Source organism: Achromobacter sp. 2789STDY5608615 (assembly GCF_001298995.1).
Lineage (GTDB): Bacteria > Pseudomonadota > Gammaproteobacteria > Burkholderiales > Burkholderiaceae_B > Achromobacter > Achromobacter insuavis.
Genome location: NZ_CYTY01000012.1, coordinates 54930 through 112600, shown reverse-complemented (window position 1 = coordinate 112600; position 57671 = coordinate 54930). Strand labels below are relative to the sequence as shown.

The following is a 57671-nucleotide window of genomic DNA, read 5'->3' as shown; positions in this document are numbered from 1 at the left end:
AGTACCGCATCCGTATGCTCGCCCAGCGTCGGCGCGCGCTCGCGCACCGCGCCGGGGTTGGCCGACAAGCACGGAAACACCGCCGGCATGTCCACCGCGATGCCGCTGGCGGCCTCCAGGCGGGTGATGGCGCCGCGCGCCTGATAGTGCGGGTCATGGGCGATGTCGGCCACCGAATAGATGCGGCCCGACGGCACGTCGGCCTCCCGCATGGCCTGCAGCACCTCGTCGATGCCGCGCTCGCCGGTCCAGGCGCCGATGGCCTGGTCGATCTCGGCGACGCGGCGGGCGCGGCCGTCGTTATGCGCCAGGTCGGGATCGCGGCCCAGGTCGTCGCGGCCGATGCGGGCCATCAGGCGGGCGTAGATGGCATCGCCGTTGCCCGCGATCAGCACGTAGCCGTCGCGGCACGGATAGGCGTTGGACGGCGCGATGCCCGGCAGCGACGCACCCGCCGGCTCGCGCACGGCGCCGAACACCGAATACTCCGGCAGCAGGCTTTCGCTGAGGTTGAACAGGCTTTCGTACAGGGCCGCGTCGATCACCTGCCCCTGGCCGCCCCGGGCATCGCGCTGGTACAGGGCCAGCAGCACGCCCAGCGCGCCGTGCAGGCCGGCGATGGTGTCGCCCAGCGACAGGCCGGCGCGCACCGGCGCGCGGCCGGGCTCGCCATTCAGGTAGCGCAGGCCGGCCATGGCTTCGCCAATGGCGGCAAAGCCCGGCTCGCGCGCCTTCGGCCCGGTTTGGCCGTAGCCGGAAATGCGCAGCATGATCAGGCGCGGGTTCAGCGCGTGCAGGGTCTCCCACGACAGGCCCCACTTCTCCAGCGTGCCGGGGCGGAAATTCTCGATCAGCACGTCGGCCTCGGCCGCCAGCTGGCGCACGATGTCCTGCCCCTCGGGCTGGCGCAGGTCCACGCACACGGATTTCTTGTTGCGCGACTGGGCCTCCCACCACACCGAGGAGCCCTCGTGCAGCAACCGCCATTTGCGCAGCGGGTCGCCCTGCCCCGGCGGTTCGATCTTGACGACCTGCGCGCCGAAGTCCGCCAGCGTCTTGGCGGCGAACGGCCCCGCGATGAGTTGTCCGAGTTCCAGCACGCGTATGCCGGCGAGTATCTGCCCTGCCATGTCGCCTCCCGGGCGCATCCAACCAATCATGGCGGGCAGTGTGCGCCATCGCCCATGGCGGTGGAATGGACGATTCGGGAAAGGGGCATTCCCGGATCGAGAAAGCCCCTTGATGCGCCACGCCGCGGCTGAAACCGCGGCGGGCCGTCGCGCCGCCTCAGGCCGCGGACGGCTCCTGGCCGCCGCGCAGATGCGCCAGCAGCAGCCGCGCCGCCACCGGCAGCGCGTCGGCGTCGCGCACGCCCAGCAACAGCCAGTGGCGCGCCCAGTCGTCCGACAGCGCGATCAACCGGATCGGCATGGAGCGCGCATGCGGTTCGGCCGCCAGGCGCGGCAGGATGCCGACCCCCCGCGTGGCCGCCACCATGCGGCAGATGGCGTCGAAGCTGCGCACCTGGATGCGCAACCGCATGTCGCGCCCCAGCCGGCCGCTCTCGTCGGCCAGGCGGGTGGCCAGGGACGTGGCCGGCGGCAGGCCAACGTAGTCGTAGGCCAGCGTATCGGCGAACGCCACCCGCGCCTGGCGCGCCAGCGGATGGCGCTGCGGCACGATCAGCACCAGCTCGTCGAGCCGGTACGGCACGGTGGCCAGCCCCGCCGCCAGGGTGCGGTCGGCGAACACGCCGATGTCGGCGCGGTTTTCCAGCACGGCGGTGACGATGTCGCTGCTGTTTTGCTCTTCCAGGTCGATGCGCACGGCCGGATGCGCTTCCATGAAAGACGCCAGGTCCTCCGGCAGGAACTGGGTCAGCGACGAGGTATTGGCGGCAATGCGCACCTGCCCGCGCACGCCCCGCGCATAGTCGGACAGCGTGCCCGCCATCTGCTCGACTTCCTGCAGCACCCGCAGGGCATGGACCAGGCAGGCCTGGCCCGCCTCGGTCAGCTCGACGCCGGCCGCGTTGCGGTACAGCAGCTGGGTGTCCAGCGCGGCCTCCAGGTCCGAGATCCGCTTGCTGGCCGCCCCCACCGCCAAGTGGGACGCGCGCGCGCCGGCCGAGATGCTGCCCTGGCGGGCCACCGAGACGAAAAGCGAGAGCGTGACGAGGTCGATGCGGGCGATATTCATGGCGGGCAGGCGGCGCCAGGCGGACGCCGCGGCTGCACTATAGCGCGTGGGCCCCCGGGCCACGGCCGGGCAGCGCGCCAGCGATAAGTCCCCATTTAATCCCCAATACGGACTGCAGCCCGGCGGGGCTGCCACTACAATCCCGCCTATGACAACGAACAGCTCTGCGAATCCGCCCGTGAACACCCCCGCAACACCCGGCAACCCCGACGCGCCCGCGCCGGTTTCCCCCCAGACCGAGGCCGCGCTGGCCAGCGCCGCGCACGCCCCCAACAGTCCGGGCGCCACGCACATCCGCAGCTTCGTGCATCGCCGCGGCCACATCACCCAGGGCCAGCTGGCCGCGCTGGAACAGCTGCTGGGCAAGTGGTCGATTCCCCATGCCGCCCGCCGCCTGGATCCGGCCGCCGCCTTCGGCCGCGAAGCGCCGACGGTGCTGGAAATCGGCTTCGGCATGGGCGAGACCACCGAGAAGATCGCGCTGGCGCGTCCGGGCGACAACTTCCTGGGCGTGGAAGTGTTCAACGCCGGCGTCGGCTCGCTGCTGCGCCGCATCGAAGACTCCAGCATCCCCAACCTGCGCATCATTCAGCATGACGCGGTCGAGGTCGTGCGCGACATGATCGCGCCGGATTCGCTGGCCGGCGTGCACATCTACTTCCCCGACCCGTGGCCCAAGAAGCGCCACCACAAGCGCCGCCTGGTGCAGCCGCCGTTCATCGCACTGCTGGCCAGCCGCATCGCGCCGGGCGGCTACATCCATTGCGCCACCGACTGGGAAGACTACGCGGTGCAGATGCTCGACGTGCTGGGCAACGAGCCGCAACTGAAGAACACGTCGGACGGCTACGCGCCGCGCCCCGACTACCGCCCCCTGACCAAATTCGAGACGCGCGGCCTGCGGCTGGGCCACGGCGTCTGGGACCTGATCTTCAAGCGAGTCGCCTGATGCTCTACCCCGCGATCGAACCCTACCGCCACGGCATGCTGGAGACCGGCGACGGTCACCAGGTCTATTGGGAAATGTGCGGCAATCCGCAGGGCAAGCCGGCGGTGTTCCTGCACGGCGGCCCCGGCAGCGGCTGCTCGCCGGTGCATCGCCAGCTGTTCGATCCGCAGCGCTACAACGTGCTGCTGTTCGACCAGCGCGGCTGCGGCCGCTCGACGCCGCACGCCAGCCTGGACAACAACACCACCTGGCACCTGGTGGCCGACATCGAACGCCTGCGCACCGAAATCATGGGCGCCGACCAATGGCTGGTGTTCGGCGGCTCGTGGGGTTCGACGCTGGCGCTGGCCTACGCCGAAACGCATCCGCAGCACGTCAGCGAACTGGTGGTGCGCGGCATCTTCACGCTGCGTCACGCCGAAGTGCAATGGTTCTACCAGGAAGGCGCGTCGTGGCTGTTCCCCGATCGCTGGGAAGAGTACCTGGCCCCCATCCCCGAAGCCGAGCGCGGCGACCTGGTGGCGGCGTACCACAAGCGCCTGACGGGCAATGATCCCGCCGAGCAGCTGCGCGCCGCCAAGGCCTGGAGCAAGTGGGAAGACAGCACCATCACGCTGCTGCCCAGCCCGCGCCACCAGCAGAGCCACGCCGCCGACCGCGCGGCGCTGGCCTTCGCCCGCATCGAGAACCACTACTTCGTCAACGCCGGCTTCATGGAAGAAGGCCAGTTGATCCGCGACGCCCACAAGCTGCGCGGCATCCCCGGCACCATCGTGCAGGGCCGCTACGACGCCTGCACGCCCGCGCGCACCGCCTGGGACCTGCATCGCGCCTGGCCCGAGGCCGAATTCCACATCGTGCCCGACGCGGGCCACGCCTTCGACGAACCCGGCACGCTGGCGCGCCTGATCGCCGCCACCGACGCCTACGCCAAACGCTGAGGAGACCACGACATGCACATCACCCTGAACGGCGACGCCCGTGAGTTCCCGCTGGACACCACGGTGAACGAACTGCTCGAAACGCTGGGCTATGCCGGCAAGCGCGTGGCGGTCGAGCGCAACGGCGAGATCGTGCCCAAGAGCCAGCACGCGCAGACCGCGCTGACCGACGGCGACCAGGTCGAGATCGTGGTGGCGGTGGGCGGCGGCTGAGCCGCGCCGCCAGCCGGACACCCCGGGAAAGGGCTGCAGCGATGCAGCCCTTTGTGTTTTCCGGCCCGTGAAACGCCTTCCGTCGGCGCCGGGGTTAATGATCCGCCGCAAACGCCGTCAACCTGTCAGCGGATAACGCTTTCCGGCAATGCCGGGTGTCGTCGATAATCCGCAGCACACAAGCGCCTGGGCCGAACCGGCCCGGCGGAGAAGTCCACTTCCCGGAAGCATCCGGCCTGGTGTCGCGGCCAGGCGGGACGCCTCACAACAAGACCGACCAGGGAGCTTCGACGCGTGAGCCGCAAACCTTCCCCCCGCCCCGACGCCCCGGACCGGGCCGGCGCCCCGCCGCAATTCCACGCGCGGTTCGACAGCCGCGTCACGCCCGACGCGCCGGACATCTGGCGCACGCTGGTCCGCCCCTACGTCGACCTGGAGATCGAGTCGGGGCCGCAGCCGTTCACCGGCGAAATGAGCGGCACCCACCTGGGCGACAGCCTCATCAGCCACAGCACCTGCTCGACCGCCATGCGCCATCGCCGCAGCGCGCTGGACGTGCGCCGCAGCCAGGTCGACCACCTGCTGATCCAGCTGTTCGTGGACGGCGGCACCCAGGGCGACTATGGCAAGCGCCAGGTCAAGGTCGGCGCGGGGTCGATCGGGCTGCTCGACCTGGGGCAGACCATGGACAGCCGCACCGCCTCCTTCTCCACCATCACCCTGACCGTGCCGCGCGACCGCCTGCCCACGGCGCTGCGCGACCGCAAGCTGCATGGCGCCCTGCTCGACCCCTCGCAGGGCGCGACGCGCCTGCTCGCGTCGCACCTGACGCAACTGATGCAACACGCCTCAGGCCTGACGCGCGAAGCCATGTCCGCCTCGGTCAACGCCGGCCTGATGCTGCTCAGCGGCAGCCTGTCGGCGCTGCGCGCTGCCGACAACGATGGCGAGGCGCGCCAGATGGTCAGCGACGGCATGCACCGGCTGGTCCGGCGCCACATCGAGCGCCACCTGGATTCCGACCAGTTGTCGCCGGAGACGATCGCGGCGGCCATCGGCATCTCGCGTTCCAGCCTGTACCGGCTGTTCCTGCGCGATGGCGGCGTCAATGCCTATGTGCAGGGACGCCGCCTGGACCGCTGCTTCGACGAACTGCTGCTGGCCACGGGCAACCGCATCGGCATCGCCGAGCTGGCCTACCGCTACGGATTTTCCAGCGAAAGTGCCTTCAGCCGGGCCTTCCGGCTGCGTTTCGGCGCCAGTCCCAGCGAGGTCCGGGCCAACGCCCAGCGCACCTGGGACGATGAGCTGGCCGGCGTCCGGTCGCACGCGGACGCCATCATGATCCAGGCCTGGCTCGCCGATATCCGCCAGCCCGCCGGAGCCGCCGCCGGCTAGCCGGCGCCTCCCGCCGCGACGCGCCGGACGCGCGGACCCGCGCAGGCGGAACGACGAGACGCCTGGCCGCTGGGACGCTGGGACGCTGGGACGCTGGGACGCCAGGTATGGTTTTCCGGGACGTGGCGCCAAGGAAAAAAGTCCTGGATCCCGGAAGATTGTCCGCTTTCAAATTGCGGGCAATCCCATGCATCCCACCTGCCGCTCTCCCCTGCGCCTGTCGGCCCTGTCCCTGGCGATCGCCCTCGGTTTCGCGACCGCATCCGGCGCGCACGCGCAGCAGATCCTGTACGGCGGCGGCGACGGCGGCGGCCTGAACTTCAACAGCGGGCGGGGCAGCATCGGCGGCGGCGGCGGCGGGGCCGGCAGCACCCCGGCCAGCCGGGGCGGCAACGCGGTGCAGACGCTCGAACCCTGGCTGCAACCGGAGAACGGCCAAGGACCGGGAGGCGGCCAGGCCGCCTTCAACGGCGTGGCGGGCGGCGCCGGCGGGGGTAGCGACTCCAGTGGCTGGCCCGGCGGGGCAGGCGGAATCGGAACGGTCACCAACCAGGCGTACTTCAGCGTGTTGACCGGGCTGAATGGATCGAACGGCGGCAACGCCGATTCCAGCTCCCCCAACGCCGCGGGCGGCGGCGGGGGTGGCGCAGGACTGGTGTCCCTGGGGCAGAACGCCACCATCGAGCTCAACAACGCTTTCTTGCGGGGAGGCTCGGGCGGCGCCACCACGGACATCTACGCCATCACCAATGGCGGCGGCGGCGCCGGGCTGGTCCTGGCGCGGGGGGGCACCATACGCCTTTCGGGCAACAGCCAGGTCACCGGCGGCGATGGCGGCGCATCCGCCGACCTCATACGCTCCGCCGCTGGCAGCGGTGGCGCGGGAATATTCCTCTACGATGGCGGAACCCTCATCGTGGCGGGCGGCCTGGTACGCGGCGGCGCGGGCGGCAGCAGCCCGTTCCTCGCGGGAAACGCGGCCGCGGGCGTGCTGAGCAACCTCGGACAGATCAGGAGCGCGGGCACCATCTCCGGCGGCGCGGCCGCGTCGACCCGCGAGTTCTACGGCCGCCCCGGCGGCGTCGGCATACAGGCCTGGGGCGGCACGATCACCAATGACGCCACCGGCCTGATCAACGGTGGCGAGGGCGGTTCCACCGGCTATGACAGCGCCGCCAGTGTCTCGGGCACCGGCGGCGCGGCGGTCAGCTTCCTGGCCGGCCAGGCGGCCAGCCTCGTCAACGCGGGCAGGATCCACGGCGGCGCGGGCGGCGACGTGTATGCGAACTCAAAGGTCGCCGGCGCGGGCGGCGTCGGCATCTCTGGCGCGGCGACCGGCAATATCTCGATCATCAACAACGGCGCCATTGCCGGCGGCATGTCCAACGACGGCAAGCGCGCCAACGCCATCGAGCTGGCCGGCAGCGGCAACCGCCTGGAATTGCAGCCGGGGGCGATCATCCTCGGCAACGTCGTCGTCGCCGAGGGCGGCGCCGACAACGTCCTGGCGCTCGGCGGCGATGGCGCAACCGGCACGTTCGACGTCACGCAGATCGGCGCCGACCAGCGCTACAGCGGCTTCGACCGCTACGAAAAAACCGGCAGCGGCGCCTGGGTGCTGACGGGCACCGGCAACCAGGACTGGACGGTCAGGCAAGGGGACCTGTCCGGCAACAGCGCGAGCATCGCCGGCAACGTCACCTTCACGACGGGCGCGAACGGCACCCTGACCTTCAACCAGGCCATCGACGGCGCCTACGACGGCGCCATCTCGGGCGATGGCAAGCTGGTCAAGGCCGGCGTCGGCACCCTCACGCTGACGGGCAGCAACGCCTACACCGGCGGCACCGTCGTCGCGGGCGGCACGCTGGCCTTGAACACCCCCAATCCCGCCGGCTCGATCAGCGGCGCCATCGATGTCGGCGCGCGGCTCGAGTTCTACAGCCCCAGCACCGGCATCAGCCTCATCACGATTGCCAGCGGCGCCAGTTCGACGCATTTCTATTCCGACGCCAACGCGGGCGACACGCGGCTGATCAACAACGGCCTGCTGGGCTTCCATGACCACGGTTCGGCCAGCCGCGCCAACGTGACCAACAACGGCAATCTGTTCTTCTTCGACAACAGCACCGCCGGCACCGCCACGATCACCAACACGTCCCGCGTCAACTTCCTAGGCCACGCCGACGGCGGCAACGCGAAGCTCATCAACGGGGCGGGCGCCATCGTCGATTTCAGCCAGAGCATCGGCGTGGCGGGCGACGGCAAGCTGTCGATCGGCCAGCTCACCGGCGAGGGCAGGATTTTCCTCGGCAGCAACACGCTGACGATCGGCGGCGGCGCCGACGCCACCGAACTCTGGAGCGTCATCGCCGACGGCGGCAACGCCGGCGGCGCCGGCGCCTCGCTGATCAAGGCCGGCAGCGACACGCTGATACTGCGTGGCAGGAACGGCTACACGGGGTCGACCACGGTGCGTGGCGGCACGCTGCAGGCAGGCGTCGCCGACGCCCTGTCCGCCAGCAGCGCCCTCAACGTGGAAAGCGCGGGCACCTTCAGCATCGGCGGCTACGACGTCGCCGTGAGCGCCCTGTCGGGCGCGGGCCTGGTCACCAACACGGACGGCGCGCTGCGCACCTTGACGGTCGACGGCGCGCAAAACTCGACCTTCAGCGGCCGCCTGGCCGACTCCCAGAGCGCCGGCCTGTCGCTGACCAAGCGCGGCAGCGGCAGGCTGATCCTGAGCGGCTCCAACACCTATGCCGGCTACGCGCGCGGCGAGCGCGGCCAGACCGCCATCTACGGCGGCACCCTGCAATTCGGCGATGGCGCCAGCGCCAGCGTCAACCAGCTGGGCGGCGACCTCTTCGTGCACGAGAACGGCGCCCTGGCGATCAGCGGCAAGACCACGGTCGCCGTCGCCAACGACGTCAACCTGATCGGCAACAACGGCGCCGGCGCCGTGCTGTCGATCACCGCCAACGCGAACGGCCCCTCGCTGACCGCCGACCGCGTCATCATTGGCGCCGACGCCACGTTCAATCTCAGCGGCATCGACGGCCCGCTGGCCCAGGACCGGCTGCTGATCGACACGCGCGGCGGCATCCAGGGAGAGTTCGCCACGCTCAACATCGGCGGCTTCGCCGGCGCGGTGGACTACCTCGCGGCCTCGACCCGCAAGTCGACCGATGGCAAACAGTATCTCGCCACCTACGGCCTGAGCTGGACCGCCAACAACAGCCTGGCGGGCGGGACTTTCACCCTCGCCGACGCCGGCAACCGCTTCACCGTGGGCGCGGCCCTCGCCGACCAGGCCGCCAACGCCGCCACCGGCTGGAACGGCAAGTCGCTGACCAAGGCCGGCAACGGCACGCTCATCCTGACCGGCGCCAACACCTACAGCGGCGGCACCACCATCACCGGCGGCACGCTGCAGCTGGGCGATGGCGGCAATACCGGCTCGATCAGCGGCAACGTCGTCAATCAGGGCATGCTGGCCTTCAACCGCGGCGATACCTTCACCTTCGCCGGCGACATCTCCGGCAACGGCGCCCTGCGCCAGTCCGGCAGCGGCACCACGGTCCTGACCGGCGCCAACACCCACACCGGCGGCACCCTGGTCGACGGCGGCACGCTGCGCGCCGGCAGCTCGGGCGCATTCGCCGCCCGCACCGCCTACGTCGTCAACGGCGGCACGCTCGACCTGAACAATCACGACCTGACGATGTCCGCGCTGTCCGGCGCGGGCGGCACGGTGGCGCTGGGCACGGCCACCCTGACGGTGGACCAGTCCATCGACACGGCCTACGCCGGCGCGATCACCGGATCGGGCGATCTCATCAAGCTGGGCACCGGCACCCTGACGCTGACCGGCGTCTCGGCCATGAACCTGCGGCTCGCCAGCGGCGCCATGGTGACCCATGCCAACGCCTTGCGCGGCAACGCCGCGCTGGCCGCCGGCACGTCCCTGGCCTTCGACCAACCGGCCGATGCCGCCTATGGCGGCCAACTGTCGGGCCAGGGCGACCTGCGCAAGCTCGGCGCCGGCAAGCTCGACCTGACCGGCGACTCCTCCGCCTTCGCCGGCGCGACGACCATCCAGGCCGGCACGCTGGCGGTGAACGGCAAGCTCGGCGGCACGCTCGATGTCGGCGCGGCCGGCCGCCTGCAGGGCAATGGCAGCGTGGGCGACACCGCCGTCAGCGGCACCGTGGCGCCCGGCAACTCGATCGGCACGCTCAACGTCGCCGGCAACCTGGTGTTCAACCCCGGCTCGACCTACGAAGCCGAAGTCGACGCGGCGGGGCGATCGGACCGGATCATCGCCTCGGGCGCCGCCACGATCAACGGCGGCGCCGTGCAGGTGGTGGCCGGCGCCGGCAATTACGCCAGCCTCACCCGCTACACCCTCCTGACCGCCAACGGCGGCCGCACGGGCGAGTTCAGCGGCGTCACCTCGAACCAGGCCTTCCTGTCGCCCACGCTCGGTTACGACGCCAACAATGTCTACCTGACCCTGACCCGCAACCAGATCGGCTTCCAGGACGTCGGCGCCACGCCCAACCAGGCAGCCGCGGGCGGCGGCGCCGAACGTCTCGGCCAGGGCAACGCGCTGCATGACGCGCTGCTGGGCCTGTCGGCGCAGCAGGCGCGGGCCGCCTTCGACCAACTGTCGGGCGAGGTCCATGCCTCGATCCGCACCGCCTTGATCGAAGACAGCCGCTACCTGCGCGATGCCGTCAACGACCGCGTCCGCGCCGCCTTCGATGGCGGCGGCTACGGCGCCGCCCCCGGCGTGGCTTACGAAAACGGCCAGCCGCGCGCGCTGGCGGCCGGCGCCGAGCGCGCGGCGCTGTGGAGCCAGGCCTTCGGCGCCTGGGCCCAGACCCGCGGCAACACCAACGCCGCGCGGCTGAACCGCTCGACCGGCGGCTTTCTCGCCGGCGCCGACGCCCCGGTATCGCAGCACTGGCGACTGGGCGCGGTGGCCGGCTACAGCCGCACCGGCTTCAATGTCAAAGACCGGCAATCATCGGGATCGAGCGACAACTACCACCTGGGCCTCTACGGCGGCGCCCAGTGGCGCGGCCTGGCCCTGCGCGCTGGCGCCAGCCACACCTGGCACGACCTGTCCACGCGCCGCGATGTCGACTTCCCCGGCTTCTCCGACCGCCTCAAAGGCGGCTATCGCGCCGGCACCACGCAGGTCTTCGGCGAACTCGCCTACCAGATCCGCGCCGGCGGCGCCGGTCTCGAACCCTACGCCAACGTCGCCCACGTCAAACTGCGCACCCACGGCTTCACCGAGCGCGGCGGCGCGGCGGCGCTCTCGGCCGCGGCCGCCAGCACCGACACCACGTTCACCACGCTCGGCCTGCGCGCCGCGACCGCCCTGGACCTGAAGGGCGCGCCGCTGACCCTGCGCGGCATGGCCGGCTGGCGTCACGCGTTCGGCGACGCGACCCCGCTCGCCACGATGCGGTTCGCCGGCGGCGGCGCCTTTGCCGTCAGCGGCGTGCCGCTGGCGCGCGACACCGCGGTGCTCGAGGCCGGGCTCGACTACGCGGTCACCGCCCGGACCACCCTGGGCCTGGCCTACAACGGCCAACTGGGCGCCGGCCTGAGCGACCACGGCGTCAAGGCCAGCTTCACGCTCCGGTTCTAACCCTTTTTTCGCCCCGACCGCCGCTGGCCGGGGCGATGCCCGTGTTTTTGCCGTCAACTGGCGCGTATTCTTGCGGACTCTGGCAACCGGCTAGCAACCTGTTACACGTTACCCCCTCGTCTCGCGACGATGGGGCGGGTCATAATCGTCGAGGCTGGCGTTGTCGCCAGCGCGGACGGGGGCACCTGGCCGCGCACCCTGAACGCGCTTTCTCTTTTTCTCAACGCAGCATAGATAAAGGAAACACTATGGGTCTGCTCAATTTCATCAAGGACGTTGGAGAAAAACTCTTCGGTGCCAGCGAAGCCAAGGCGGCGACGGCGGATGAGCTGAAGAAGGAACTGGACAAGCACGGCCTGAACGCCGATGGCTTGCAGATCACGGTGGACGGCGACAAGGTCACGGTCGCGGGCGAAGCCGCCAGCACCGAAGCCGCCGAGAAGATTTCCCTGGCGCTGGGCAACACCGTCGGCGTGGCCGCGGTGGACAATCAGTTGAAGGTCAAGCAGGCCGCGCCCGAGGCCAAGATGTACACGGTGCAGAAGGGCGACAACCTCTGGAAGATCGCCGAGGCGCAATACGGCAAGGGCCAGGGCGCCAAGAACACGCTGATCTTCGAGGCCAACAAGCCCATGCTGACCAGCCCCGACAAGATCTACCCCGGCCAGGTGCTGCGCATCCCGCCGCTGTCGTAGGCAACCCAACGGAATGGGCCCTCGCGGGCCCGTATCGCGGCGCAGAACCCCCTGCCTGCCGCGATGATTTGGCCAGGCGCAATGCCTGGCCATTTTTTTGGTGACGATCACGGGCAGGGGCCGGCGGTCATCGGCGAGCCCGAGGGTCGGGCCCTGCCGCCGGACACCCGTGCCGATCAGCCCTTCATGAAGCGGCCCATGCCCTTCATGCCGCCCATGGCGCGCATCATCTTGGCCATGCCGCCCTTCTTCATCTGCTTCATCATGCCCTGCATCTGCTCGAACTGGGCCAGCAGGCGGTTGACCTCCTGCACCGGCACGCCCGAACCCGCCGCGATGCGGCGCTTGCGCGAGGCCTTGATGAGTTCCGGCTTGGCGCGCTCGGCGGCCGTCATGGAATTCAGGATGCCCTCGGTGCGGCGCAGCTGCTTTTCAGCCTGGCCGCCCTGCAGCTGGCCGGCGGCCTGCTGGAACTGGGCCGGCAGCTTTTCCAGCAGCGAGCCCATGTCGCCCAGCTTCTTGACCTGGCCGAGCTGGTCGCGGAAGTCGTTCAGGTCGAACTTGTTGCCCGACTTGATCTTGGCCGCCAGCTTCTGGGCCTCGGCGATGTCGATGTTCTTCTGGGCCTGCTCGACCAGCGAGACGATGTCGCCCATGCCCAGCACGCGCTGCGCCATGCGCTCGGGGTAGAACGGCTCCAGGCCGTCCAGCTTTTCCGAGACGCCGACGAACTTCAGCGGCTTGCCGGTGACGTGGCGCACCGACAGCGCCGCGCCGCCGCGGGCGTCGCCGTCCAGCTTGGTCAGCACCACGCCGGTCAGCGGCAGCGCCTCGGCGAAGGCGCGGGCGGTGTTGACCGCGTCCTGGCCCTGCATGGCGTCGACCACGAACAGCGTTTCGACTGGCTTGACCAGGTCATGCAGCGCGCGGATCTCGCGCATCATGGCCTCGTCGATGCCCAGGCGGCCGGCCGTGTCCAGGATCAGCACATCGTAGTGGTGACGACGGGCATGGTCGACCGCGTTGCGGGCGATGTCCTCGGGCTTCTGGCTGGGATCGGACGGCAGGAAATCGACGCCGACCTGCGCCGCCACGCTCTTCAACTGGTCGATGGCGGCCGGGCGGTAGACGTCGGCGGACACCACCAACACCTTTTTCTTGCCGGTCTTGCGGCCGTGCTGGGTGTGCTGGCCTTCGCTCAGCCAGCGGGCCAGCTTGCCGGTGGTGGTGGTCTTGCCCGCGCCCTGCAGGCCGGCCATCAGGATGACGGCGGGCGGCTGCACCGCCAGCGACAGTTCGCCGGAATCGGCGCCCAGGTCGCCGCCCATGAGGGCGGTCAGTTCCTTGTGGACCACGCCCACCAGGGCCTGGCCGGGGCTGAGGCTGCTGGCGACTTCTTCGCCCAGCGCCTTTTCCTTGACCCGGGCGACGAAATCGCGCACCACGGGCAGCGCCACGTCGGCTTCCAGCAGGGCCATGCGCACTTCGCGCAGCATTTCCTGGGTGTTGGCCTCGGTCAGGCGGGCTTCGCCGCGCAGCGTCTTGACGACGCGCGACAGGCGTTGAGTTAGGTTATCGAGCATGAGAGGCGTTTCCGCTTAAACTAGTTGATTGAACGGTGGCCGCAGGCGCGGATTCCGCACTGTCGGGCGGCATGCGCCCCCAGGCCCCATCCAGACAACGGTTTCTATGTCACTAGGCATTGTATTTCACACAGCGGCCGCCTTGGCGTACGCCGTGCTCGGAGGGTCCCTCTGGATCCGCCTGGCCGGCGCCGGGGAAGTCGAGCAAACGGGCAAGATCGCCCGTCTGTGCCTGCTGGGAGCCCTGGTTCTTCATGGAATCGGGCTGCAGCAATCCATGCTGGGGGCCCCGCACCCGTTCATCGGGTGGGCGCTGGCCCTGTCGGCCGCCATCTGGCTGGGCATGCTCGTCTTCTGGCTCGAAAGCCTGCTGGTGCGCATCGACGGCCTGCAGCTGCTGCTGCTGCCCGCCGCCACCCTGGCCAGCGGCCTGGCCGCCCTGTTCCCCCAGGGCCAGTTCGTGCCCCACGCCGACAACGCCTGGCTGCGCGTCCACCTGCTGATCGCCCTGGCCGCCTATGGCCTGATCACCATCGCCGCCCTGCACGCCATGATGATGGCGCTGCTCGACCGCCACCTGCACCGCCCGCTGGACGCCCCCGCCGAACGCAGCATCATCGGCCGCGTGCTGGACTCGCAGCCGCCGCTGCTGGTGCAGGAACAGCTGCTGTTCCGCATCATCTGGATCGGCTTCGTGGTGCTGACCCTGGCCGTCGGCTCGGGCTCCATCGCCTCCATGAAGCTCACCGGCCAGATCCTGCCGTTCGACCACAAGACCGTCTTCACCCTGCTGTCCTGGCTGACGTTCGGCGTCCTGCTGGCCGGGCGCCACATCTGGGGCTGGCGCGGCCGCGTCGCCCTGCGCTGGACCCTGACCGGGTTCGGCTTCCTGATCCTGGCCTACACCGGCAGCCGGTTCGTGCTGGAAGTCATTCTGCATCGAGGCTGACGTGGGCAAGCTGCTGTTCTGGATCGTCATCATCATCGGCGTGCTGTTCGTGGCGCGCATCGCCGGCCGCATGGCCGCCGCCCGCCAGGACGGCCCCGCGGGCGCCAGCCCCCAGGGCAAGACCGGCCAGCCCGCCGCCCGCGCCCCGGAAGCCATGGTCCGCTGCGCCCACTGCGGCATCCACCTGCCGCGCTCGGAAGCCCTGCTGCAGGGCGGCCAGACCTGGTGCAGCCAGGAACACGCCCGGCTCGGCCCGGCGACCAAATAACCCGCGCCGCGGCGAGCCGCCCTCGCGGGAATAAGCGCCGGGGCATCACTATGTCCCTTTTTCCAGGCACGGCATAATGCATGTTGGATACAACCTGCTTCCTTCCCATGCCCTTGCTCCTGGATCGACATGGCTGGCTGGCGCCGGCCCCTGGTGTTTCCCGTCTGCCCTCCCCCAACTGCGACGCCCGTCCCCGTGACGCGCAGGTCTCGCTGCTGGTGCTGCACAACATCAGCCTGCCGCCGGGCCAGTTCGGCGGCCCCGAGGTCGCCGGCCTGTTCCTGAACACGCTGGACTACGCCTCGCACCCCTGGCTCGAACGCCTGCGCGGCCTGCGCGTATCGGCCCACTTCTTCATCCGCCGCGACGGCCGCATCGTGCAGTTCGTCTCCACCGAGGCGCGCGCCTGGCATGCCGGCGTCTCGCGCTTCGCCGGCCGCGAGCGCTGCAACGACTTCTCCCTCGGCATCGAGCTGGAAGGCACCGATACCCTGCCCTACACTGACGAGCAATACACCGCGCTGCGCCGGCTGACCCCGGCGCTGCGCGCGCGCTACCCCCTGGCGGCCGCCTGGGGCCACGAACACATCGCCCCCGGCCGCAAGACCGACCCGGGGCCCGCATTCAACTGGACGCGCTTCGGGCGCGACAGCGGCTTTGCGCGGCGGCAGTTGCCGCCCGCCTGACCCTTAAAGGACCGGTTATGTTGAAGATCTGGGGACGGCTGACGTCCGTCAATGTGCAGAAAGTGATGCTGGCCGTGCGCGAACTGGCGCTGCCGCATGCCTTCATCGAGGCCGGCGGTCCGTTCGGCGTGGTCGACACGCCCGAGTACGCCAGGATCAACCCCAACCGCACCGTGCCCGCCATCGACGACGGCGGCTTCGTGCTGTGGGAATCGAACGCCATCGTGCGCTACCTGGCCGCCCGCTACGGCGCCGGCACCCTGTGGCCCGAGGACGTCTGCCTGCGCGCCGACGCCGACCGCTGGATGGACTGGCAGACCACCGAATGGCAGGGCGCCATGGTCCCGGCCTTCCTGGGCCTGATCCGCACCCCCGAAGCCAAGCGCGACCACGCCGCCATCGAGCTGTCGGTCAAGCGCAGCAACGCCCGCGCCCAGATCCTGGACCAGGCCCTGCAAGGCCGCGAATTCATCGCCGGCCGCCACCTGACCATCGGCGACATCGCCCTGGTGTGCTCGGCGCACCGCTGGCTGGCGCTGCCGATCGAGCGGCCGGACACCCCGGCGCTGTCGGCATGGTACCGGCGCGTGATGATGCGGCCGGCGACGCAGGGGGTGTTGACGTTGCCGTTGGAGTAAGGGGAAAGCGCCGCGACATCTCCGGACGAACAGAATCGCGGCGCGGAACCGGCCTGTCTCACTTCCTCCGGTCTTTGAGCCAGGCCCTGACACGGCGCACCGACATCGTGACCTTGACGGACAACATGGCGGCGCTGAACAACCATCCCAAAGCCCCGCCAGCCAATGCTGCCCACGACAATATCGGCTTGGTATCGGGATCATCCAGGCTGCTCCAACCTATCCACGCAAGCGCTGGGCAAACGAAGATCAGGCACAAGACCGGCACGAAATAGGACATGTCCACGCTTATCAAAACAAATCGCCGTCTGAACCCCGGCGTGCAGTGGAGCGTGGAGACCGGCAGGTCCTTGACGAGCTTTTTGTGTTGAACGTGAGTCACGGCGACCAGAAGGATCCCCAGCGCCAGCGACAGCCATAAGAAGCCGGCGCGAAACAGAGCCGGAATGGTCAGAATCGCCGTACCGGTCGACGCCGCAGTCAGCCTCTGGATCGCCCTCATGGTTGCTTCGTCGACGATGTAGCCGGGCTTGTTCCAGCCCATTCTGCCGTAGTAGATGATGGTGCCGTCTTCCAGGGTTTCGAACAGCCCTCTCGGTCCCAAGTTCATGTCCCATCTCGATGGACAATTCGTCCGCACGGTCGTGGCACGACTATCTCCCGCGCCCGCCGACCCGCGCCTTGATCTTGGCAAACAGGAAGGCGAAATTTACTGCCCACGCCGCAAACGCGACGATGACGACCGACCATATCAAGGCCGGGCTCAATCGGGATGCGCCATCAAGCTTGGAAAATGCCAGGGCGGCGACAGCGGGCAGCAGAAAGATGTTAGGCACGATCAAGGCATAAGACATGCTTCTGCCGATCAACATCACCCTCTTACTGAACCGGGGCCGTGGATATAGCGAAACCGGCAGTGTCTTGATGAGCCTGTTGTGCCGAACATAAAAGGAAGCGGCCGCCACTGCTGCAAGCAGCATCGCCGTCCAGCGATACCCCGCGGTGAACGCAGGAGAGATGCCAAAGGCCGAAGCCGCAAATAACTCCACGTACAAACGCCGGATGGAACGCATGGCGGCCTCGTCCACGTGGTATCCGAGCGCATGACCATCCCGTCTACCGTAATAGTAGATAGTCGTGCCGTCTTCCTTGGTCTCGAACAAGCCGGTGTATGTAAAACCCGAACGCATCACTATCTCCGAAAACCGTGCATCCCAAGTGTCTTCGCTTAACCGAAGAACAGGTTGCCACTGTCGAGATAGGGGTAATTGGTTCCAACCACCCCAGGTATCATCCATCCGTATGGAGTGGAAGGATCGGCGTAATTCGTATACTCAATGAAGAGATCCGCGGCTCCGTCGCCGGTCCTGTCTCCCTCCAATCGTACGGTGGATGCCCACCACCAACCGCTATCATCATGGTGAGTAACGGGCCACTCATGTCCGTGATGATCCTCGGTCACATATCGAAGCTCTCCAGCATGCCCGGTGAACTTGCTTGTTCCGATGAACCGCAGGGCCTGATGTCCCTCGGTATTCAGGTCGCCATCCAGATTTGAAAAGTCCAGCACGTCCGGTTCGATCCGCAGCCCCCCCGACTCCCCCCAGATAAGCAGGGTGGTAGTACTTGAGGCTGAAGTCCCGCGCTTCGCGAACCGTGGTCAGTCCATGGATGAACTTCGTCGTGATTTCCCCCGTGCCGGGATCCGCGAAATCGCCATCGTTGAAGACGATGCGATTGCCGCCACCGTGCACGACGAAGGTGTCGTTGCCGCCACGGCCAGTGAACGTCATTCCCCCGAGCACGTCGCCGATAAAAGTGTCGTCATAGTCGCTGCCGATGACATAGTCGATATTGCGGAATTCTCCACCGCACCAAGGACCGATAGAGCCAGATTTCAATCCCACCAGGGCGTACCCACGAAGTTTCACCAGGGCGTTATCGTGGGTGAGGAAATAGTGATTGATTTCGTAGTCCTTGAGTCCAAAGGCGCTGGCCCGATCCGCAATCCACTTGTCCATGCGATCGTTGCCATACACGGCGATGTCGACGCCCCATTTGTTCAAGGAGAAGTCGAGGACGTTGTAGCCATCCGGATTGCCGACAACTTTGTTGGACCAGTCATAGTCGTCTCCAGGCATGAACCAGTTGACTGCATTGCCCCCCACCATTTCACTCGGCGTCTCGTCGCCGATGAACAGGTAGGACTTCCCATCCTCCCCCACGAATGACTTCACGCCATTCTCCGGCTCGATGTCGGCATAGTGCACAATCTCTGGCGGCGTCCGCAGTACTGGACCATTACCGTTGGCCTCAATACCTGGGTCATTGCCACTCACGATCCTGTCTGCGACGTCCGCAAGAATTGCGGGCAGGATCACCGCAGCATCTGGATAGTCATCCGGATGCGCGCCTATTTCCTTCATAGCCAAATAAAGCTGGTAATCGGAAAAAATCGTAACGCCATCATTGAAGGGCTGTACCTCGCCTTGCGCCGGCGAGCCAGCCTCAACGTTTGCTGGAGGAGCCTGATGATCGCCTTCATCAGGTGATGGCATTGTCGCCGTGGGGGTCTCCCCTGCGGCCGATATATGCTTTTCGGCACCAGCAAGGGCATCGTTGATGAGCTTGGCGGCCTCCCCTTTCAGTCCAAGCGTATCCAACAGCGTCGAAACGCCGATGTTGATGGCAATGGTCGCAACGGCGGCGGGCCCCTCGATAGCAATGAGCGCACCGGCCAATCCGGCCAGCGCACCGGCGATCATCGCGCTGACCGCTACGGATGCCACCTCCGAGCCCACTGCAACTTTGGGATCCGTGCCAGAGGCGATATCTTTTTGGATTGCGCTCCAACTGAAGACGCTCTGCATAAAGTAAGCATGGGTACGCGCCATCGCCTTGAGAATCTTGAAGGAGGACTCGTCCAGACTGCTTTTCAGCAAGTCTTGCATGTACCCCAACACTTTTCCCGTCTCCGGAATCAGCGCATTGACCAACGGCTCGACCATCCCGCGCGTCGTCTTCGGATCGTGGTAATACCTGGATTCCTCGCTGTAGTGCGAAAAGTAATACGCTTCCTTTTGGTTGAGAATCTGCGCGATGTACCAAGCGGGAACGATCCGTGGCGTCGAGAAGTAGGACCATCCGATACCGTCCCAAAGGCCTGATCCCAGCCCGCCGCCCCCCCCAAACCTGACGGCTCCGGAGGCCAACTTCCATAAACGGTGATGCTGCCAAGCGTGGGCGTAGCCATGATGCGGCTCCTGATCGCAGATCAATCAATAGCCACCCACCACCACGCAGGCGACCGTCTATAGACATAAACGGTTGAGCCGCGATTTACAGTAAAAAAACGCCGCAATTCAGACCAGTTCTCCGGCACCGGCCCGCGTCCCGCGATTCGAAGCATGTCGCCGCCCTCGCGGCGACAGCGTCAAGCGCCCTACTCCACCCAGGGCGTGCTCGCCCAGATCTGCCGCAGCCGCCCATCATCCTGCTTCAGGCGTTCCTGCCACTGCGGCCCATCGAGATAATCCATCTCGGTGAACTGCTGCTTCATCTGCGCCTGGAATTCCGGATTGGCGGCGACCTTGCCCAAGGCCTGGCGCAGTTTCTCGGCGACATCCGCCGGCAAACCCTTCGGCGCGACAATGCCGCGCTCGGAGGCGAACACCAGGTTTACGCCCAGCTCCTTGAAGGTCGGCACATCCGGTCCCAGCGGCGAACGCGTCTCGCTGGCCTGCGCCAGCACGCGCATGTTCTTGCCGTGATAGGGCATGACTTCGCCCAGGTTCAGGCCGCCGATCACGGTATGCCCGCCCAGCACCGAACTGCGCAGCGGCCCCGCGCCGTTGTAGGGCACGTGGTTGAGCTTGGTACCGGTCAGGTTCTGGAACAGCACCAGCGCCAGATGGTCGTCGGTGCCCACGCCGGTCGAGCCGTAGCTGATCGCGCCCGGTTTCTCGCGCGCCGCCTTGATCAGGGCATCCAGCGTCTGGTACGGACTGTCGGCCGCGACGCTGAAAGCGCTGGGGTCGCGCACCAGATTGGCCAGGTACGTGAAGTCGGCGGTGGTGAAGCCGGCCTTGCGCTCGATCGGCAGCGACACCAGCCCGGGCATGTTGGTCATCGCCAGCGTATAGCCATCGGGCTTGGCGCGCGCCACGTACGACAGCGCGATGGCGCTGGACGCGCCCGGCTTGTTCTGCACCACGATGGTGGCGCCCAGCTCCTTTTCCAGGAACACGGCCAGCGAGCGCGCCGTCAGGTCGGTGCCGCCGCCGGGCGCGAAGCCCACCACCAGTTCGATGGGATGGTCGGGCCAGGCCCAGGCCGGCCACGCGGCGCACAGCGCGGCCACGGACAGCGCGGCGCGAGCGGCCGCCTTGCGTGTAAAGAACATGGTTGTCTCCTGTTTGGGTACTGCTGTTGTTATGCGTTGTGGTGGGCCGGACACGCCGGCCAGCCACGCGGGACGGCTGCGACGGCCGCCCCGGGTCAAACCGTTCCCTAGCCGCCCTGGCCTACTTCCTGCGCCTCGCGCCACGCCAGCAGGCGCGTCACGCCTTCGGCCATGCCCACTTGCGGCTGCCAGCCGATCTGTTGTCCCGCCAGATCGTGCGGGATGTGGAAAGCCCCGCCCGAGGTCAGGCGCACCGTGCCGGGCGGGTCCGGCCGGATCTCCGGTTCCAGGTCGCTCTTGCAGTAGTCCAGCACCAGCCGCACCAGTTCACCGGTGGTGATGGGCGCGGGGCCGGATACGTTCACGGCCACATCGGTGGCGTCGCTCTGGAACGCGGCGACATTGGCGCGCGCCACGTCCGACACATGCACGAAGTGCTTGGTATCGCTGCCGTCGCCGGGCAGCACGGGACGCTCGCCCTGGCGCACGCGGTCGTAGGTCTCCATGATGTACAGCGAATTGGCGGCGCGGTAGTGCTGGCGTTCGCCGTACACGGTGGAATAGCGCAGCACCACGTAGTCCAGCCCGGCCTTCTGGTGGTACTGGCGGCACAGCTGTTCGCCCATGATCTTGGAAGCGCCGTACAGGATCGCGGCGGGCGGCGCGCCGACGGAATGGAACGGGCCGTTCTCGGCCAGCGCGCCGGCAATGCCGCTGCCATAGCCATAGACGGCGTTGGACGAGGCGAACACGAACTTCTTCACCTTGTTGGCGCGGCAGGCTTCCAGCATGTTCTGCGCGCCGCGGATGTTCACGTCCACCGCCTGCCAGGGCGTCTGCGCGAAACCCAGCGTCATGTAGGCGGCCAGGTGCAGCACGCCGTCCACGCCTTCGGTCGCGGCCAGCAGGTCTGGCAGGCGCATCAGGTCCCCGCGCACCACTTTCACGCGCGGATTGCCCTGCAGGTGGGCGATGGCCTCTGGCGTGCCAAACGCGAAGTTGTCCAGCAGGATCACTTCGCGCACGCCGGCGGCCAGCAGCGCGTCGGCGGTGTGCGAGCCCACCAGGCTGGCGGCGCCGGCGATCAGGATGCGGGCATCGGCCAGCGGCAGCGCCGCGCTTTTCTTGTCGGTCGTCATGTGATTCACAGTCCCATCGGTTGATTGTGCATGCCCCAGTACAGGCTCTTGACCTGGCTGTAGAGGCGCAGGCCATGCAGGCCCTTCTCGCGGCCGATGCCGCTGGCCTTGAAGCCGCCGAACGGCGTGGCGATGTGCGATTGCTTGTAGGTGTTGATCCAGACGGAGCCCGCCTCGATCTCGCGCGCCACGCGCCAGGCGCGGGCGTAGTCGCCGGTCCACATGCCCGCGGCCAGGCCGAAGGGCGTGTCGTTGGCCTGCTGGATCACGTCGTCCTCGTCGTCGAACGGCAGCGCCACCAGCACCGGCCCGAAGATCTCTTCCTGGCAGACGCGCGCGCCGTTGCCCAGGCCGTCAATCACGGTGGGCAGGTAGAACCAGCCGTTGGCCAGCTCGGCGCGGTCCGGCGCGGCGCCGCCGACCAGCACGCGGCCGCCCTCGGCCCGGCCGATGTCGACATAGCCGGCGACCTTGTCGCGATGCGCGCGCGACACCAGCGGCCCCATCTGCGTGGCCGGGTCATCGGGCAGCCCCACGCGCACCTGGCGCGTGCGCGCCACCAGCGCCTCCATGAAACGCCCATAGATCGATTTCTGCACGAACAGGCGCGAACCCGCCACGCAGCTCTGCCCGGCCGAGCCAAAGATGCCCGACACCACGCCGGCCACGGCGCGGTCCAGGTCGGCGTCGTCGAACACGATGTGCGGCGACTTGCCGCCCAGCTCCAGGCCGACGGGAATCAAGCGCTGGCCGGCAATGCCGCCGATGGCGCGGCCAGTCTCGGTGCCGCCGGTGAATGACACCATGCGCACGCCGGGATGCCTGACCAGCGCGGCGCCGACGTCTTCGCCGTGACCCGGCAACACCGTCAGCAGCCCTTCGGGCAAGCCGGCCTCGGCGCATATGCGGGCCAGTTCCAGCGCCAGCTGCGGCGTCTCCTCGGACGGCTTGAGCAGCACCGCGTTGCCGGCCGCCAGCGCCGGCGCGGCCTTCTGCGCCTCGTTCATGATGGGCGAGTTCCACGGCGTAATGGCCGCGATCACGCCGAACGGCTCGGCCAGCGCCATCGAGAAATACTCGCCGCGTGGCGAGGTCATCTCGTTCTGCCAGGTCTCGCACACCGCGGCGTAATAGCGGAAATGCCCGGCCGCGCTGTCGACCATGTTCAGGCATTCCTTCCACGGCTTGCCGCTGTCGATCATCTGCAGCCGCGCCAGCGGCTCGCGCTCGGCGGCCAGGCGCCGGCCGATCTCGTACAGCGTGGCGGCGTGCTGGTCCGGACGCAGCTTGCGCCACGGCTGGCGCTGGAACGCGTCCCAGGCGATGGCGACGGCGGCATCCACGTCGCGCGGCAAGGCGCGCGTGACGATGCCGGCAACGCTGCCGTCGGCGGGGTTGATGGAGGTGATGACGGTGTCGCCGTCTTGGCTGTGGCGCCAGTCGGCGCCCAGCCGGAAGGGCTTGTGGCTCGATGCATTCATAACGTCGTGGAATCCGGGGACTGCGGTAGACGCATCATCGGCCGGCCGACTATTAGGAACAATTCGATATTTTTCTTATATTCTTAGCCCATGGCTATGAATATCAAGTACCGGCCGCTCAAGGCCTTCCTGCTGGCGGTCGACACCGGTTCGTTCACGCACGCCGCCAACCAGCTGGGCGTGACGCAGCCCTCGTTCACCGCGCTGATCCAGGACCTGGAGGACGTGCTGGGCCTGCGCCTGTTCGAACGCACCACCCGCAGCATCAGCCTGACCTCGGCCGGACAGGATTTCCATGCCCGCGTGCAGCGGCCCATCGCCGACCTGGAGGAAGCCTATCGCGGCCTGGCCGACCTGGCGGCGGTGCGGCGCGGCAACGTGACGCTGGGCGCCCTGCCCTCGACCGCGCTGGCGCTGCTGCCCGTGGCGGTCGGCGCGCTGCGTCAGCGCCATCCGGCCTTGAAGGTGCGCGTGGTCGAGGCGCACAACGACGAACTGGTGGCCATGCTGCGCACCAACCAGATCGAGTTCGCCGTCGGCGCGCTGGCCGAGCCGGCGCCGGACCTGTCTTTCACGCCGCTGGCCGAGGATTGCTTCTGCGCCATCTACCCCGCCGGCCATGCCCTGGGAAAAAAGCGCGGACCGCTGCATTGGCGCGACGTACTGCGCTATGACCTGATCCTGCTGTCGCAGGGCTCGAACGCGCGCCAGCAGTTCGACCGCGCGGTGCGCGAAGAGACCGGCGCGCCGGCCACCGCGCTGCGCTACGACGTGACCAACATGGGCACCGCCGCCGGCATGGTGCGCCAGGGCCTGGGCGTGAGCGTGCTGCCGCGCCTGGCGCTGCCGGAATTGAACCTGGCGGGGCTGCGCGCGGCGGCGCTGTGCGATGCCTCGGCTCGCCGCGCCATCGGCCTGCTGCACCGGCGCGACCGCTCGCTGTCGCCGGCCGCGCAGGCGCTGGCGGTGCAATTGGAAACGGCCATGGACGAGATCGCCCGGCGGCTGTTGCCGCTGCCGCCACTGAAGTGACCCGGCCGCGGCTTCCATCCAGACGCCGACTCATCCCGCCGCGAACAGCGCGCCGATGCGCGCCACATCGTCGTCACTCAACACCCCCGCCTGCCACCGCAGCGTCAGCCACGCCAGCAGGTTGTCGTAGCGCGCCCGGTCCAGGTCGCGCAGCGCCTCGAAACGCTGGCGCTCCGCATCCAGCACATCCAGGTTGGTGCGCTCGCCGCCCAGCACGCTTTGCCGCGCGGCCTGCACGCGCTGCGCGGCCGCCTCGGCGGCCTGCCGGTAGGCGCTGATGCGCTCGCGGCTGCCGGCAAAGGTGTGGAACTGCCGCGCCAGGTCATTCAGCAACGCCCATGTCGCGGCCTCGAGCTTGTGCTGCGCCTCTTCCTGCTCGGCCAGCGCCTGGCCGCTGGCCGCCGAGGTCCGCCCGCCGGAATACAGCGGAATGCTGACCTCGATGCCCACCGAACCGGTGTCATAGCGCTGGCCGATCTGGTTGTCGCCGTTGGAATTGGTCAACTGCTTGCGCGCCACCAGGCGCGCCGTCGGCAAATGCCCGGCGCGGGCGGCCTGATAGCGCTGGCGGCTGGCTTCCACCAGGTGACGCTGGGCCAGCAGTTCCGGATTGCCGTCCAGCGCCAGTTGGCGCCATGCCGGCAAGTCACGCCCATCGACGGCCAGGGCGGCCAGGGCCGCTTCCCGCAAGGGCGCCAGCGGGCTGTCGGCCAATGCCGGGCCGACGATCGCCCCCAACGCATTGCGGGCGTCGCGCAGCTGGTCCTGCGCCTCGATCTCCTGCGCCTGCACCACGTGGGCGCGGGCCTCGATCTCCAGCTGATCCGTGCGCGTACCCTGCCCCGCCGCCACGAAGCGCGCGCTGCGGCGCGCGTCCTCCCGCAACGAACGGCCCTGTGACTGCGTCAACGCCAGGGCCTGCTGCGCATAGAGCACGGCGGTGTAGGCCTGCAATACCCGCACCGCCAGCGCCTGCCGCGCGCGCTCCAACGTCAATCCCCCCGCCTCGGCGCGTTCGCGTCCGGCGCGGTATTGCGCGAACGCCGCCGCGTCGAACAGCGGCTGGCTCAGCGTGAAACCCGAGGCATAGCTGGCATAGCGCGAGCGTTGCTCCAGCGCGCCCCACCGGGTCTGCTGGCGCGATGTCGTGTCGTTGCGGGCGCGGCTGTAGTGGTAACCCAGGTTCGGCAACAGGCCGCTGCGCCCCAGCGCCGCTTCCTCGGCGTCGGCCCGCTCGCGCGCCCGCGCCGCCTGCCAGGTGGGGTCGGACGCCAGCGCCATCGTGTACGCCTGCTGGAAATCCAGCGCCTGCGCCGCGCTCATCCCGGGCAGGAGCAGCGCCACCATCACGACCCAGGCCGCCGGCAACCGGTACTGGCAACGGCTCATGCGTCACCCCACGCCAGCCGCGCGCGGTCGAGCAGGGGCTTGAACAGGTAGTTCAACAGCGACCGCTCGCCCGTGCGCACGAACACCTCGACCGGCATGCCCGCGCGCAACGGCGCATCGCCAATGCGGCGCAACTGGCCCGGCGCCACGTCGGCGCGCAGGCGATAGTAGGGCCGGCCGTTATGTTCGTCCTCGAAGCGGTCCGCCGACACCAGCGTCACCGCGCCCTCCAGCCGCGGCGTGCTGCTGGCGTCGAAGGCGGTGAACATCAGTTCCACCGGCAGGCCCGCATGCACCTTGTCGATGGACTCCACCGGCAGGCGCCCCTCGACCACCAAGGGTTCGTCCTCGGGCACGATCTCCATCAGGCGCGAGCCCGGCTGCACCACGCCGCCGACGGTGTGCGTGGCCAGGGCCACCACGGTGCCGCTGGCCGGCGCGCGGATCTCGCTGTGCGCCAGGTCGAACTCCGCCGTCGCCAGCTTCTGCGTCAACTGTTCGCGCTGCACGCGCGTTTCCGCCAGGTCGGTGCGCACCTCGCGCTGGAACGCGTCGCGGCGCTGCTGGCCGCGCAGCGCCAGTTCCGCGATCTGCTGGCGGGTCTGGCCCAGGGCGCCCAGGTCCGCCGCCATGTCGCCGTCCAGTTGCGCGAGGCTGCGCTCCAGCTCCAGCACGCGATTGCGCGGCACGTAGCCTTCGCGCGCCAGATCGCGCAGGTTGCCCAGTTGTTCCCGCAACAACGTGCGTTGCGTGCGCTTGTGCGCCAACGTCGATTCCAGCCCGCCGGCCAGGGCCCGGCTGCCGGCCAGCGTCGCCTCGATGCCGGCCAGTTCCCCCGCCAGCGCCGCGCGGCGGCTGGCAAAGAGCTGGCGCTCCATCGCGTAGGCGGCCGCCGCTTCGGCATTCGCGTGCGCGTCTGGCGGCGCAAGATCATCCTGGCCATCGCGCTCGGCCAGCAAGCGCGCTTCGCGCGCCATGACGGCCGCCTGCTGCGCACGCAGGCTCTGCGCCTCGCCACGCACCCGCGTATCGTCCAGCCGCACCAGCGTCTGACCGGCCCGGACCGGGTCGCCTTCGGCCACCAGCAGCGCGCTCACCACGCCGCCCTCGATACTGTCCACCGCGCGCCGCTCGCCCGTCACGACGACGATGCCGGGCATCGCCACGCCGTTGTCCAGCGGCGCCCACGCCGCCCAGGCCAGGAAGCCGCCAAAACCCACCGCCAGCACCCACCAGCCGAAACGGGCCGACCAGCCGCCCTGCTCGTCACCATCGACCGCGCCGGCATCATCCTTGTCCAGTTCGGGCCGCAACACCACCACACGATTGCCCTCGGCGCGCCCCGTCATGCCTTGCCTCCGAAGTAGTGTCCGGGAAAGGCGCCGCCCGCCAGGGGATACACCTGCGCCGCCGTTGCGGAAGGACGCGGCGGCGACGCGGCCCCGGTCGGACGCCCGCCCGCCGCGGCAGGCGCGGCGGACTGAGATGCCGCCCTGGCGTTCCCCCCCGGCCGCGCCCTCCGGCGGCGGCCGCAGCACCTCATGGGTCGCCCCGAAGCGCTGCGCCTGGCCATCTCGCAGCAACAGCAGGTGGGTCGTCGCCGCCAGCACCTTGGGCCGGTGCGTCACCAGCACCACCGTCGCGCCCATCTCGCGCAGACGGCCCAGCGCGTCGAGCAAGGCCTGCTCGCCGACATCATCCAGACTGGCGTTGGGCTCATCCAGCACCACCAGTCGCGGCGTCCCATACAACGCCCGCGCCAGCGCGATGCGCTGGCGTTGCCCGCCCGACAATCCCTGGCCGCCAGTGCCGAGCGGCGTGTCATAGCCGCGCGGCAGGGCCAGGATCATGTCGTGCGCGCCGGCCAGCCGGGCGGCATCGATCACCCGCCGGGCCAACACCTCGCCATCGCTGTCCGGCCCGGGAAAACGCGCGATGTTCTCGGCCACCGTCCCGGAGAACAACTCCACGTCCTGCGGCACATACCCCAGCCACTCGCCCAGCCGCGCGCGCTCCCATTGCCGCAGATCGGCGCCATCCAGCCGCGCCGTGCCCAGGCGGGCCGGCCACACGCCCGCCACCAATCGCGCCAAGGTCGACTTGCCCGCGCCCGACGGGCCGACCACGCCCAGCACCTGCCCCGGCTCCAGCGCGAACGACACATTCACCAGCGTCGGTTGCGCCGCGCCCGGCGGCGTCACCGTCACCCCTTCCAGCCGCAGCGCGCCCTTCGGCTCGGGCAGCGTCAGGCCCGCGGCGTGCTTTGGATACGTCGCCAGCAGGTCCTGCAGGCGCCGCCACGCCAGGCGCGTGCCCGCCCATTGCCGCCACGCGCCGATCACCTGATCGATCGGACTGAGCACGCGTCCCATCAGGATCGACCCCGCGATCATCATGCCGGCGCTGACGTGGCTCTGCAGCACCAGCCACGCGCCCAGGCCCAGCACCAACGATTGCAACGCCATCCGCACCGTCTTCGACAGGCTCGCGATCATCGCCGAGCGCTGGCTGGCCATGCCCTGACGCCGCACATAGCCCACGTGCAGCCGCTGCCAGCGCGCCCGCAACCGATCCAGCATGCCCATAGCCTGGATGGCCTCGGCGTTGCGCAGTTGCCCTTCGGCCTCGACCCCCGCCCGTACCGACAGCCCGCCCGCCTCGGCCAGCAGCTTGCGCGACACCTGCTCGTTGAGCCAGGCCAGCGCCACCAGCACCACCGCGCCCGCCAACGCCAGCGTTCCCACCCACGGGTGGAACAGGAACATCACCAGCAGGAACAACGGAAACCACGGCGCATCGAAGAACGCGAACACCGCGCTGCCCGTCAGGAACTGGCGCAGGGTATTCAGGTCATTGACCGCCTGTGAGGCATTGGCCGGCACGCCCGCCAGGCCGCGCTCGAACGCCGCCCCGTGCACACGCCCGGCCAGCGCCGCGTCAAAGCGCGCGCCGATCTGGATGATGACCACGCTGCGCGCGTAATCCAGCGCCCCCATCAGCGCCAGCAGGCCGACGATCATCAGGCTCAGCATGACCAGCGTGAAGACGTTGCCGGACGCCAGCACGCGGTCATAGACCCGCAGCATGTACAGCGACGGCGCCAGCATCAGCAGGTTGGCGGCGACGCTGAACGCCGCCACGCTGTACCAGCCGGTGCGAAAGCGCGCCAGGAGCGATTTGATCTCCAGGGCGTCCCCGTCCTGTGCCGCGCCCGTGCGCGTCTGGGTTTGCTGCATCGGTTTTCCTTGTCCGGATGACTGCCGGAACACGCAGAATGAAGAAACAAAAAGACGGTCGCGGCAGGGGATAGGCCCGCCGCGACCGCAGCCCACGCGCCCGAGACAGCGCGGGAAAACTCGCGGATGGGTTACGCCGCCAGGGCCAGGTCGGTCTCGGTGGCGAAGTTGTGGCCGATGAGGTCGGCGATGGAGGCGTGCATATCCATCCCGTTCTGTTCCAAGGCGTCGACCAAACCTCCGTTCGTGATGTGGCTGATCTTGTCTGGCGTGCCAACAACCGAACCGTTCATCAAGCCCCAAACGATGTCATGAACCAGGTTGGCTCGCCCGTCGGCAACGTCACCCTGGATAGGTTGGTCGAACGTGAACGTAATGAGCGGGTCCACCACATGCCCGGCTCCATCTACCCCACCACCCAAAGTGATGGAATCCAACGAGCCCCATACGGTGTGCGCCGTCGGACCATCGCCCACGTGACCGCTGTAAGGCGGGAAGAAGTAGTGCAATTCACCGGAGGCGACGAAGGCGTAGTGGGCAACCGTTTTGCTGACATAGCCGTAGTCGGTGCCATTGAAGGCGTTGCCGCCAAAGAATCCACCCTTGTTAGGCACGCTGGTGTGCTCACCAGCAACACCTTCATTCTGGAACGCATCCAGCACGAGCTCCAGCGAGCTCTCCAGGGTAAGGCCAGTGGGAAGGTGATTGATATCGATATAGCTTACGTGTGCAGACATTTTCATGCTCCATTGATTGCGAATTCGCCGAGGAATATCTCGACCCTAAAAGCCGCGCCGTACGTATGCATACGTCGCGCATGCGAAAAATTCGCATGTCTCTTACTCGAGCAGGCACGCGCCTACCCGTTTCATTGTTTTCCCTAGAAGCGAACCTCCATGCCTAATGCAACGGAGCGTCCTGGCGCGAATGTGCGCGCCATCGCATCGGAATATCCGTCGACATACATGCGATTGGTCAGGTTCTCGACCGACGCCATCAGCTTGACGTTGTCATTGGCTTGATAACTGGCATACCAATCCCATGTCGTGTACTTGAACCAAACCTGGGAGCCGCCTGCGTCGCGGTTGTACCAACCATCACCGCTGTAGTTGAGTCTCACCCCGGTATCCAACTTGCGTTCCAGCAATCGGATGCCGACCAGCAACATGCCTTTGTCCACTGGCTTGGCGATGGCACTGTTGAAAACGAAGTTGTCGCAGACGACTTGGTCATCAGCCCAAGCTCGCCAAGAGTCATATCCTTGTGCAATGGCCTTCTGATGCTCTGCGGGATAGCTGCCGTCCGCGTTCTGGCGATCGAATTTGTTGTCGCCCGACCCCAGGAAATAAAGGTCTTCGCAGAACTTGTTGGGACCGCCGAGGTAATGGGTGTAGCTCAGTCCGCCATAGATCCAACCGGCCTCATAGCGCCCCTCCAACTCCAAGCCACGAAACTTGGTGCGGTTGCGGTTATTGACGAAAGCTGTTGTTCCAGGCAAGGGCAACCGTTCCAGATTGGCTCCTGGCAACAGAACGTCCATCGACGAGAAGAGATAGTTGTTTGCCCGCGTGTCGAAGTAGCCCGCCTTGACAGACAAGCTGTCTTCGTCCGACACAATGCCCTGAAATATCGTGTTGGCGCCGATTTCCCAAGTCTGCGAAGTTTCCGGCTCGGCTAATGGATTGGGGTAGATGGTGGCAAATCCATCTCTAGGATGGTTGCCCACCATCAGCATTTCATTGATGGCGGGAGGCCTCCAGGACTTACCCCAGCTACCGTACAGTTCCAGCCAATTGGTTGGCCGAATCGCGCCAGACAACGAGGGCAACAGCATCCCTGCACTGCGACTCACGTCGTAGTCATACAAGGCGTTCTGGTCGTCGAGATCCTCAGGCTGAAACTCCTTTTCGTAGTCGGAGGATCGACGGCCGCCAGGTATGTAGAAATTCTTCGTTCTTCCACGTTGATCGACGTACGTCGGCACACCGGCCCACCAAGCAGCGATGGCCGATTCGTCGCCTGCCAACGCCAAACGGCAGCCTGGCCCGTAAACAGACTGAACTTGGCTGCGCGGATTTTCGTTCGGTGCCCGCCCTGGAAAGGCGCCATAAGCGCACATTTCCTTTGCAAATTTGTCGAGCCTGGATAGGTGGACGGTCTGCTTGCCGGGAACTTGCGTCTTACCCTTGAGTCCGTAGCGCTCGTAACGAAGGCTGGCGGATATGGTGAAGAAATCGTCTTCTAGCTTCACCTCTGTGAAGATGCTGCCCATGCTGCGACGGCCCTGGGGATTGAGCGCATCCTTGCCTGTAGTGCCAATGGGGCTCACCTCGCGACCGTCGTGATTCCACCGCTGGCTCGAAGTCGTACGATCAGTGAAATACTCAACGCCGTAGTTGGCACTTAGCAACGTCTTCGTACCGAGCATAAGGCGCGACGTATTGTCGAGCAGGAATCCCTCGGTTCTGGTAGCCAGACGGTTATTGCGTCCGACGCCGTACTGTCTACAAACGTCTAGTGCATAGGGAGATTTATCGGGCTTTTCACAAGCACCACTGTCCCAATACTCATGGTCAATATTCTTTCGGATATCCGCTGCGTTGGTGGATCCACCGTCAAAGCGAGAGCTTGGATAGGTCGGCGTCGTGTAATTGTCAACACTCGTGTCGACACCATAGATCTTCACTCTCAGATCCAGCCATGGGTTGTCCACAGGTTTGATCTTGTAGTCCAGGGCATAGCTGTTCGACTGAGCCTTCGAGGTTCCCATCTTTCTCCAAGGCGTGCCGCTCTCCTGCACCGAAGTGTCAGCATCCGTGGTGTACGAGTACCCAACTCGCGTACCAACATAGCTGAACAACAGCGATTGATCCTCGCTCAACTTCCAACGTGCCTTGAACAGACTGGTGTCCTGTTCTTGCGCAGCAAACTTCACATCAGAGAACTCGATCTTTCCGCCGTTGAACCAAACTGAATTCTGGCCATCTACCCCTCCGCGCGTACCGATCCTGTAGTCTCCGATCGACCGTCGCGAGACAGCCGCCATGACTTCCAGACGCTCGCCAGCACGTGCCGCGCCAGCGGCGCTCCCGAAGAAATTCACGCCATTGCCCTGATGCCCCATCCCGGACGTACCGCGCAATCTCAGCCCGATATCTCTGCCCTCCCGCAGCACATCCCCAAAATCCAGCGTCCGAAAATCCACGCTCCCCGCCATCGCGCCGGTGCCATGCACGCCATGCACCACGCCCCGCTCCACCACGGCCTCGGACAGGAGTTCCGAATCGACATACATTTCTCCATTGCGCTGCATGTGCCCGTTCTGCACGAAATCCTGGCGCATGCCGTCGATCATCATGTTGACGCGGCCGAAGTCCTGCATGCCGCGGATGTTGATCGACAGGCCGGGGTTCTGGCGGTTGACGGCGCTGGCGACGCCGGGGGTGTCCTGGATGAGTTCGGCGGCGTGGCGAACCGGCACGCGGTCCATTTCTTCACGCGTGATGATGCTGACGGCGCGGGGGGCTTGATAGACGCGCTCGTTGACGGTGTTTCCCTGAACCACCACCGGCTTGAGCGAGTACACCTTGGAACGACCGCCCGGGCCGTTATCGACCAATTGAAAGCTCAGGCGTCCGTTGCCTTCGGAAATCCGATAACCGACGGGGCTGTTGCCGAGAAGATGCTTGAGCCCGGCGGTCAGGCTGTAGGTGCCCTGGGTAGCGACGCTGGTGTACGAGGAAAGATCGACATCGCCCACGTAGAGATCGACGCCGGCCTGCCGGGCGAACGCCAGCACCGCTTGCATCATTGGCTGGGCCGAGATGTCGAAGGCGCGGGTCTGGCGGACGGCTTCCTCCTGGCGGTCGGGCTGTCCCGATGCCACCGGTTGCGGTTGGGCCCACACCGAGGCAGCGCATGGCATCGCGAGCATCCCCGCTCCCATCATCCGCCTGGCCAGCCTGGCCTTCATCAATCTTCTCTTCATTGCCGTCTCTGGTTGCTGCCGATGCAAACGCGCATCATTACCATTAACGGTTGAGAATCGAACTACAGTAAAAAAAGTTCGGAAAAGACAGTTGCCAGAGGGAGAACGGCGCGAAGGCGTCCTGACTTCGTCTTACTCAGGACCTGGCGATGGCGCTGCACGCGCCTCGCGATGGATCGCATCGCCGACGCTTTTGGGCCACGGCTGTCGCCCACCATCCAGAGCGCCGTCGGCAAGCGGAAAAGTGCCGAATACAGACCAGCGTTTGTTTTTCCGTTTTACAAACCAGGCTTTGTAAAACCGCACCCGGCGCGCAAGGACTCGACGCTTTTCAGTACAGCACCGTCACCCCCGGCAACCGCAGCTGCGCAAGCTGCATCTCGCCACAGAGCGTGGCCAGTGCGCCGTCGAGGTTATCCAGATGGAACAGCGCGTTCACCGGCCTGCGCGCCGCGGCGCGGTTCGCCAGGATCAGCCGGCCCGGCCGGAAATCGCCGATGCGTTGCAGGACCTGCTCCAGCGGTTCGCCTTCGAAGATGAGATAGCCGTCGGCCCAGGCGGCCCCGCGCGCGGGCGCGACGGCGCTGCGCGCAACGCCACCGGCATGGCTGAAAGTGGCGCTGTCGCCCGAGCCCAGTGTCAGGCTCGCCTCGCCTGACGAGGGCGGCCGGTCCAGCGCGAGGTCTACGCGATGCTGCAACACACCGACCCAGCCATGGCCGGCATCCTGGCGCCGCACGGCGTAGCGCGTGCCCAGCGCGGTCATGCTGGCGCCCGCGCTCGTCACCACGAAACGGCGCGGCTCGGCCGCTCCGGTGGGCGCTGGCGAAAACACCGCTTCGCCGCGCAGCAGGCGCACCCGGCGGGCCATGGCGTCGTATTCCACATCCAGCGCGCTGTTGCTGCCCAGCAGCACGAGGCTGCCGTCGGGCAACACGAAAGATCGGACTTCGCCGACGCCGCTGCGGTAGTCGGCCAACCAGGGCGCGACGATGTCCGGACCATTGACCGCGCCGGCCGCCACCAGCGCCAAGGCCGTCAGCGCCAGTGCGCGTCGCGATGGCAGCAGACGGCCGGCCCGCCGCCACGACGCGACACAGGCGCGCCAGGGATCGCGCCCAGACCGAGACACCGGCTGCGCGCAGACCGCCGCGTCGCGGCAGGCGCCTGCCAGGGCCCAGACCATTTCGGCATCGGCCAGGGCCGGGCCATGGCGCGCGTCGCGCGCCAACCAACGATCGAGGCGGCGCTGTTCGGCCGGCGCGAGCGCGCCCGCCTCCAGGCGCACGGCCCACCGGCTGGCCTGGCGGCGCAGGCGCCGTTGGCGGCCGAAGCGGTTCAGCGGATACATGATGGGATCTTCATGAAAGGAATAAACGGCCCGGACGCGAAAGACAGTAAAAAAAGCGCCCAAAGCGCGTATTCATTGCGCGGGCTCATGGATCGTTCCCCAGGCGTTCGCGCATCAGTTCAAGCGCCATGGCCAGGTGCTTCTGCACCGAGCTGGGAGAGATGTCCAGATAGCGCGCGGCCTGCGCATGGCTCAGGCCCTCGACGCGGCAGAGCTTGAAGATCTGGCGCGTGCGTGGCGGCAGTTCAGCCAGGGTCGCGGTCAACCGCGCCAGTTGCCGGCGGACGTGCACGTGCACGTCGGGCGCGGTGCGCGGATCGCGCACGCCTTCCAGTACGTCATCCGACGCCATGTCGGTGCGGGATTGATGATGATTGCGGCGATGGTCGATGAGCAGGCGATTGGCGATGGCGTAGAGATAGGCCAGCGCGGTGTCGTCCAGCGGGACGTCTTCCTGGTGGGCAAGGAGGCGGGCGAAGCAGTCCTGCACCAGGTCGGCGCTGAGTTCGGCTTCGCCGGTCTTCAGGAACAGGTAACGACGCAGCCGCTCGGCATAGGCCGCATACAGGCGCTCGACATCAGGTTGGGGCGCCACGTGCTCGTCGCCGGAAATCTACTCAATCGTGATGAGCGTCAGTGATAGTTGAGCAAGAGACTAGCACCGATAGGGCGCCCTGCCGGTGGCGGCGGCATATGAATTGGTCGGAGATTTGACCTGGACCGGCGTAGCCGTCGGGCGCCCCGCGTCAAGGCCCCGGCGTCGCGCGCAATGCGCGGATCGCTCGCGGTATTTACCGATGTGTTGCCCTACTGGTCGGCGTCGCGCGGCTTGGCGGGACCGCCCTGCACCTTCCAGCCCAGTTCGGCCGAGATGCGCGCCGCCGCGTCCTGCACCACCGTGACCATGTCGTGCATGCGTTCCAGCGACATGTACGGCACCGTGCTGGACACGCTGATGGCGGCGACGATGCCGCTGGAGGCGTCGCGCACCGGCGCTGCCACGCAGCGGATCGACGGTTCGTTGTCTTCCAGGTCGAAGGCGTAGCCGTGGGCGGCGTAGTCGCGCATGCGGTCGCGGAAGGCCTCCCAGGTCTGGCGGCCGCCCGGCGCGCGCGAGGACACCGGCGCGCCGACGCGATGCAGCGCCTTCCATTGCGGTTCGTCGGCATCGAGCAGCAGCGCCTTGCCGACGCCGGTGGCGGCCAAGGGCATGCGATGGCCGACGCGCGAGCGCATCTCCAATCCCTTCTTGCCGGGAATCTTTTCCAGGTACAGCACTTCGTCGTTGTCGCGCACGGCCAGGTGGATGGTGTCGCCGGTCTCGGCGGCGAGGCTGTCCAGATAGGGCCGCGCCAAGGTCGCCATGGGGAAGGCTTCGCGCGCCTGGAAGCCGAGTTCGATCAGTTTCGGGCCGAGCACGTAGCCGACGCCGGGCAGCGAGCGCAGGTAACGCTCCTGCACCAGGCAACTGGCGAGCCGGTGCGTGGTGCTGCGCGCCACGCCGATATGGGCGCAGATGTCCTTGAGATCGCGCGCGCCCGCGGCGACGGCCTGGATCACGCCCAAGCCGCGCATCAGGGTCTGCGTGCCGGCGGGGGCCGCGGCGTCGGGATCGTAGGCGGGGGAAGAATCGGACATGGAGGAACAGGTGCTGGAAATCGGGAACGGGGAACGGGAAGCGAGAAACGGGAAGCGAGAGACGGGAAGCGAGAGACGGGAAGCGAGAGACGGGAAGCGAGAGACGGGAAGCGAGAGACCAATCCCTGTATATGGGATTTAATTCTATATTTTGAGATTTTTCAAGCGCTGATCTAGAATTTTTCCCAACCCGCCCCCGCGCCGTCCTGGCGCCGTCGCGGGCCTGACGACAACAAGGTCGACCAGCTCCTGCCGCGCGCGAACGCCTCCCGCGCCCTCGCCCGCAGCGCGCCGCCGGCCCGAGACGAGACAGATTCTGATGACAACCGGATTGCCTGCCCGCGCGGCCCTGATAGCGCTGGATTGGGGCACCTCTTCGCTGCGCGCCTATCGCCTCGATGGCGCCGGGCGCACGCTGGATACCCGCCATCTGCCGTGGGGCATCATGCGCCTGCCACAGCCCTTGCAAGACGGCGCCGCCACGCCCAGCGGCCAATCGGGCTTCGAACTGGCCTTCGAGCAGGCCTGCGGCGACTGGCTGCGGGCCGAGCCGCACCTGCCCGTGATCGCCTGCGGCATGGTCGGCAGCGCGCAGGGCTGGCAAGAGGCCGCCTACCTGGATGTGCCGGTCGACCTGGAACGCATCGGCACGCTGCTGACGCGCGTCGAGCGCAATGGCGCGACGCCGGTGCACATCGTGCCCGGCCTCATCCAGCGCCACGGCCTGCCCAATGTGATGCGCGGCGAAGAGACCCAGGTCTTCGGCGTGCTGTTCGACCAGGGCAACGATCCCGCCGACAGCGTGCTGATCGGCCTGCCGGGCACGCACTCCAAGTGGGTCAACGCGCGCCGCGGCCAGGTCACACATTTCGATACCTTCATGACCGGCGAGGTCTATGCCGCGCTGCGCGGCCACACCATCCTGGGCCGCACCATGGTCGAGGCGCCGACCTCCGACATGGCGGCGTTCGAGCGCGGCGTGAAAGTGGCTGGCGTGCCGGCCGGACGCGCCGGCGTGCTGTCGACGATCTTCAGCACCCGCGCGCTGGGGCTGACCGGCGAACTGGCCGGCGTGTCGCAGGCCGATTACCTGTCGGGCCTGCTGATCGGCCATGAAATCTGCGCGCTGGCCGACATGCTGCGGCTGCAGGGCGAACTGCCGCGCATCGTGCTGTGCGGCGACGACGCGCTGTGCCAGCGCTACATCGTGGCGCTGCGGCACTACGGCCTGGGCACGCCGCAACTGGCGCAACACGCCACCGAACGCGGCCTGTGGCACCTGGCGGTTTCCGCCGGACTGGTGCCCGCCCCCTCTTCTTCCGAGACCACATCATGACCCATACCGGACTGCAAACCGCCATGGCCCATTGCGGCCTGATCGCCATCCTGCGCGGCATCACGCCCGCCGAGGCCGTGCCTGTCGCGCAAGCGCTGTACGAGGCGGGCTTTCGCCTGATCGAGGTGCCGCTGAATTCGCCGGAGCCGCTGGCCAGCATCCGCGCCATGCGCGACGCGCTGCCGGCCGACTGCCTGGTGGGCGCCGGCACGGTGCTGAACCCCGATGACGTGGCGCGCATCAAGGACGCCGGCGGCGAGCTGATCGTCATGCCGCACAGCGACCTGGCCGTGGTGCGCGCGGCCAAGGCCGCGGGCCTGGCGTCGTGCCCCGGCGTGGCCACGCCGACCGAAGCTTTCGCCGCGCTGGCGGCCGGCGCCGACGTGCTCAAGATGTTCCCCGCCGAACAGCTCGGCCCGGCCGTGCTCAAGGCCTGGCGCGCGGTGATGCGCCCGCCGATCGCGCTGGTGCCGGTCGGCGGCATCACGCCCGACAACCTTTCCACCTACGCCCAGGCGGGCGCCAGCGGCTTCGGCCTGGGCTCCGCCTTGTACAAACCCGGCCTGTCGGCCAACGAAGTCGGCCAGAACGCGCGCGCTTTCATCGCCGCCTGGCAACGCGCCTATCCCGCCCAGGAGACCCAAGCATGAAGATCACCAAGCTCACTACCTACATCGTGCCGCCGCGGTGGTGCTTCCTGAAGATCGAAACCGACGCCGGCATCGTCGGCTGGGGTGAACCGGTCGTCGAAGGCCGCGCCCACTCGGTGGCCGCCGCCGTCGAGGAACTGTCGGACTACCTGATCGGCAAGGACCCGCGCAACATCGAGGACCACTGGACCGTGCTGTACCGCGGCGGCTTCTACCGCGGCGGCGCCATCCACATGAGCGCGCTGGCCGGCATCGACCAGGCGCTGTGGGACATCAAGGGCAAGGACCTGGGCGTGCCCGTGTCGCAGCTGCTGGGCGGCAACGTGCGCGACCGCATCCGCGTGTATTCGTGGATCGGCGGCGACCGGCCGGCCGACACCGCCGCGGCCGCCAAGGGCGCGGTCGAGCGCGGCTTCACCGCCGTCAAGATGAACGGCACCGAGGAACTGCAGTACATCGATTCGTTCGACAAGGTCGAGAAGTGCCTGGAGAACGTGGCCGCCGTGCGCGACGCGGTCGGCCCCAACGTCGGCATCGGCGTGGACTTCCACGGCCGCGTGCACAAGCCGATGGCCAAGGTGCTGATGAAGGAACTGGACCCGTTCAAGCTGATGTTCATCGAAGAGCCGGTGCTCAGCGAACACTACGAAGCGCTGAAGGAACTGGCGCCGCTGACGTCCACGCCGATCGCGCTGGGCGAGCGCCTGTTCTCGCGCTGGGACTTCAAGCGCGTGCTGGCCGACGGCTACGTCGACATCATCCAGCCGGATCCGTCGCACGCCGGCGGCATCACCGAGACGCGCAAGATCGCCGCCATGGCCGAGGCCTACGACGTGGCGCTGGCGCTGCACTGCCCGCTGGGCCCGATCGCGCTGGCCACCTGCCTGCAGATCGACGCCGGTTGCTACAACGCCTTCATCCAGGAACAGAGCCTGGGCATCCACTACAACGCCGCCAACGACCTGCTGGACTACGTCAGCAACCGCGAGGTGTTCGCCTACGAGAACGGCATGGTCGCGATTCCACAGGGCCCCGGCCTGGGCATCGAGGTCAACGAGGAATACGTGAAAGAACGCGCGGCGGTGGGCCACCGCTGGCGCAACCCCATCTGGCGCCACGCCGACGGCAGCTTCGCCGAGTGGTAAGCCGGTAGAAAAAAGCGAAAGAGGAGACCCCCTTGACCACCGCCACCCACCCGGGCCTGCAAAGCGCCCAGCGGCCGACGCGCAGCCGCTATCTCATCATGGTGATGCTGTTCATCACCGTCGTCATCAACTACCTGGACCGCAGCAACCTGTCCATCGCCGCGCCCGCCCTCAAGGACGAGTTCGGCCTGGACACGGTGCACGAAGGGCTGATCCTGTCGGCCTTCGGCTGGACCTATGCCGCCATGCAGATCCCCGGCGGCTGGCTGGTGGACCGCGTGTCGCCGCGCGTGCTGTACGCGGCCGCGCTGATCCTGTGGTCGGCGGCGACGTTCTTCATGGGCTTTGCCGGCAGCTTCGTGATCCTGTTCGTGCTGCGCCTGGCCGTGGGCGCGCTGGAGGCCCCGGCCTATCCGATCAACAACCGCGTCGTCACGACCTGGTTCCCGGAAAAGGAACGCGCCACCGCCATCGGCTTCTACACCTCGGGCCAGTTCGTCGGCCTGGCGTTCCTGACGCCGGTGCTGGCGTGGCTGCAGCACCACTACGGCTGGCACATGGTGTTCGTCAGCACCGGCCTGCTGGGCATCATCTGGGGCGTGGTGTGGTACCTGATCTACCGTGAACCGCGCCAGTTCAAGGGCGCCAATGCGGCCGAGATCGAACTGATCCAGCAAGGCGGCGGCGTCGTGGACCTGGACAAGCGTGTGACCGAGAAGAAGGCCCCCTTCAACTGGAACGACCTGGGCCTGGTGATGAGCCAGCGCAAGCTGTGGGGCGTGTACCTGGGCCAGTTCTGCCTGACCTCGACGCTGTGGTTCTTCCTGACGTGGTTCCCCACCTATCTGGTGAAGTACCGCGGCATGGACTTCATCAAGTCGGGCTTCCTGGCGTCGGTGCCGTTCCTGGCGGCGTTCATCGGCGTGCTGTGCTCGGGCGTGCTGTCGGACTTCCTGGTCCGCCGCGGCGCCACCGTGGGCCTGGCGCGCAAGCTGCCGATCATCCTGGGGCTGCTGATCTCGACGTCGATGATCGGCGCCAACTTCACCGACTCGACGCCGTGGGTGATCTTCTTCCTGGCGGTGGCGTTCTTCGGCAACGGCCTGGCGTCGATCACCTGGTCCCTGGTGTCGGCGCTGGCGCCGGTGCGGCTGCTGGGGCTGACCGGCGGGGTGTTCAACTTCGTCGGCAACCTGTCGTCGATCTGCACCCCGATCGTGATCGGCTTCCTGGTGTCGAAGGACAGCTTCGCGCCGGCCATCGTGTATGTGTCGTCGCTGGCGCTGCTGGGCGCGCTGTCGTACATCCTGCTGGTGGGCAAGGTGGAGCGGATCGAGGCCTGATCCGCGCGGCATCGCCGCCGCACCGCCACCGCAACGAAGGGCGCCCACGTGGGCGCCCTTCTGCTTTGTATCGTCGATTCGAGCAGAGTTCCGCGCGAGGGATGGCGATATAATCACGTTATGTTATATCATAACTATTGGTAGCCATTCCCAACTCGGCCGGCAACATGCCCGGCCGGCCCGCCCCGCCCCTCCCATTGACTCCCCCGCATCTTCGGACGAAGAAGGACTCGCAGTGCTCGAAGCCATCGGCCTGACCAAACGCTACGGCGACCAGATCGCGCTCCACCCGCTGGACCTGCGCATCGAGCCGGGCGAAATCTATTGCCTGCTGGGCGCCAACGGCGCCGGCAAGACCACCACCATCAACCTGTTCCTGAACTTCATCGACGCCGACGGCGGCCAGGCCCTGATCCACGGCCTGGACGTGGCGCGCGAGCCGCTGGCCAGCAAGCGCCACGTGGCCTACATCCCCGAGCAGGTCAATCTGTACGGCACGCTCAGCGGACTGGAGAACCTGCGCTATTTCGCCGCGCTGGCCCTGGGCGAGGCGCCGCCGCGCGCGCGCCTGCTGGAACTGCTGGCCGAGGTCGGCCTCGATCCGGCCGCGGCCGACAAGCGCGTCGCCGCCTATTCCAAGGGCATGCGGCAGAAGGTCTGGATCGCCGTGGCGCTGGCCAAGGACGCGCGCGCGCTGCTGCTGGACGAGCCCACCTCCGGGCTGGACCCGTCCGCCGCCGCCGAATTCACCCGCCTGCTGCAACGCGCCAGCGAACGCGGCGTGGCCATCCTCGCCACCACCCACGACCTGTTCCACGCCCGCCAGACCGCCACCCGCGTCGGCATCATGAAGCGCGGCCGGCTGGTCGAGAGCCTGGACAGCCGGCAGATCGACGACACCGACCTGCAGGCGCTGTACCTGGCGCACATGAGGACCGGCGCATGATTCTGCTGATCGCCCTCAAGGACCTGCGCGAACGCCTGCGCGACGGCCGCTTGTACTGGGCCGGCGGCATCGTCGCGGTGCTGCTGCTGACCGCGCTGGCGGTAGGCTACCTGCACCAGCAGGAAGCGCGCGCCGAACAGGCCGCGGCCCAGAACACCGACTACGCCGACTGGCTCAAGCAAGGCGCGCGCCATCCCCACGACGCCGCCCACCAGGGCATGCACGTCTTCAAGCCCGACACCACCCTGGCGCTGCTGGATCCGGGCATCAATCCGTATATCGGCAGCACCGTATGGCTGCAGGCGCACCGCCAGAGCGAGGTCAAGTTCCGCCCGGCGCAGGACGCCACCGGGCTGCAGCGCTTCGGCGACCTGTCGGCCGCCTGGATCCTGCAGGCGCTGGGGCCGCTGCTGGTGATCGTGCTGGGCTTCAACGCGTTTTCGGGCGAACGCGAGCAAGGCATCCTGCGCCAGACCCTGAGCCTGGGCATCGCCCCGTGGCGCCTGCTGTGGGGCAAGGCCACCGCCCTGGCCATGAGCCTGGGCCTGCTGCTGGCGCCGGCCGCGCTGGCGGCCGGCGTGGCGGTGTGGCTGGCCGGCGGCCGCGCCGACGCGCTGTGGCGCTTCGCCGTGCTGGCGGGCGGCTACGCGATGTACCTGGCCGTCTTCATCTTCGTCACGCTGGGCGTATCGGCGGCGGCGCGCTCGTCGCGCGTGGCGATCACGGTGCTGCTGGCGCTCTGGATCGCCAATACGGTGATCGCGCCGCGCGTGATGGCCGAACTGTCGCGCGGCCTCTATCCCAGCCCGACTCGCCTGGAATTCAACCAGGCGCTGCAGGACGACCTCAAGGCCACCTCCGACCGCGTCTGGATGCAGGCCTTCGGCACCACCGAGCGCTGGAGCCGCGACGTGCCGCTGAACAAGTGGGGCCTGGCGCTCAAGCTCGACGACCAGTCCAGCTACGCCGTCTACGACCGCCACTTCGGCCGCCTGTGGGATACCTGGGAGCGGCAGCAGACCGTGCAGGAAGCGGCCGGCTGGCTGATGCCGCTGCTGGCGATGCGGGCGCTGTCCGCCGCCATGGCCGGCACCGACTTCGCCCACCACCGCGACTTCACCACCGCCGCCGAACAGCAGCGCCGCGTCATCCAGGACATCGTCAGCGCCGACCTGGTGGCGCACGCCGACACGCAGGAACACCTGCATTTCTCGTATCAGGCCAGCCCCTCGCTGTGGGCGCGCGTGCCGCCCTTCAAGTACCAGCCGCCCGCGGCCGGCTGGGCATTGCACCAGGCGCGCCTGAGCCTGCTGATGCTGGGCGCCGCGCTGCTGCTGAGCCTGCTCTTTGCCTGGCGCGCCGTGGCCCGCCAGACCGCCCTGTAGGAGACCCCTGGTGCACGATACGCAATTTCGCCGCTTCGGGATGGTCCTGCGGCACGAACTCCGCCTGCTGACGCGCGAACGCGCGCTGTGGCTGTGCGGCCTGCTGTTCCTGCTGCTGGTGGGCTACGCGGTCTTCAACGGGCTGCTGCAGACGTCGTTGCGCGACGAGGCCCAGGCCGCGCTGGCGCGCGCCGACGCGCAGAACCGCGCCAGCCAGCTGGCGCAGCTGCAACGCATCATGGACGGCAGCGAAACCCCGACGCCGTTCGGCAACCCGGCCAGCCCCGCCAACATGGGCGGCGGCCTGGGCGCGCACTACGCCATCATGCCGAGTGTGCCGCTGGCGCCGGTGGCGCTGGGCCAGACCGACCTGTTCCCGTCGCAGTTCAAGGTGACCTACGACAGCAAGGTCAACTTCATCCACAACAACGACATCGAGAACCCCTGGCACCTGCTCAGCGGCCATTTCGACCTGGCGTTCGTGGTGGTCTACCTGCTGCCGCTGCTGATCTTCGCGCTCGGCCACAACCTGCTGTCCGGCGAGAAGGAAGACGGCACGTTGCGCCTGCTGCTGTCGCAGCCGCTGGCGCTGCTGACCCTGATCAGCGGCAAGATCGCGTTGCGCGCGGCCGTGCTGCTGGGCGCCGCGGTGCTGCTGCCGGTGGCGGCCCTGCTGCTCGCCCGTCCCCAGGCCTTGCAGGCCGCCAGCGCCACGCTGTGGTGGGCCCTGCTGGTCGGCGCCTATGCGCTGTTCTGGTTCTCCGCCGTGGTGGCGGTCAACGCCTTCGGCAAATCCTCGGCCGCCAACGCCATGATCCTGATGGTCGGCTGGGTCCTGCTGGTGCTGGTGGTGCCGGTGCTGCTCAACCTGGTGGCCGCCTACGCCAGCCCCGCGCCGTCGCGCGCCGAACTGGCCACGCGCACCCGCGTGGCGACGGCGCTGGCGATGCGCGACCACGCCGCCCTGCTCTCGACCGACTACGGCCACATGGACAAGCCGGATGCGCTGATTCCGCGCGACGGCCATCTGGAAATCACCGGCCGTCCGCTGGGCCATGCGCGGGTCGAGCGCCAGGTGGACGCGGCGATGCAGCCCGAACTGGACCGCTTCGACGCGCAGATGGCGCGCCAGCAGGCGCTGGTGGCGCGCTACAGCGTGCTGTCGCCGGCGGCGGTGGCGTTCGAAGGCATCACCGCGCTGGCGGGCACCGGACAACGCCGCCACGCCGACTTCATGCGCCAGATCGACGCCTATCACCGGGCCTGGAAGGATTTCTTCCTGCCCCGCATCGAGGCCAGCCGCGCCATCGCGCCGGAGGACTTTGCCGCCATGCCGGTCTTCCACTGGCAGGAAGAGGATCCCGCCGCCGTCCGCGCGCGGGCCGTGCGCGCGCTGCTGCAGCTGCTGGCGCCCGCCGCGTTGCTGCTGGCCCTGGCCGGTTGGCGCCTGCGCCGCTATCGCGTGGTCTAGACACAGGTTTTTCACCCCATCAAGTTTCGGGAAAGCGTCATGAGAAGAGTCGTATCCACCGCCGCGCTCGCGGCATGCACCGCCGTGCCCAATGTCCAGGCCCAGGAAGTCCAGGCGCGCGAGGCCGAACTGCCCAGCATCCGCGTCGAGGCCGCCAGCGACGCGGACAGCCTGCACCTGGACAGCCGCAGCAGCAGCGCGTCGCGCCTGGGCCTGACCGTGCGCGAAACGCCGGCGTCGGTCGAGATCGTGTCGCAACAGGCCATGCGCGAACGCGGCGCCACCACCCTCAGCGAAGCCCTGCGCGGCGCCACCGGCCTGGCCGGCGGCGGTCCGCCGTCCTCGCCCACCACGCTGTCCTCGCGCGGCTTCACCGACATCCTGTATCTGTACGACGGCCTGCGCATGTCGGGCGCCGGTTCGACCAACCGGGTCGAGGACACCTGGAACTACGAGCGCATCGAGGTCCTGAAAGGCCCGGCCTCGGTGCTGCAGGGCGACAGCGCCATCGGCGGCATCGTCAACTTCCAGACCAAGCGCCCCGACCGCGACAACCCCTCGCGCGAAGCGATGTTCTCGTATGGCAGCTACGGCAGCACCCGCACCGGCATCGGCCTGGGCGACAACTTCGGCGAGACCGGCGCCTACCGCATCGACTACAGCCACAACGACAGCCGCGTCGGCACCATCGACCGCAACAGCAACAAGCTGGACCACCTGACCACCGGCGTCGCCTTCGACGTCGCGCCCGCCACCCGCCTGGACCTGTCGTTCGACTACTCGCGCGACACCGGCCACGCCTATTGGGGCACGCCGCTGATCCCGCGCAGCCTGGCCAAGGACCCCACAGGCGTGGTCAGCACGCCCGACGGCCGCGTGCTCGACCGCGCCCTGGCCGGCAAGAACTACAACGTGCTCGACGACCGCAACGAGGCTGAAGCCTATTGGGTGCGGGCGCGGGTCACCCACCAGCTGACGCCGTCATGGACGCTGCGCAACGAACTGGCGATGAACAAGGTCGACCGGCTGTGGAAGAACTCGGAATCGGCCACCTTCAGCGCCCCCGGCTCGATCGACCGTGACCAGACCATCATCACGCACCACCAGCGCTACCTGATCGACCGTTTCGACGCGACCCACAACGGCACCATCGGCGGCCTGTCGAACAAGTTCGTGATCGGCGGCGAGCTCAGCAAGACCACGCTCGACAGCGAACGGCGCTTCTCGAATCGCTCGGCCAGCACCGGCGACGCCCTGCGCGTGTCGCTGTGGAATCCGGACGTGGGCTATTTCAACGACGACCCCGCGCTGATGAGCGGCCCCGGCAACCGCACCGACTTCACCACCGACGTGCGCGGCGCCGCGCTGTTCCTGGAAGACTCGCTCAAGCTGACCGAGCGCTGGACCGTGGTCGGCGGCTACCGCTACGACCGCATCCGCGTCGAGCGCAGCGTCACCGACCTGAACGCCGGCACCCGCAGCGCCTTCGGCACCCGCTACAACGCCAACTCCATGCGCCTGGGCACCGTGTATGACGTGACGCCGTCGTCCTCGGTCTACGCGCAGTACACCAATGCCACCATTCCGGTGGGCTCGCTGTTCCTGCTGTCGCAGTCCAACGCCTCGTTCCCGCTGGCCAAGGGCGAGCAGTGGGAGGCCGGCTTCAAACAGAGCCTGGGCGACGTGGAATGGACCGCGGCGGTCTATCACATCAAGCTGGAGAACGTGCTGACGCGTGACGCCAACGACCCGCGCGTGACCATCAACAACGGCCGCCAGTCGTCGCGCGGGGTGGAGCTGTCGGCCGACTGGCGCATCACCCCGCAGCTGACCGTGTCCGGCAACATCGCGGCGCTGAACGCGCGCTTCGATTCGCTGACCGAGGCCGACGGCACCTCGCGCGTGGGCAACACCCCGCCCAACGTGCCCGAGCGGGTCGCCAACCTGTACGCCAACTACCGGCTCAAGGAACTGCCGATGAACTTCTTCGTCGGCCTGAACCACACCGGCAAGATCTATACCGACAACGCCAACCAGATCCGCATCAACGGCCACACCACCGTGGATGCAGCCGTCAGCTACCGCCTGCGGCCGGCGCTGATCACCTTCCGCGTGCGCAACCTGACCGACAAGCTCTACGCCTACTACGGCGGTCGCGCCACCAGCCAGGTGCTGCTGGCGCCGGGTCGCACCTACGAGTTGGGCGCGACGTTCGAGTTCTGAGGATCAGCAGCCCTGCACCGCCAGCTTGCGCTGGCGCTGGTTGGCGGCGCGCTGCCACAGCACCAGCCCCAGCCCGGCGGCGGCGATGACCGCGCCGGCGATCGGCACCGCGGCGTAGCCCAGGCCGGCGGAGATCACGCCGCCACCGGCCGCCGCGCCCACGGCGTTGCCCAGGTTGAACGCGCCCACGTTCACCGACGAGGCCAGGCCGGGCGCGTCGGTGGCGGCGCGCATCACCCGCATCTGCAACGGCGGCACCACGGCGAAGGTGCCGAAGCCGAAGATCAGCAGGCCGATCGCGGCGCCCACCGGGGTCTGCGCCAGCCACGGGAAGGCCAGCAGGTCGGCGATCACCAGCACCAGGAAGGCGATCAGGCTGCCATCCAGCGACCGATCGGCGAAACGGCCGCCGGCGGTGTTGCCGACGGTGAAGCCGATGCCGATCAGCACCAGCATCGCGGTCACGAAGTTGGGCGAGGCGCCAGTCAACTCGGCCAGCGTCGGCGCCACGTAGGTGTACAGCGTGAACATCGCGCCCGCGCCCAGCACCGTGGTCAACAGGGCAACCAGCACCACCGGGGTCTTGAGCACCGCCAGCTCGTGGCGGATGTCCGGACGCCGCCCGGCTTCGCCCGCCGGCAGCGCGAACCACAGCGACAGCATCGCCAGCAGGCCCAGGACCGAGGTCGCGGCGAACGACATGCGCCAGCCGATCACCTGGCCCAGCCAGGTCGCCGCCGGCACGCCGCCGACGTTGGCGATGGTCAGCCCCAGGAACATCGTCGCCACCGCGCTGGCCTGTTTGTGGCGCGGCACCACGCTGGCGGCCACCAGCGAACCCAGGCCAAAGAAGGCGCCGTGGTTCAGGCTGGTCACCAGACGCGCCAGCAGCAGCGTGGTGTAGTTGGGCGACAGCGCCGACAGCAGGTTGCCGATGGTGAAGATCGCCATCAGCACGATCAGCGCCTTGCGGCGCGACCAGCGCGACAGCGCCAGCGTCATCAGCGGCGCGCCGAGCATCACGCCGATCGCGTAGGCGCTGATCAGCATGCCGGCGCTGGGGATGGACACGCCCACGCCGTCGGCGATAACGGGCAGCAGGCCCATGGGCGAAAATTCGGTGACGCCGATGCCGAAGGCGCCGACGGCCAGCGCCAGCAATGGCAGGCCGGCTTTCACCGGCGGGGTTTCATGGGTAGACATACGGTTCCTTGGTTGGATGCGCCGACCAGGGAATCCAGGGACGCCGCGGCGGGAGCCGGGACGTGGGAACGGTCTGATCGGAAGACAGGCGGCCAGTATGCCGGATATACCCTTACAGAAAAAGCAACTAAACGGGGAAAGACTTTTGACTTGGAGTCATGAATGACGTGGGGGGTCGAGAGAGGGGAGAAATTCCCGCTCGGTAATTTTTTCGACGGAAATCGCGTTGTTCATCAAAAGAATTACCGAGCGGGAATATGGGCCCAGGATAAAAGGGACGGGCTGAACGCCCCCATCCCCAACGAGGTAGTACGGCCCCAGCCGCCGCTCGCCAATGAAAAAGGCGCCCTCGCGGGCGCCCTTTTCTTGCCTCCGTACCGCCGCTTACTTCAGCAGCAGCGCATTCAACCGCTTCACGAACGCCGCCGGGTCAGCGATCTGCGCGCCTTCGGCCAGCAGGGCCTGGTCGAGCAGCAGGCGGGCCCACTGGTCGAACTCGCCGTCGTCGGCGGCGCGGATGCGGGCCAGCAGCGGGTGTTCCGGGTTGATCTCCAGCACCGGCTTGACGTTGGGCGCTTCCTGGCCGGCCGCCTTCAGCATGCGCAGCAGGTGCGGGCTGAGTTCGTTCTGGCCCACCACCACGCACGCCGGCGAATCCACCAGGCGTAGCGTCACGCGCACTTCCTTGACCTGGTCTTCCAGGGTCTTCTGCAGGCGCTCGACCAGCGGCTTGAAGTCCTCGGCCACTTCGGCCTGGTGCTTCTTTTCTTCCTCGTCGGCCAGCTCGGCCAGGTCGAGGCCGCCCTTGGCCACCGAGACCAGCGACTTGCCGTCGAATTCACGCAGATACGACAGCATCCACTCGTCGACGCGGTCGGACAGCAGCAGCACCTCGATGCCCTTCTTGCGGAAGATCTCCAGGTGCGGGCTGTTGCTGGCGGCGGCGAAGGTGTCGGCCGTGACGTAGTAGATCTTGTCCTGGCCTTCCTTCATGCGGCCCACGTAGTCGGCGAACGACACGGTCTGAGCCTGGTCGCCGGTGTGGGTCGAGGCAAAACGCATCAGCTTGGCGATGCGTTCCAGGTTGGCGTGGTCTTCGCCCGCGCCTTCCTTGAGCACCTGGCCAAATTCCGACCAGAACGCGGCGTACTCTTCCGGCTTGTTCTCGGCCAGGTCTTCCAGCAGCGACAGGATGCGCTTGGCCGAGCCTTCGCGGATGGCGCGCACGTCGCGGCTTTCCTGCAGGATCTCGCGCGACACGTTCAGCGGCAGGTCGGCCGAGTCGATCACGCCGCGCACGAAGCGCAGGTACGACGGCAGCAGCTGGTCGGCGTCGTCCATGATGAAGACGCGCTTGACGTACAGCTTGACGCCACGGCGGCCGTCGCGGTCCCACAGGTCCATCGGCGCGTGCTTGGGCACGTACAGCAGCTGGGTGTATTCGCTGCGGCCTTCGACGCGGTTGTGGGTCCAGGCGAGCGGGTCGTCATAGTCGTGCGACACCGTCTTGTAGAACTCGCGGTACTGTTCCTCGGTGACGTCGGCCTTGTTGCGGGCCCACAGGGCGTTGGCCTGGTTGACCGTTTCCAGCTCGTCCTGCTTGACCTGTTCGCCCTTCTCCGCGTCCCATTCTTCCTTGGCCATGCGGATCGGCAGCGAGATGTGGTCGGAGTAGCGGCGCAGGATCTCGCGCAGCTTCCAGCCGTTGAGCAGCTCGTCTTCGTCGGCACGCAGGTGCAGCGTGACGTCGGTGCCGCGCGTGGCCTTGTCGGCGGCGGCGATGGTGAATTCGCCCTGGCCGTCGGATTCCCAGCGGATCGCGTCGGTGGCGCCGGCGCGGCGGCTGACCACCGTGACCTTGTCGGCCACGATGAACGAGGAATAGAAGCCCACGCCGAACTGGCCGATCAGTTGCGCATCCTTCTGCTTGTCGCCGGTCAGCTGCGAGAAGAACTCGCGCGTGCCCGAACGGGCGATGGTGCCCAGGTTGGCCACGGCCTCTTCGCGCGACAGGCCGATGCCGTTGTCGGAAATGGTGATCGTGCGCGCTTCCTTGTCGTAACCGACGGTGATGGCCAGCTCGCCATCGCCTTCCAGCAGCGCCGGGTTGTCGATGGCTTCGAAGCGCAGCTTGTCGCAGGCATCAGACGCGTTCGACACCAGCTCGCGCAGGAAAATTTCCTTGTTGCTGTACAGCGAATGGATCATCAGGTGCAGCAGTTGCTTCACCTCGGCCTGGAATCCCAGGGTTTCGGACGTGGCAGTTTGGCTCATCGTTGTATGAAAAGTCGGAAAATTAGGGACAAAGGAAAGCCGGATGACGGGCCGCGCGGCCCGGGCGGTCTCCGGGAAACCCTATTGTGATGGGGGCCATCTGAAATATTTCAAGACCGGACCCGGCGACGGCCGTTCCGGCGCCGCCTCGGGCAAGCGAGGACACCCCGCTCCGCCCCGGGCATCAATCAAAAATGGACAGGACGCCGCTGCGATAACGCGTCTTGGCCTCCAGCACCTCTTCAAATTCGGGCACCGCCAGCTTCCCGCTGCGGACCAGCTTGCGGATGTCGTCCGCCGTGATCTGCCGGGTTGCCTGCGAGCGGAGCAGAAAATCCGCCGCGGCGGGATCGAGGATCTGGTAGATCGGACTGAATATCAGCTGCGACGCCCCCAGCTCGTCGAGATAATAGAGCGTGTCGCCATTGCGCCAGACCGAGCCGAAGCCGTGATAGACGTCGCCGAGCTTGGTCCAATCCCCCGCCGGCGCGTCCTTGAACCGCAGGATCAGCGTGGACCGGGACACCAGCCCGCCGCCGCCGCGGGAGCGGTTCCAGACCTCCTTGCCCTTCAGGAACAGCACCTGACGGCCATCCCGGAAAACATACGGCGACAGCGCCGTGAAGCCACCCGCCGCGAACGGATCGTCGCCGGCCCGCTCCACCACGCCCTTCTCGCTGTTGTAGAAATAGATGCCGTCCCGGCTCGCGAACAGCGCATGGAGCACGTGCCGGCCCTGTTCGTTCACCAGCCGGTAGGGCGCATGCGCCGGGTCGAACGCCAGCGCCCCCCCAGGTACACCATGCCATTGCGCGGGTCATGAAGATAAGGCTGGTTGTAGAGATTGCCGACCGTGAAGGTGTACAGCGCCGGATCATCCGACAACGGCAGCAGCGTCTCCCGGTAATAGACCCGGTGGCCATCGGCGAAGAAATCGTCGCCCGGCCGCGCCTCGCCGACCTGGATCGCGGCGATGCGGCGCAATTGCGCCGGGTCCGCTTGCGGCATGTCGCGACCCTTGTAGAACACGCGCGCGCCATCCGTGGCCAACTGGCGGTCGAGCAGCGGCCGGTAGGGCTGGCCGCTGGCCGGCAAAACCAGGAACGGGTACAGGTAGGTCTGCGGCTTGTCGCCCCGGCCGGCCCGATACAGGATGTTCTGCCAGATCTCATCCAGCCGACCCAGCTCGCGATTGAGTCCGGAAGAAGAATCACAGAAGTAGGTCAGCGCGCCGTCGCTGAAATAGCTGTTGCCCAGGTAGCGCGCGGTGTCCGCACGCATTTGCGGCAGGACGCGGTTGCCGCAATACACATGGCTTGCATCACGCGCCGCCTGGCGGCTATCGAAGCGGCCCTTGTCGAAGGTCTGGAAACTGGCCGGATCGGCGCCCCCCATGCGGTAGTAGCCGTTGCTGGGCACGGCCGCGTAGACCTCGCCCTGATAGCGCTTGTAGATGCTGTTGCCATAGGACTCGCCATGATCGATGGCGGCGAAATCGTCGCCGCTATCGATCAGCCAGAACAGCAACAGCATCGACAGAAGCAGGGCCAGCAAGACCACGACGATCACGATCCCTCTGGTGCGTTTATGCATCGGTTCCCGGTTCGGCGGCCCCTGGTTGGCGGACAAGAATTCTATCAAGCCCCCTGCCGCCCCCCCAGGCAGACGCGCTGCGCCCGGGGACCTTCCCCGCTAAAATGCCGCACTTTCCTCCCCTACCCCTCCCCGGCCGGCTCCCTGCCATGCAACCCGCCTCCCTGACCCAACCTACCTCCCACGGCGCGTCCGACGACGCCGAACCCCGCCACGACCTGGTCTACGGCCCCGACGATCGTCCCGCCGCCCCGGTCGCCTTCGTCGCCGCCCTGCAGCATTTGCTGGCCATCCTGGCGCCCATCGTCACCCCCGGCCTGCTGATCTGCCAGGCCCTGGGCGTGAGCAGCCGCGACACCACCCTGATCGTGTCCATGTCGCTGGTCATCTCCGGCATCGCCACCTACGTGCAGTGCAAGCGCTTCGGTCCGCTGGGCGCGGGCCTCCTGATCGTGCAGGGCACCAGTTTCAACTTCGTCGGCCCGCTGATCGCCGGCGGCTCGGTCATGGTCAAACAGGGCACGCCGGTAGAGGCCGTGATGGCCGCGATCTTCGGCGTCGTCATCGCCGGTTCCTTCGTCGAAATGGGCATTAGCCGCATCCTGCCCTTCGTCAAGCGCCTGATCACCCCGCTGGTCACCGGCATCGTCGTGCTGCTGATCGGCCTGACGCTGATCAAGGTCGGCCTCATCAGCATGGGCGGCGGTTTCGGCGCCATGGCCAGCGGCACCTTCGCCAGCGCCGAGAACCTGACGCTATCGGGCCTGGTGCTGGGCACCATCATCCTGCTGAACCGCGTGCCGGTGGTGTGGATCCGCAGCACCGCGCTGGTGCTGGCGCTGGCCGTCGGCTACATCGCCGCCGCCTACATGGGCCGCCTGGACTTCACCGGCGCGCGCGAAGCCGCGCTGTTCCAGGTGCCGATGCCGCTGCACTTCGGCCTGGGCTTCTCCTGGGCACTGTTCGTGCCGATGCTGATCATCTACCTGGTCACCTCGCTGGAAGCCATCGGCGACGTCACCGCCACCAGCAAGGTCTCCAAGCAGCCGGTCGAAGGCCCGCTGTGGATGCAACGCATCAAGGGCGGCGTGCTGGTCAACGGCGCCAACTCGCTGCTGGCGGGCGTGTTCAACACCTTCCCCAGCTCGGTCTTCGCCCAGAACAACGGCGTCATCCAGCTGACCGGCATCGCCAGCCGCCACGTCGGCGTCTGGATCGCCGGCATGCTGGTCCTGCTGGGCCTGTTCCCCACCGTCGCCGGCGTGCTGCAGGCCGTGCCGGAACCCGTGCTGGGCGGCGCCGCCATGGTCATGTTCGGCGCCGTGGCCGCGTCGGGCATCAACATCCTGGCCGGCATCCACCTGGACCGCCGCGCCCTGCTGATCATCGCCGTGTCGCTGGCCCTGGGCCTGGGCGTGTCGCAGGTGCCCGAGATCCTGTCGCACCTGCCGCACTCAGTGAAAAGCGTGCTGGAATCGGGCGTGGCCACGGGCGGCATCTGCGCACTGGTCATGAACTGGTTCCTGCCGGAAAAGAAGTAAGCACGCGGGCCGGCGCGCCCCGCGCCGGCCCCTTGCCTGACAATTTTCCCCAGACCGCATATAATCGCGGTCTTCGCTTTACCCGCGACCGTCGCCTGGACGGCCCCGCGACCAGCCTGCCCGGGTGGTGAAATTGGTAGACGCAGGGGACTCAAAATCCCCCGCCGCAAGGCGTGCCGGTTCGATTCCGGCCCCGGGCACCAGATTGAAAAAGCCGCTACTGCAACGCAGAGCGGCTTTTTTGTTTGCGCGGCGCTATGCGTGCGCCGTGTCCTTGCCCTTGGCGACGGCGGTGAGCGATACGCCCAATGCGTTCATGACCCGGCGCAGCGTCAGGTAGCTGGAATTTGCTCCCCAGAGAGCAATACAGCCAGCAGAGTAAGCTCCCAGACAAACACGGAGACCTCGACATGGACATCTACGAGCGCACTTTCGACTGGGTGCCCGCGGCCGAAGGGCGGGCCCGATTCGCCGGGGGTATCCGCGGCTGGGACGAACGCGGACACGACACCTATGCGGTCGAAGTGGATGGCAAGGTCATGTATAGCGAGATCGCCAGGACCTTTCTTCCCAACCAGAACGACTTCAACATCCAGATCGTGTCGTTCGGCTATGGCGTGCACGAACACGTTGGCATGCCGCGGCCGGCAGGCCATGACTCACACGCCCGGGGCGTTTCCGATGGGGAGACGCTGCAACGTGTGCAATCGGTCCTGGCGCGGCTGATCCTGGCCGGCCTGTGTTTCGAGGACCGACCCCGTGTCCTGCTTGAATATCCCCACGCCCGCTTCCAGGGGAAACTGATCTTCGCCGAAGGCTGGGCGGCCGGCGCGCCGGCGCGAGAGCTCACGATCCGCGCGGAGCCCCGCTCCGCCTGAGCGTGACCATTCCCTCACGCCAGGCGCGATCTCAATGGCGCCCCCAGCGCCCCTCGTAATACACCCAATGCCCATGCCGCTGGCGCCACTCCGGCCCGTGATACACGTAGCCCGGCCGCGCCGGCATCCACACGCCGCCGACCCACGCGTGGCGCCCGCCGACCCATTCCCAATGGCCCGGCGCCCACACGTAGCCCACGCGCGGCGGCGGCACGACTTCCACGCGGGGCGGCGGCGGCGCCACGTCGATGCTGATGGCCACGCCGGCCTGCGCGACGCCGGGCACAGAGAGCGCCCCCAGGGACAGGACCACCGCGGCACCCGCGGTCATCGCGGCTTTGACTAGATTCTTCATGATGCATCTCCCTCGCAGTCGCGTCCGCCAATGCGGACGCGGTGAGGCCAGTGTGCGCGGAAGGGATTATCGAAATGGTTACGCACCATGGGCAGATGGTTTCAGTGGATTTCGCACCGTGGCGACGCTTCCGCCACGCGCCCCACCCAGGGCCATCCGGCCCCGTAAATTCCGCACAGTGGATTTAAGGGGAATTCCCCGATTCTCCGCCCCAGGCCCGGCCGATACCATTCGCCGCATTTCCGCCTGTCGGCGGACATAGACCCATAAGTTGCGCGCCCGCGCGGAGACACCATGAAAGCACTGACTACCGTCGCGGCAGGCGCCGCGCTCCTTCTCTCGTCGTGGGGCGCCAGCGCGGGCGTGACGTTCGAGAACGTCAAGAACAAGGGATTCGTGCAGTGCGGCGTGTCCACCGGCGTGGCCGGCTTCTCGGTCAATGACAGCAAGGGCGGCTGGATGGGCCTGGACGTGGACCTGTGCCGCGCGCTGGCCGTGACCATGTTCGGCGATGCCTCCAAGTCCAAGATCATGGCCGTCAGCGCGGTGCAGCGCTTCACCGCCCTGCAGTCCGGCGAAGTCGACGTCCTGCCGCGCAACACCACCCTGGTTATGACGCGCGACACCACCCTGGGCCTGATCGGCGTAGGCGTGAACTACTACGACAGTCAGGGCATCATGGTGAACAAGTCCCTGAACGTGAAAAGCGCCAAGGAGCTGGACGGCGCCACCGTCTGCGTGCAGCCCGGCACCACCACCGAACTGAATCTGTCCGACTGGTTCCGCTCGCAGAACATCGCCTTCAAGCCGGTGGTGGTCGAGCGCATGGATGAAATCGTCCGCGCCTTCGCGGTGGGCCGCTGCGACGCCTTCACCGGCGACAAGTCGCAACTGGCCGCGGCCCGCACCAATCTTGAGAATCCCGAGAAATACGACATCCTGCCGGAGAACTTCTCCAAGGAACCGCTGGGGCCCATGGTGCGCCAGGGCGACGAGCAATGGTTCAACGTGGTCCGCTGGACCATGTTCGCGATGCTGGAGGCCGAGGAATACGGCGTCACCTCGAAGAACGTGGACGAGATGCTCAAGAGCACCAATCCCAATGTACAACGCCTGCTGGGCGTGACGCCGGGGATGGGCAAGAACCTGGGCGTGGATGACAAGTGGGCCTACAACGTCATCAAGCAGATCGGCAATTACGGCGAGAGTTTCGAGAAGAACCTGGGAGAGACCAGCCCGCTGAAGCTGGCTCGGGGATTGAATGCGTCGTATCGGAATGGCGGGCTGATGTATGGATGGCCGGTGCGGTGACGCGGCATACCTGAATGGAGAAACGGGCGCTTGAGGCGCCCCTTTTTTTTCTAGTCGACTCGCTCTGCTCGAAAGACCATTTCCCTGTGGAACTCCAAGTACCCCGCGGTCTGAGCCGAGAATGCTCCCACATTTTCCCGTTCCGGTAGCCCCCCCAAGCTCTCAGGGTCACCAACGCTGCCGCTCTCACCAGCAAATCACCATTACCTTGGAAAGAAATCCAACCTTGATCAAATAGACGGTCGACATGCGGAGCCAACATCAAACCGTTGTGGCCATCCAAACGCTCAGCATTGGAACTATTCCGCCACGGCTTGATATGACTGGCCACCAGAAACCCCGGATCGGACACGCCGGTCAGTCGGCACTTTGGCTCCAGCTTCAACACCTCTCGACGATAGGCGCCCTGCCCGATACGCGCTTGATAAAGGCGTGCTTTTTCCGTTGCAGGAATGGCCTGCGCCTCCAACTCTGCATCTGCTGATACACCAACAATCAACGCCTCGTTCGTCTCAACATTACCCAGCACCCAGCGTCCAAACTCATTACTGATCGCCGAGAGATAAGCCAATTGAGCGTTGCCATTGGGAAGCAAAGGGGCATTTCTAGGTGCCAAGAACGTTCGAATCGTATCCAGGTAGGGCTGCAACGAAAAGGGCATAGGTAACCGCTCCCATCGAACGCTTACCTCCCAACCAGGGACATCCCATCCCATTTCCGCATACCCAGGCTTAGGAGAAGAATCTATTGCGGCACGTAGGGCAATGCCAATCGCCTGAACATGCTGCTTGGCATAAGAAATGATCACGTCACCTGGCCTAACCTTCGCGACGTTCAGCCAAGGAATTCGTTGCACCTGGTCCGGACGAACTTGCGGACACCAGATGTACCCGCCCTCAAGTTCCTTCTTGTAAGACTTGCTGTGATTCACCCACCAGAAGTTCATCCATCGCTCCCTGTTATCTTTTGTAATAGTAGCGACATCCATGGATCAACTTGAAATCACATGCAAATTCGTGGAGCAGATGGAAGCCCCTCACTCCTCGACCCGTTTATGATGGCGTCGTAGCGAGTCCGCCCAAATGCGTTACTCTCCCCACCCCAATCATTCCCCCCGCAAGGAGCCCAACATGGCACAAGCCTCCGCCCGCCACATCCTGGTTTCGACCGAAGCCAAGGCCAACGAACTGAAGACCGCCATCGAAAACGGCGCCGACTTCGCCCAGCTGGCCAAGGAAAACTCGAGCTGCCCGTCCAGCCGCGACGGCGGCAACCTGGGCACGTTCGGCCCGGGCCAGATGGTCAAGGAATTCGACACCGTGGTGTTCAGCGCCCCCGTCGGCGAAGTCCAGGGCCCGGTGAAGACCCAGTTCGGTTATCACCTGGTCGAAGTGACCAGCCGCAAGGACTGAGTCCTCGCCCCAGCAGGTCCAGAGACCGCCGCCGGCGCAATGCCGGCGGCGGTTTTTTTTTGAAAGCCGCCAGACGGCCTGCGGCGCAGGCGGGAACCCGCCCCCCTCCCTCTTACAGCAGATACAACCGGAACGGATACGCGTAGTAGATCTGCTCGGTGCGGTTCACCTTGCCCTCGAACTCCTGGTAGATCCGCTTGCGGGCGCGATACAGCGCCTCCATGGGCGCCTCGCCCTGGCGGGTGCCGCCGAAGAAGTAGCGCAGCATCAGGGTCGAGGAATTGCCGGACTCGTTGCTGATGATGGGGGCCAGGTAGTGATGGGCGCCGCAACGGCGCGCGGCGTCGACGAAGGCCTTGCTCATGCCGAGCTGGCTGGCGTCGAAATAGACCAGGTCGAAGGCGGCGCCCTGCAGGTCCTTGGGGTACATGTCGTCCTCGCCCAGGCCGATGGCGTCGTTCTCGTCTTTTTCCGGCCGCCCCCAGGTGGGACTGACGACGCCTTCGCCGCTGATCAGCAGGAAATCGTAGCGGCTGCGCGCGAACATGTCGGGCGTGGCGGTGGTGGTGAGCTGGAAGGTCGAGCCGGGGTAGAGGCGGCGCACGTCCCCGCGCCGCCGCCTTCGGTCCCGAAGCCCGCGGCCTGATCCTGCGGGATCCCGAGACCGATCCCGACGACGGCGCCGGCGACGTGCGCCGGCAGCCGCCGCAGCCGCGGGCGCGGCGGGCGACAGGCGGGATTCGGGCGCGGCATTGCCCTCGGGCG

At 67.3% G+C, this 57671-nt stretch carries 45 protein-coding genes, 1 tRNA gene and 1 pseudogene (1 of these 47 only partly in view); 24 read left to right on the top strand and 23 right to left on the bottom strand.

Annotation, left to right across the window (positions count from 1 at the left end; translation table 11 throughout):
• Positions 1-1130, bottom strand: partial view of a CaiB/BaiF CoA transferase family protein gene (locus AOZ49_RS12760; RefSeq protein WP_054475710.1) — the 5' portion only. It extends 64 nt beyond the left edge of the window; 1130 of the gene's 1194 nt are visible here — the first part of the coding sequence; its start codon is at positions 1128-1130; its stop codon lies beyond the left edge, outside the window.
• A gap of 157 nt (positions 1131-1287) precedes the next feature.
• Positions 1288-2199, bottom strand: coding sequence for a LysR family transcriptional regulator (locus AOZ49_RS12755; protein ID WP_054475709.1), 912 nt, complete (start codon positions 2197-2199; stop codon positions 1288-1290).
• Between the two features lie 178 nt (positions 2200-2377).
• Between AOZ49_RS12755 and trmB the strand changes: the two genes are divergently transcribed.
• The 6 genes from trmB (at position 2378) to lysM (ending at position 12060) form a co-directional block, all read left to right on the top strand.
• Positions 2378-3148, top strand: coding sequence for a tRNA (guanosine(46)-N7)-methyltransferase TrmB (gene trmB, locus AOZ49_RS12750; RefSeq protein ID WP_156355650.1), 771 nt, complete (start codon positions 2378-2380; stop codon positions 3146-3148).
• Complete coding sequence (gene pip / locus AOZ49_RS12745) at positions 3148-4089, top strand: prolyl aminopeptidase (RefSeq protein WP_054429112.1); 942 nt, start codon at positions 3148-3150, stop codon at positions 4087-4089. The genes trmB and pip overlap by 1 nt, the downstream gene beginning before the upstream one ends.
• A gap of 12 nt (positions 4090-4101) precedes the next feature.
• Positions 4102-4302, top strand: coding sequence for a sulfur carrier protein ThiS (gene thiS, locus AOZ49_RS12740; protein WP_006391536.1), 201 nt, complete (start codon positions 4102-4104; stop codon positions 4300-4302).
• A 294-nt stretch (positions 4303-4596) separates the two neighbouring features.
• Positions 4597-5700, top strand: coding sequence for an AraC-like ligand-binding domain-containing protein (locus tag AOZ49_RS12735; RefSeq protein ID WP_054429113.1), 1104 nt, complete (start codon positions 4597-4599; stop codon positions 5698-5700).
• A gap of 187 nt (positions 5701-5887) precedes the next feature.
• The gene (locus AOZ49_RS12730) at positions 5888-11365 is read left to right on the top strand and encodes an autotransporter domain-containing protein (protein ID WP_054475704.1); all 5478 of its coding nucleotides are present in this window, start codon (positions 5888-5890) and stop codon (positions 11363-11365) included.
• A gap of 248 nt (positions 11366-11613) precedes the next feature.
• Complete coding sequence (lysM, locus tag AOZ49_RS12725) at positions 11614-12060, top strand: peptidoglycan-binding protein LysM (RefSeq protein WP_025138165.1); 447 nt, start codon at positions 11614-11616, stop codon at positions 12058-12060.
• A gap of 176 nt (positions 12061-12236) precedes the next feature.
• Here the strand turns inward: lysM and ffh are convergent, their stop codons facing one another.
• A complete protein-coding gene (gene ffh / locus AOZ49_RS12720) occupies positions 12237-13643 on the bottom strand; it encodes a signal recognition particle protein (protein ID WP_049076369.1) in 1407 nt (468 codons plus the stop codon).
• Positions 13644-13749: 106 nt separating this feature from the next.
• Here ffh and AOZ49_RS12715 point away from each other — a divergent pair, with 106 nt between their 5' ends.
• The 4 genes from AOZ49_RS12715 (at position 13750) to AOZ49_RS12700 (ending at position 16184) form a co-directional block, all read left to right on the top strand.
• Entirely contained in the window at positions 13750-14592 is an 843-nt protein-coding gene (locus tag AOZ49_RS12715) for a cytochrome C assembly family protein (RefSeq protein ID WP_054475701.1), read from the top strand.
• Between the two features lies 1 nt (position 14593).
• Entirely contained in the window at positions 14594-14860 is a 267-nt protein-coding gene (locus AOZ49_RS12710) for a PP0621 family protein (protein WP_054429116.1), read from the top strand.
• 107 nt (positions 14861-14967) lie between these two features.
• Positions 14968-15546 carry a 1,6-anhydro-N-acetylmuramyl-L-alanine amidase AmpD gene (gene ampD / locus AOZ49_RS12705; RefSeq protein ID WP_054429117.1) on the top strand — a complete coding sequence of 193 codons (579 nt, stop codon included), beginning with the start codon at positions 14968-14970 and terminating at the stop codon, positions 15544-15546.
• Between the two features lie 17 nt (positions 15547-15563).
• The gene (locus tag AOZ49_RS12700) at positions 15564-16184 is read left to right on the top strand and encodes a glutathione S-transferase family protein (protein WP_054429118.1); all 621 of its coding nucleotides are present in this window, start codon (positions 15564-15566) and stop codon (positions 16182-16184) included.
• Positions 16185-16242: 58 nt separating this feature from the next.
• On the opposite strand, the gene AOZ49_RS12695 is transcribed toward AOZ49_RS12700, so the two are convergent.
• The 6 genes from AOZ49_RS12695 to AOZ49_RS12670 all read right to left on the bottom strand — a co-directional run bounded on the left by AOZ49_RS12695 (position 16243) and on the right by AOZ49_RS12670 (position 23206).
• A complete protein-coding gene (locus AOZ49_RS12695) occupies positions 16243-16794 on the bottom strand; it encodes a hypothetical protein (protein WP_054475699.1) in 552 nt (183 codons plus the stop codon).
• Between the two features lie 43 nt (positions 16795-16837).
• Complete coding sequence (locus AOZ49_RS12690; protein ID WP_054429120.1) at positions 16838-17374, bottom strand: hypothetical protein; 537 nt, start codon at positions 17372-17374, stop codon at positions 16838-16840.
• 246 nt (positions 17375-17620) lie between these two features.
• Positions 17621-19462, bottom strand: coding sequence for a hypothetical protein (locus AOZ49_RS12685; RefSeq protein WP_156355649.1), 1842 nt, complete (start codon positions 19460-19462; stop codon positions 17621-17623).
• 164 nt (positions 19463-19626) lie between these two features.
• A complete protein-coding gene (locus tag AOZ49_RS12680) occupies positions 19627-20586 on the bottom strand; it encodes a tripartite tricarboxylate transporter substrate binding protein (protein ID WP_054429121.1) in 960 nt (319 codons plus the stop codon).
• Between the two features lie 107 nt (positions 20587-20693).
• Complete coding sequence (locus tag AOZ49_RS12675; RefSeq protein ID WP_054475698.1) at positions 20694-21725, bottom strand: NAD-dependent epimerase/dehydratase family protein; 1032 nt, start codon at positions 21723-21725, stop codon at positions 20694-20696.
• Between the two features lie 5 nt (positions 21726-21730).
• Positions 21731-23206, bottom strand: coding sequence for an aldehyde dehydrogenase (locus tag AOZ49_RS12670; RefSeq protein WP_054475696.1), 1476 nt, complete (start codon positions 23204-23206; stop codon positions 21731-21733).
• 96 nt (positions 23207-23302) lie between these two features.
• On the opposite strand from AOZ49_RS12670, the gene AOZ49_RS12665 reads away from it, so the two are divergent.
• A complete protein-coding gene (locus AOZ49_RS12665) occupies positions 23303-24238 on the top strand; it encodes a LysR family transcriptional regulator (RefSeq protein WP_082380427.1) in 936 nt (311 codons plus the stop codon).
• Between the two features lie 30 nt (positions 24239-24268).
• Here AOZ49_RS12665 and AOZ49_RS12660 read toward each other — a convergent pair whose 3' ends face one another.
• The 7 genes from AOZ49_RS12660 to AOZ49_RS12625 form a co-directional block, all read right to left on the bottom strand.
• Positions 24269-25627: a TolC family outer membrane protein gene (locus tag AOZ49_RS12660; protein ID WP_054475691.1), complete on the bottom strand. Its 1359-nt coding sequence runs from the start codon at positions 25625-25627 to the stop codon at positions 24269-24271.
• Complete coding sequence (locus tag AOZ49_RS33515; RefSeq protein ID WP_231690331.1) at positions 25624-28863, bottom strand: type I secretion system permease/ATPase; 3240 nt, start codon at positions 28861-28863, stop codon at positions 25624-25626. Before AOZ49_RS33515 ends, AOZ49_RS12660 begins: the two co-directional genes overlap by 4 nt.
• Before the next feature lie 131 nt (positions 28864-28994).
• The gene (locus AOZ49_RS12645; protein WP_054475688.1) at positions 28995-29600 is read right to left on the bottom strand and encodes a heme acquisition protein HasA; all 606 of its coding nucleotides are present in this window, start codon (positions 29598-29600) and stop codon (positions 28995-28997) included.
• A gap of 143 nt (positions 29601-29743) precedes the next feature.
• A complete protein-coding gene (locus AOZ49_RS12640) occupies positions 29744-32851 on the bottom strand; it encodes a TonB-dependent hemoglobin/transferrin/lactoferrin family receptor (RefSeq protein ID WP_231690330.1) in 3108 nt (1035 codons plus the stop codon).
• Between the two features lie 331 nt (positions 32852-33182).
• Entirely contained in the window at positions 33183-34202 is a 1020-nt protein-coding gene (locus tag AOZ49_RS12635) for a FecR family protein (RefSeq protein ID WP_054475686.1), read from the bottom strand.
• Between the two features lie 85 nt (positions 34203-34287).
• Positions 34288-34797, bottom strand: coding sequence for an RNA polymerase sigma factor (locus tag AOZ49_RS12630; protein ID WP_054429131.1), 510 nt, complete (start codon positions 34795-34797; stop codon positions 34288-34290).
• Between the two features lie 212 nt (positions 34798-35009).
• Positions 35010-35840 carry an IclR family transcriptional regulator gene (locus AOZ49_RS12625; RefSeq protein WP_054475683.1) on the bottom strand — a complete coding sequence of 277 codons (831 nt, stop codon included), beginning with the start codon at positions 35838-35840 and terminating at the stop codon, positions 35010-35012.
• A gap of 319 nt (positions 35841-36159) precedes the next feature.
• Here AOZ49_RS12625 and AOZ49_RS12620 point away from each other — a divergent pair, with 319 nt between their 5' ends.
• The 8 genes from AOZ49_RS12620 (at position 36160) to AOZ49_RS12585 (ending at position 46339) form a co-directional block, all read left to right on the top strand.
• The gene (locus tag AOZ49_RS12620) at positions 36160-37176 is read left to right on the top strand and encodes a 2-dehydro-3-deoxygalactonokinase (RefSeq protein ID WP_054429133.1); all 1017 of its coding nucleotides are present in this window, start codon (positions 36160-36162) and stop codon (positions 37174-37176) included.
• Positions 37173-37826: a 2-dehydro-3-deoxy-6-phosphogalactonate aldolase gene (locus tag AOZ49_RS12615; protein WP_054475681.1), complete on the top strand. Its 654-nt coding sequence runs from the start codon at positions 37173-37175 to the stop codon at positions 37824-37826. The genes AOZ49_RS12620 and AOZ49_RS12615 overlap by 4 nt, the downstream gene beginning before the upstream one ends.
• Positions 37823-38971 (top strand): galactonate dehydratase, encoded by a 1149-nt coding sequence (dgoD, locus tag AOZ49_RS12610; protein WP_006391563.1) that lies wholly within the window; start codon positions 37823-37825, stop codon positions 38969-38971. The genes AOZ49_RS12615 and dgoD overlap by 4 nt, the downstream gene beginning before the upstream one ends.
• Before the next feature lie 32 nt (positions 38972-39003).
• Positions 39004-40314, top strand: a complete 1311-nt coding sequence (locus tag AOZ49_RS12605; protein WP_054475679.1) for an MFS transporter — start codon at positions 39004-39006, stop codon at positions 40312-40314.
• A gap of 235 nt (positions 40315-40549) precedes the next feature.
• Positions 40550-41260: an ABC transporter ATP-binding protein gene (locus AOZ49_RS12600; RefSeq protein ID WP_054429136.1), complete on the top strand. Its 711-nt coding sequence runs from the start codon at positions 40550-40552 to the stop codon at positions 41258-41260.
• On the top strand, positions 41257-42645 hold the full coding sequence (locus AOZ49_RS12595) for an ABC transporter permease subunit (protein WP_054475677.1): 1389 nt from the start codon (positions 41257-41259) through the stop codon (positions 42643-42645). The genes AOZ49_RS12600 and AOZ49_RS12595 overlap by 4 nt, the downstream gene beginning before the upstream one ends.
• 10 nt (positions 42646-42655) lie before the next feature.
• On the top strand, positions 42656-44116 hold the full coding sequence (locus AOZ49_RS12590; protein WP_054475676.1) for an ABC transporter permease subunit: 1461 nt from the start codon (positions 42656-42658) through the stop codon (positions 44114-44116).
• Between the two features lie 39 nt (positions 44117-44155).
• On the top strand, positions 44156-46339 hold the full coding sequence (locus tag AOZ49_RS12585) for a TonB-dependent receptor (RefSeq protein WP_054475673.1): 2184 nt from the start codon (positions 44156-44158) through the stop codon (positions 46337-46339).
• A gap of 3 nt (positions 46340-46342) precedes the next feature.
• Here AOZ49_RS12585 and AOZ49_RS12580 read toward each other — a convergent pair whose 3' ends face one another.
• The 4 genes from AOZ49_RS12580 to AOZ49_RS33505 form a co-directional block, all read right to left on the bottom strand.
• Positions 46343-47542, bottom strand: a complete 1200-nt coding sequence (locus tag AOZ49_RS12580) for an MFS transporter (RefSeq protein WP_054475671.1) — start codon at positions 47540-47542, stop codon at positions 46343-46345.
• Positions 47543-47926: 384 nt separating this feature from the next.
• Positions 47927-49816, bottom strand: coding sequence for a molecular chaperone HtpG (htpG, locus tag AOZ49_RS12575; RefSeq protein WP_054429141.1), 1890 nt, complete (start codon positions 49814-49816; stop codon positions 47927-47929).
• Positions 49817-50000: 184 nt separating this feature from the next.
• The gene (locus tag AOZ49_RS33510; protein WP_231690329.1) at positions 50001-50543 is read right to left on the bottom strand and encodes a hypothetical protein; all 543 of its coding nucleotides are present in this window, start codon (positions 50541-50543) and stop codon (positions 50001-50003) included.
• A gap of 17 nt (positions 50544-50560) precedes the next feature.
• Positions 50561-51409 carry a DKNYY domain-containing protein gene (locus tag AOZ49_RS33505; RefSeq protein WP_231690328.1) on the bottom strand — a complete coding sequence of 283 codons (849 nt, stop codon included), beginning with the start codon at positions 51407-51409 and terminating at the stop codon, positions 50561-50563.
• A gap of 149 nt (positions 51410-51558) precedes the next feature.
• Here AOZ49_RS33505 and AOZ49_RS12565 point away from each other — a divergent pair, with 149 nt between their 5' ends.
• The 3 genes from AOZ49_RS12565 to AOZ49_RS12555 all read left to right on the top strand — a co-directional run bounded on the left by AOZ49_RS12565 (position 51559) and on the right by AOZ49_RS12555 (position 53828).
• A complete protein-coding gene (locus tag AOZ49_RS12565) occupies positions 51559-52950 on the top strand; it encodes a nucleobase:cation symporter-2 family protein (protein WP_054475668.1) in 1392 nt (463 codons plus the stop codon).
• A 118-nt stretch (positions 52951-53068) separates the two neighbouring features.
• Positions 53069-53153, top strand: a tRNA-Leu gene (locus AOZ49_RS12560).
• A 207-nt stretch (positions 53154-53360) separates the two neighbouring features.
• Positions 53361-53828, top strand: a complete 468-nt coding sequence (locus AOZ49_RS12555) for a hypothetical protein (protein ID WP_054475665.1) — start codon at positions 53361-53363, stop codon at positions 53826-53828.
• Positions 53829-53859: 31 nt separating this feature from the next.
• On the opposite strand, the gene AOZ49_RS12550 is transcribed toward AOZ49_RS12555, so the two are convergent.
• Entirely contained in the window at positions 53860-54183 is a 324-nt protein-coding gene (locus tag AOZ49_RS12550) for a YXWGXW repeat-containing protein (RefSeq protein ID WP_054475664.1), read from the bottom strand.
• A 294-nt stretch (positions 54184-54477) separates the two neighbouring features.
• Here AOZ49_RS12550 and AOZ49_RS12545 point away from each other — a divergent pair, with 294 nt between their 5' ends.
• Complete coding sequence (locus tag AOZ49_RS12545; protein WP_054429151.1) at positions 54478-55494, top strand: amino acid ABC transporter substrate-binding protein; 1017 nt, start codon at positions 54478-54480, stop codon at positions 55492-55494.
• 220 nt (positions 55495-55714) lie between these two features.
• Here the strand turns inward: AOZ49_RS12545 and AOZ49_RS33500 are convergent.
• Positions 55715-56155: pseudogene (locus AOZ49_RS33500) on the bottom strand (HNH endonuclease); the annotation flags it as partial.
• A 469-nt stretch (positions 56156-56624) separates the two neighbouring features.
• On the opposite strand from AOZ49_RS33500, the gene AOZ49_RS12540 reads away from it, so the two are divergent.
• Complete coding sequence (locus AOZ49_RS12540; protein ID WP_006385706.1) at positions 56625-56906, top strand: peptidylprolyl isomerase; 282 nt, start codon at positions 56625-56627, stop codon at positions 56904-56906.
• Between the two features lie 112 nt (positions 56907-57018).
• Here AOZ49_RS12540 and AOZ49_RS12535 read toward each other — a convergent pair whose 3' ends face one another.
• On the bottom strand, positions 57019-57510 hold the full coding sequence (locus AOZ49_RS12535) for a hypothetical protein (protein WP_054475662.1): 492 nt from the start codon (positions 57508-57510) through the stop codon (positions 57019-57021).
• Positions 57511-57671 lie beyond the last annotated feature (161 nt).

What these genes read in the sequence shown, in the direction of transcription:
- ampD (WP_054429117.1), top strand. Translation starts at nt 14,968, where the DNA reads ATGCCCTTGCTCCTGGATCGACATGGCTGGCTGGCGCCGGCCCCTGGT.
- AOZ49_RS12595 (WP_054475677.1), top strand. Translation starts at nt 41,257, where the DNA reads ATGATTCTGCTGATCGCCCTCAAGGACCTGCGCGAACGCCTGCGCGAC.
- AOZ49_RS33505 (WP_231690328.1), bottom strand. Translation starts at nt 51,409, where the DNA reads ATGCATAAACGCACCAGAGGGATCGTGATCGTCGTGGTCTTGCTGGCC.
- AOZ49_RS12550 (WP_054475664.1), bottom strand. Translation starts at nt 54,183, where the DNA reads ATGAAGAATCTAGTCAAAGCCGCGATGACCGCGGGTGCCGCGGTGGTC.
- AOZ49_RS12565 (WP_054475668.1), top strand. Translation starts at nt 51,559, where the DNA reads ATGCAACCCGCCTCCCTGACCCAACCTACCTCCCACGGCGCGTCCGAC.
- AOZ49_RS12670 (WP_054475696.1), bottom strand. Translation starts at nt 23,206, where the DNA reads ATGAATGCATCGAGCCACAAGCCCTTCCGGCTGGGCGCCGACTGGCGC.
- ffh (WP_049076369.1), bottom strand. Translation starts at nt 13,643, where the DNA reads ATGCTCGATAACCTAACTCAACGCCTGTCGCGCGTCGTCAAGACGCTG.
- AOZ49_RS12675 (WP_054475698.1), bottom strand. Translation starts at nt 21,725, where the DNA reads ATGACGACCGACAAGAAAAGCGCGGCGCTGCCGCTGGCCGATGCCCGC.
- AOZ49_RS12660 (WP_054475691.1), bottom strand. Translation starts at nt 25,627, where the DNA reads ATGAGCCGTTGCCAGTACCGGTTGCCGGCGGCCTGGGTCGTGATGGTG.
- AOZ49_RS12545 (WP_054429151.1), top strand. Translation starts at nt 54,478, where the DNA reads ATGAAAGCACTGACTACCGTCGCGGCAGGCGCCGCGCTCCTTCTCTCG.
- AOZ49_RS12730 (WP_054475704.1), top strand. Translation starts at nt 5,888, where the DNA reads ATGCATCCCACCTGCCGCTCTCCCCTGCGCCTGTCGGCCCTGTCCCTG.
- AOZ49_RS12615 (WP_054475681.1), top strand. Translation starts at nt 37,173, where the DNA reads ATGACCCATACCGGACTGCAAACCGCCATGGCCCATTGCGGCCTGATC.
- AOZ49_RS12690 (WP_054429120.1), bottom strand. Translation starts at nt 17,374, where the DNA reads ATGCGTTCGGGTTTTACATACACCGGCTTGTTCGAGACCAAGGAAGAC.
- pip (WP_054429112.1), top strand. Translation starts at nt 3,148, where the DNA reads ATGCTCTACCCCGCGATCGAACCCTACCGCCACGGCATGCTGGAGACC.
- AOZ49_RS12585 (WP_054475673.1), top strand. Translation starts at nt 44,156, where the DNA reads ATGAGAAGAGTCGTATCCACCGCCGCGCTCGCGGCATGCACCGCCGTG.
- dgoD (WP_006391563.1), top strand. Translation starts at nt 37,823, where the DNA reads ATGAAGATCACCAAGCTCACTACCTACATCGTGCCGCCGCGGTGGTGC.
- AOZ49_RS12645 (WP_054475688.1), bottom strand. Translation starts at nt 29,600, where the DNA reads ATGTCTGCACACGTAAGCTATATCGATATCAATCACCTTCCCACTGGC.
- htpG (WP_054429141.1), bottom strand. Translation starts at nt 49,816, where the DNA reads ATGAGCCAAACTGCCACGTCCGAAACCCTGGGATTCCAGGCCGAGGTG.
- AOZ49_RS12695 (WP_054475699.1), bottom strand. Translation starts at nt 16,794, where the DNA reads ATGAACTTGGGACCGAGAGGGCTGTTCGAAACCCTGGAAGACGGCACC.
- AOZ49_RS12620 (WP_054429133.1), top strand. Translation starts at nt 36,160, where the DNA reads ATGACAACCGGATTGCCTGCCCGCGCGGCCCTGATAGCGCTGGATTGG.
- AOZ49_RS12635 (WP_054475686.1), bottom strand. Translation starts at nt 34,202, where the DNA reads ATGTATCCGCTGAACCGCTTCGGCCGCCAACGGCGCCTGCGCCGCCAG.
- AOZ49_RS12555 (WP_054475665.1), top strand. Translation starts at nt 53,361, where the DNA reads ATGGACATCTACGAGCGCACTTTCGACTGGGTGCCCGCGGCCGAAGGG.
- AOZ49_RS12640 (WP_231690330.1), bottom strand. Translation starts at nt 32,851, where the DNA reads ATGAAGAGAAGATTGATGAAGGCCAGGCTGGCCAGGCGGATGATGGGA.
- AOZ49_RS12540 (WP_006385706.1), top strand. Translation starts at nt 56,625, where the DNA reads ATGGCACAAGCCTCCGCCCGCCACATCCTGGTTTCGACCGAAGCCAAG.
- lysM (WP_025138165.1), top strand. Translation starts at nt 11,614, where the DNA reads ATGGGTCTGCTCAATTTCATCAAGGACGTTGGAGAAAAACTCTTCGGT.
- AOZ49_RS12665 (WP_082380427.1), top strand. Translation starts at nt 23,303, where the DNA reads ATGAATATCAAGTACCGGCCGCTCAAGGCCTTCCTGCTGGCGGTCGAC.
- AOZ49_RS12715 (WP_054475701.1), top strand. Translation starts at nt 13,750, where the DNA reads ATGTCACTAGGCATTGTATTTCACACAGCGGCCGCCTTGGCGTACGCC.
- AOZ49_RS33515 (WP_231690331.1), bottom strand. Translation starts at nt 28,863, where the DNA reads ATGCAGCAAACCCAGACGCGCACGGGCGCGGCACAGGACGGGGACGCC.
- AOZ49_RS12755 (WP_054475709.1), bottom strand. Translation starts at nt 2,199, where the DNA reads ATGAATATCGCCCGCATCGACCTCGTCACGCTCTCGCTTTTCGTCTCG.
- AOZ49_RS12700 (WP_054429118.1), top strand. Translation starts at nt 15,564, where the DNA reads ATGTTGAAGATCTGGGGACGGCTGACGTCCGTCAATGTGCAGAAAGTG.
- thiS (WP_006391536.1), top strand. Translation starts at nt 4,102, where the DNA reads ATGCACATCACCCTGAACGGCGACGCCCGTGAGTTCCCGCTGGACACC.
- AOZ49_RS12625 (WP_054475683.1), bottom strand. Translation starts at nt 35,840, where the DNA reads ATGTCCGATTCTTCCCCCGCCTACGATCCCGACGCCGCGGCCCCCGCC.
- AOZ49_RS12580 (WP_054475671.1), bottom strand. Translation starts at nt 47,542, where the DNA reads ATGTCTACCCATGAAACCCCGCCGGTGAAAGCCGGCCTGCCATTGCTG.
- AOZ49_RS12680 (WP_054429121.1), bottom strand. Translation starts at nt 20,586, where the DNA reads ATGTTCTTTACACGCAAGGCGGCCGCTCGCGCCGCGCTGTCCGTGGCC.